The following is a 56,739-nucleotide window of genomic DNA, read 5'->3' on the forward strand; positions in this document are numbered from 1 at the left end:
GGTGGCGGTTTCCGTCGCGACGACAGTCGGCCTTCGAGCGGCGGTGACCGTGGTGGCTTCCGCCGTGACGACAACCGCGGCGGCTCCGGTGGCGGATACCGCGGGCAGCGCGACGATCGTGAGCGCGGCGGATACCGCGGACGCGACGACCGTGGTGGCTTCGACCGGCGGGACGACCGTGACCGGGAGCCGATCAAGCGGCTTCCGATTCCCGACGACGTCACCGGTGACGAGATCGACAAGGACGTGCGGCAGGAGCTGATGAGCCTGCCGAAGACCCTGGCCGAGGACGTTGCGCGGAACCTCGTCATGGTGGCCCGGCTCATCGATGAGGACCCCGAGCAGGCATACGCGTACTCGCGCATCGCACTGCGGCTGGCCTCGCGGGTGGCTGCCGTGCGTGAGGCCGCCGGCTTCGCCGCGTACGCGACGCAGAAGTACGCGGAGGCGCTTGCCGAGTTCCGGGCGGCGAAGCGGATGACCGGTTCGGTGGAACTGTGGCCCGTCATGGCCGACTGCGAGCGTGGACTGGGCCGGCCCGAGCGGGCGATGGCCATGGCCGGCGAGCCCGAGGTGCAGAAGCTGGACAAGGCCGGACAGGTCGAGATGCGGCTGGTGGCCGCAGGAGCACGCCGGGACATGGGGCAGATCGACGCCGCCATCGTCACCCTGCAGAGCTCCGAGCTCGCCTCGAACGCCGTGCACCCGTGGACGCCCCGACTGCGCTACGCGTACGCCGATGCGCTGCTGGCCGCGGGGCGCGAGGACGAAGCCCGCGAGTGGTTCGCGAAGGCCCTGGAGGCCGACAAGGACGGCTCCACCGACGCGTCGGACCGCCTTGCCGAGCTGGACGGAGTCGAGTTCGTCGACGTCCTCGGTCATGACGACGAGTCGGCCGAGGCCGGAGCCGGTTCCGGCACCGACGTCGAAGCCGATGTCGAAGCCGACGATGCGGATGAGGACGGGCCGGCGAAGGCCTAAGGCAGGAGAGAGGGCGGCATCCCGGAAGGGGTGCCGCCCTCTTTTTTTGTGTCCGGGGTCAGTCGAGGGCGAGGCTCCGGAGGACCAGGCCGGTGGCCGGCTTGGGCCCGAACGAGGTCGACTTGCGGGGCATGGTGACGCCCTGCCGGGCCAGGTCCCGGACGACCTCTTCGCGTACCGGATGCATCAGGACCGCCGTGCCGTTGTTGCGTTCGGCCTGTTCCACGGCTGCCGCGGTGTCGTGTATGTACGCGATGTGTTCCGGGGTGTCGGGGATCTGCCACACATGGTCGAGAAGTGTCGCGTGCAGGACCGTCGCGTCGAGGGTGCGCCAGGCGAGCGGGCGGTCGGCAGGGACCGTGCGGGTCAGCAGAGCCTCGTCCGGGCGGTCGACGAGATGGAAGCGACCGTCGCCGGCCAGCAGGAAGGCGTTGCCCTCGGCGGCAGCCGCCGCGAGTACGTCGAGGGCCACCGGCAGCGGTCCCTCGACGTCGCGGACCCGGAAGGCACCGTCCAGCGCGGCCAGTGCGTCGCCGACGGGAAGCCGGTGCAGCAGCCGGTGGATGGCGCGGACCCGCAGCGGGTACCGGGCCGTGTCGACCAGGAGGACCAGGCCGAAGTCCCAGGGGCCGGGGACGGTGTGTTCCTGCTGCAGCCGGAGATAGGTGGCCCAGCGGTGGTGGCCGTCGGCGATGAGCGCCTGGTGGCCGGCGAGGTCGGTCTCGATCTCGGACCGGTCGGCCGGGTCGGTGACCGCCCAGAGCCGGTGGCTGTAGCCGTCCTCCGTGGTCGTGGCGAGGAGCGGCGGCCGGTCGATGGTGCGGTCGATGACCGCGGTCGCGCCGGTCGGACGGCCGTCGCTGCGGTAGGTCAGCAGCAGCGGTTCGAAGTGGGCGGCCGTGGTGCGCATCAGGTTCGCACGGTCCTCGACGACATGGGCCATGACGTCCTCGTGCGGCAGCACGATCCCGTCGGCCGGGGAGGAGAGCGCCAGCGCTCCCACGATGCCGCGCTGCAGGATCTCGCCGTTGCCCTGCTCGTAGACATAGAGCGCGGGCTCGGCCTCGGGGGCGAGTATGCCCTCTTCGAGCCAGCGGTTCAGGGTCTCGGCGGCCTGCTGGTGTCGGGCCGCGGCCGTGTCGGCCTGCGGCAGGATCAGCCGGACGATGTTGTGCGGGTCGGCCGACTCCAGGTGGAGCAGCCCGTCGGGGCGCACGACGACGTCGTACGGCGGTGAGGTCACCGCGGCGAGACTGCCGACCCGCTCGGGGACGTAGCGCAGTCCACGGAACGGGATCAGGCGCAGTCCCTGCTCTGCGGGGCCCGGTGTGTTCATTTCTGCATCGTATGTGCGTTGCGGCGATGCGGGATGATCGGGGGAGAACATGCCATGAGGAGCGTAGAGATATGAGTCAGGCGAGCAGGACCCGGCCGCGCGGGATCAGTACCCCGCTCAGCGAGGCGTACGACACGGCTCTGCTGGATCTGGACGGTGTGGTGTACGCGGGCGGCCATGCGATCGCCCATGCTGTCGATTCGCTGGGCACGGCGCGCGACGGCGGGATGCACCTCGCGTATGTGACCAACAACGCGCTGCGCCCACCGGCGGCTGTGGCGGAGCATCTGACCGAGCTCGGGGTACCGGCCGAGTCGGCGGACGTGATCACTTCGGCGCAGGCGGTGGCCCGGTTGATGGCCGATCAGCTGCCGTCCGGGGCCCGGGTGCTCGTGGTCGGGGGCGAGGGGCTGAAGGTGGCGCTGGTCGAGCGCGGACTGGTACCGGTCGAGTCGGCGGACGACGATCCGGTGGCGGTGGCGCAGGGATACGGCGGTTCCGACATGGCGTGGGGGCGGTTCGCGGAGGCCGCGTACGCGATCAACCGCGGCGTGCCGTGGTACGCGTCCAACACCGATCTGACGATTCCGAGTGCCAGGGGCATCGCGCCGGGCAACGGTGCGGCGGTCGAGGTCGTGCGGATCGCGACCGGTGCTGAGCCGCAGGTCGCCGGGAAGCCGCTCCCCCCGATGCACCGGGAGACCGTGCTGCGGACCGGGGCGCAGCGGCCGCTGGTGGTCGGGGACCGGCTGGACACCGACATCGAGGGTGCGTTCAACGGCGGGGTGGACTCGCTGCTGGTGCTCACCGGGGTGACGGACGCGGCGCAGCTGGTGGCGGCCGGGCCGGAACACCGTCCCACTTATGTGGACGCGGACCTGCGCGGCCTGCTGACCGGCCAGCCCGAGGTCACGGAGACCGGCGGCGGGTTCGGCTGCGGTGGCTGGACGGCGGTGGTGCGCGGTGACGAGCTGGCGTTGCAGGGCGACGGTGACGTGCTCGACGGGCTGCGGGCGCTGTGCGCGGCGGCCTGGTCGTACGCCGGCGAGGGAGCGTGCGACCTGGATGCGGGGAAGGCGGTGGCCAGGCTCGGGCTGTAGGGCCCCCTCCGGGCTGCGCCGTGGGCTGCCGGGTGGATGCAAGGGGGAAGATTCCTCGGGGAGTTCACCGGGAATCACGTCGGCGGGTGCCGTGTCCTGGAGGATGAATCGGACGTGGAGGACCCGGTCCTGCCGGCCCGGGTGGTCCGGCGGCTCGCCGACTTTGGAGGGTAGGCTAACCTAACCACGTGTTGGTTGAGAGTCCGCCAGAGCCGAGCGCAGGTCCGACAGCCGCGCCGGCGACATCCGCGCCCCCCGGGCGCCACGCGATACGTGCCGTGGGCCTGCTGTCCGCCGTGGCCGTGCTCGTGCTGGTGTGCCTCGTGAGCATCGCGGTCGGCGCCAAGGCGCTGCCGCTCGCCGACGTCTGGCACGGGCTGTTCCATTCCTCGGGGACCCCTGGTGACGTCCTGGTGCGGGATGTGCGCATCCCCCGGACCGTGCTCGGGCTGATCGTCGGCGCCGCGCTCGGTCTCGCCGGTGCGGTGATGCAGGCGCTGACCCGCAACCCGCTGGCCGAACCCGGACTGCTCGGCGTCAACGCCGGTGCGTCGGCGGCCGTCGTGTCCGCCATCACCTTCTTCGGCGTCACCTCGCTGACCGGATACGTCTGGTTCGCCTTCCTCGGCGCCGCGGTCGTGTCGGTGGCGGTGTACCTGCTCGGCGGCAGCCGGACGGCGACGCCCGTGCGGTTGGCCCTCGCAGGGACCGCCGCCGGCGCGGCGCTCTTCGGTTACGTGAACGCCGTACAGCTGCTGGACGCTGCGGCGCTTGACCGGCTGCGGTTCTGGACCGTCGGATCGCTGGCCTCGGCGAACATGGAGACCATCGGCAAGGTGTGGCCGTTCATAGCGGTCGGCGTCGTGCTCTCGCTGCTCATCGCCAGGCCGCTGAACGCGCTGGAGATGGGCGACGACACCGCCAGGGCGCTCGGCGCCCACCTGGTCCGCACCCGTGTCCTCGCGATGATCGCCGTCACCCTGCTCTGCGGGGCCGCGACCGCCGCCTGCGGGCCGATCGTCTTCATCGGGCTGATGATCCCGCACCTGGTGCGCGCCATCACCGGTCCCGACATGCGCTGGATCCTGCCGTACGCGGCCGTGCTCTCACCGGCGCTGCTGCTCGGCGCGGACGTGGTGGGGCGGGTGATCGCCCGGCCGTCCGAGCTGCAGGTCGGCATCGTCACCGCGCTGCTCGGCGGGCCCGTCTTCATCCATCTCGTACGCCGCAAGAGGATGGCCCAGCTGTGAGCGTCACGAAGTCCCGCACGAGGAGCGAGGCCGGGGCGGCCCGGTCGGTCCGGGCCGTACGGACCGGTGGGGGGTTCTCCTTCCGGGTGGATGTCCGGGCGTTCGTGGTGATCGTGCTGCTCGCCGCGGTCGCGGCCGGCGCCGCGATCGTGCTCATCGGCAGCGGCGACTACACGATGACGCCCGGCGAGGTCGTCGGCACGCTGTTCGGGCACGGCACCTTCCAGCAGGAGTTCATCGTCACGGACCTGCGCCTGCCGCGGGTCCTGGTGGGGCTTCTGGTCGGTGCGGCGCTCGGCATCGGCGGCGCCGTGTTCCAGACCGTCTCCCGCAATCCGCTCGGCAGCCCCGACGTCCTCGGCTTCGGCCAGGGAGCCACCGTCGGTGCGCTGACTGTGATCGTTCTCCTCCAGGGCGGGGCGGCCGCGGTCGCCGGTGGGGCGGTGGTCGGCGGACTGGTCACCGGAGTCGCCGTGTATCTGCTCGCGTGGAAGCGGGGCGTGCACGGGTACCGGCTGGTGCTCGTCGGTATCGGCGCCGCCGCGATGCTCACCGCCGCCACGCAGTACCTGATCACCAAGGCCAACCTGGTCGACGCGACCCGCGCCGTCGTCTGGATGACCGGATCGCTGGACGGGCGGGACTGGGCGCAGGTCTGGCCGCTGCTGGCGGTCTGCGGGTTGCTCATTCCACTGGTGCTCGGGCACGGGCGGGCGCTGCGCATGATGGAGATGGGCGACGACGCCGCGTACGCGCTGGGTGTACGGGTGGAACGCACCCGGCTCGTGCTGATGGGCTGCGCCGTGCTGCTCGTCGCCGTCGCCACCGCCGCGGCCGGGCCCATCACCTTCGTCTCGCTGAGCGCCCCGCAGCTGGCGCGCCGGCTGACCCGCTCGCCCGGGCCCAATCTGGCGGCCGCCGCGTTCATGGGAGCGGCGCTCCTGCTCGTCGCCGACTGGATCGCGATGGACGCCTTCGGCGACCGGCAGCTGCCGGTGGGTGTCGTCACCGGTGTGCTCGGCGGCTGCTATCTGCTGTGGCTGCTGGTCACGGAGCGCAAGGCGGGACGCATATGAGGTCCCGCCGGACGGCGAATCCGCCCAGCCAGGCCAGTACCACGACGACCCTTCCCACCGACTCCGGGAGTACGACCATGCAGCGCCTCACCGCGGACTCGGTGACCATCGGCTACGACCAGCGGGTCATCGCCGAGAACCTCTCGGTCGAGATCCCCGACAACTCGTTCACCGTGATCGTCGGTCCCAACGCCTGCGGGAAGTCCACGTTGCTGCGGGCGCTCTCCCGGATGCTCAAGCCGAGCCGAGGACAGGTGCTCCTCGACGGTCAGGCGATCCACGGGATGCCCGCGAAGAAGGTCGCCAAGACTCTGGGACTGCTGCCGCAGTCCTCCATCGCACCCGACGGGATCACCGTCGCGGACCTGGTCGCGCGCGGCCGGTATCCGCACCAGGGACTGCTGCGGCAGTGGTCGCCCGAGGACGAACGCATTGTCGAGGAGTCGATGATGTCGACCGGGGTCCACGAGCTCGCCGATCGTTATGTCGACGAATTGTCCGGCGGGCAGCGCCAGCGCGTCTGGATCGCGATGGCGCTCGCGCAGGAGACGCCGCTGCTGCTCCTGGACGAGCCGACGACGTACCTCGACATCCAGCACCAGATAGACGTCCTCGACCTCTGTGCGGAGCTGCACGAGACGCGGGGGCGCACGCTGGTGGCCGTACTGCACGACCTGAACCACGCGGCGCGCTACGCCACGCATCTGATCGCCATGCGCGGCGGCGAGATCATCGCTCAGGGGGCGCCGGGGGACGTGGTCACGGCGGAACTGGTGGAACGGGTGTTCGGGCTGCGGTGTCAGGTGATCGCGGATCCGGAGACGGGGACGCCGCTGGTGGTTCCGGCAGCGCGCGCCGCACGGGGCACGCGGGCGGTGGACCCGGTCGGCGCCTGAGCCACGAGGTGCGGGGGCCGTGCCGGGCAGCGCGCGGCCCGCGGACGCCTCGCGGGCGGGGGCCGAGCGGCCCTCGCCGCGCACGGCCGGTGCGGGAGCGATCCGGGCGGGTTGCGGCGTGGCGTCCCTCCGGGGTCAGAGCAGCGTTCTGAGGCGCATGAGGTCCCGGAGACCCGCCTCCAGGCGGACCCGACCCGCCGCCCAGGCCTTCGCGAAGTTCAGATCGCCGTTCACCATGGCCACCAGGTCGTCACCGGTCATCGCGAGGCGGATCTCGGCCTTCTCCTTCGGCGGTCCCTCGACCGTGTCCAGCACCTGGATCCGGCCGTCCTGGAGACGGCCGGTGAAGGTGATCCCGAGATCCTTGATGTGGCAGCTCAACGAGCGGTTCAGCGCGGCCGCGCCGCGCACGTCGCCCTCGGCCGTCGCGAGGTTGTCGGAAAGTCTGTCGAGTGCGCTGCGGCACTCCGCCATGGTCGCCATCGTGACCGACGGTACCCCAGCCCTTCGCGGTAGCGTTTCCGCATGAGCGACTTGATGCCGGAGCCGGGGACCGCGCGCGGGGAGCCGGCGGCGACGGACGGGCCTCCTCCGATGCCCGCCGCCCCCGCGCCCCTCGGCGTCGTGCGCACCCCCACCGCGAACGCCGAGGTGGACGCGTGGCTGGAGCGGCTGGCCGACGCGGACCACCTCGCGGCGGACGGACACATCGAGGTGTACGAGGATGTACACCGTGGGCTGCGCGACGCGCTGACCGCGCTGGACGCCCGGCCCGCACCCGCACCGGTACCCGCACCGATGCCCTCGTACGACAACAGGAGCTGAACCGAACGTGGCAGGAGTGGCACGTCGTCGCCTCGACGCCGAGCTGGTACGCCGTAATCTCGCCCGCTCGCGCGAGCACGCGAGCCAGCTGATCGCCGCAGGGCGGGTGACCGTCGGCGGGAACACCGCGACCAAACCCGCCACCCAGGTCGAGACCAGCGCCGCGGTCGTCGTCATCAAGGACGAGAGCGACCCCGAGTACGTCTCGCGCGGCGGACACAAACTCGCGGGGGCCCTCGCCGCCTTCATACCCCTCGGGCTGAAGGTCGAGGGGCGGCGGGCGCTGGACGCCGGGGCGTCCACCGGCGGCTTCACCGACGTGCTGCTGCGGGCCGGGGCCGGCCATGTCCTCGCCGTGGACGTCGGCTACGGACAGCTTGCCTGGTCGCTGCAGTCCGATGAACGCGTCACCGTCAAGGACCGTACCAACGTGCGGGAGTTGACGCTGGAGGCGATCGACGGAGAGGCGGTGGACCTGGTGGTCGGCGATCTGTCCTTCATCCCGCTGGGGCTGGTACTGCCCGCGCTGGCGCGCTGCGCAGCCCCCGACGCGGACCTGGTGCTGATGGTGAAGCCGCAGTTCGAGGTCGGCAAGGAGCGGCTCGGCAGCGGGGGCGTGGTGCGCAGCCCGGAGCTGCGGGCCGAGGCGGTACGGGAGGTGGCGCGCCGGGCCTGGGCGCTGGGGCTCGGAGTGCGGGGAGTCACCGCGAGCCCACTGCCCGGCCCGTCCGGCAACGTCGAGTACTTTCTGTGGCTGCGGACCGGAGCACCTGAACTGGATCCCGCGGATGTCGACCGTGCAGTGGCGGAGGGGCCTCGTTGACGACGAATGCGGCACGAACTGTCTTTCTATTGGCACACACCGGCCGGCCGGCCGCGATCCGCAGCGCCGAGCTCGTCGTGCAGGGACTGCTGCGCAGCGGACTCGGGGTTAGGGTCCTGGCCGCGGAGGCCGCTGATCTGCCGCTCCCGCCGTCCGTGGAGACGGTCGAGGACGCCACGCCCGCGGCCGTGGACGGCTGCGAACTGCTGATCGTGCTCGGCGGGGACGGGACGCTGCTGCGCGGTGCCGAGTTCTCCCGGGCCTCCGGGGTGCCGATGCTCGGCGTCAACCTCGGCCGGGTCGGCTTTCTCGCCGAGGCCGAGCGGGACGACCTGGACAAGGTGGTCGACCGGGTCGTCACCCGCGCGTACCAGGTCGAGGAACGCATGACCATCGACGTCCTGGTGCACAGCAACGGCGACATCGTCCACACCGACTGGGCGCTGAACGAAGCGGCCGTGCAGAAGGTGTCGCCCGAGCGGATGCTCGAAGTCGTCCTGGAGATCGACGGCCGGCCGGTCACCGGCTTCGGCTGCGACGGAATCGTCTGCGCGACCCCGACCGGCTCCACCGCGTACGCCTTCTCTGCGGGCGGACCGGTGGTGTGGCCGGAGGTCGAGGCGCTGCTGATGGTCCCGATCAGCGCCCACGCCCTGTTCGCCAAGCCGCTGGTGACGTCGCCGACCTCGGTGCTCGCCGTCGAGGTCCAGCCGCACACGCCGCACGGGGTGCTGTGGTGCGACGGGCGCAGGTCCGTGGAGCTGCCGGCCGGGGCACGGGTCGAGGTGCGGCGCGGGGCGGTTCCGGTACGGCTGGCCCGGCTGCACCACGCCTCGTTCACGGACCGGCTGGTGGCGAAGTTCGCGCTGCCGGTGTCCGGGTGGCGGGGCGCGCCGCACTGACCGGGGCGCCCCCCGCCCGGGCCGGTGGTGGGGCGGATCACGGCCGCGGGAGCACGGGAGAGTGAATCCGCGGCCGGGGTCCGTCGCACACCGGGGTCCGGACCTCGTAAGGTCGTGTCCGTGTTGGAGGAGATGCGGATACGGTCGCTCGGGGTCATCGACGACGCGGTGGTGGAGCTGTCACCCGGGTTCACCGCGGTGACGGGCGAGACCGGCGCGGGCAAGACCATGGTCGTCACCAGCCTGGGGCTGCTGCTCGGCGGGCGCGCCGACCCCGCCCTGGTGCGGATCGGTGCCAAGGCCGCCGTCGTCGAGGGGCGGATCACGGTGTCCGCCGGTGACGCGGCAGCCGTGCGGGCCGAGGAGGCGGGCGCCGAGCTCGACGACGGCGCGCTGCTGATCAGCCGTACCGTTTCAGCGGAGGGGCGCTCGCGCGCCCACCTGGGCGGCAGATCGGTGCCGGTGGGCGTCCTCGCCGAACTCGCCGACGAACTCGTCGCCGTGCACGGCCAGACCGACCAGCAGGGGCTGCTCAAGCCGGCGCGGCAGCGGCAGGCCCTGGACCGGTACGCGGGCGACGGAGTCGCCGTGCCGCACGCCGAGTACACCGCGGCGTACCGGCGGCTGCGGGCCGTCGCGGGCGAGCTCGACGAGCTGACCACGCGCGCCCGCGAACGCGCGCAGGAGGCGGATCTGCTGCGCTTCGGGCTCGGCGAGATCGCCGGCGTCGAACCGCTCCCCGGCGAGGACACCGACCTCGCCGCCGAGGCCGAGCGGCTCGGTCACGCCGAGGCGCTCGCCTCCGCCGCCTCCCTCGCGCACGCCGCGCTCGCGGGCAACCCGGAGGACCAGGAAGGCGTCGACGCGACGACCGTCGTCGCGGCCGCCGGGCGGTCGCTGGACGCCGTCCGCGCCCACGACCCCGCGCTGGCCGCGCTCGCGGACCGGATCGGGGAGATCTCCATCCTGCTCGGCGATGCGGCGGGCGAGCTGGCCGGGTACGCCGACCAGCTGGACGCCGACCCGCTGCGGCTCGCTGCGGTGGAGGAGCGGCGCGCCGCGCTCACCGGACTCACCCGCAAGTACGGCGAGGACATCGACGCCGTGCTCGCCTGGGCCGAAGAAGGGGCCGACCGGCTCACCGAGCTGGAGGGCGACGACGACCGGATCGGCGATCTGACCGCCGAGCGGGACGCACTGCGGGCCGAACTCTCCGGTCTCGGGCAGACGTTGACCGATGCGCGTACGGAGGCGGCGGCGCGCTTCGCCGAAGCGGTGACCGCCGAGCTGGCCTCCCTGGCCATGCCGCACGCCCGGGTCTCGTTCGACATCCGGCAGACCGACGCGGCGGACGAGGAGTCCGGCATCGACGTCGGGGGGCGGAGCGTGGTCTACGGTCCTTCCGGCGCCGACGAGGTCGAACTGCTGCTGGCCCCGCACCCCGGCGCCCAGCCCCGGCCGATCGCCAAGGGCGCCTCGGGCGGCGAGCTGTCCCGGGTGATGCTCGCGGTCGAGGTGGTCTTCGCGGGTTCCGACCCCGTACCCACGTACCTCTTCGACGAGGTCGACGCGGGTGTCGGCGGCAAGGCGGCCGTCGAGGTCGGCCGGCGACTGGCGAAGCTCGCCAGATCCGCCCAGGTCGTCGTCGTCACACACCTGCCGCAGGTGGCGGCCTTCGCCGACCGGCAGCTGCTGGTCGAGAAGACGGTCGACGGGTCGGTGACCCGGAGCGGTGTCACGGTCCTGGAGGGCGAGGAACGGGTACGGGAACTGTCCCGGATGCTCGCGGGGCAGGAGGACTCGGAGACGGCGCGGGCGCACGCGGAGGAGCTGCTGGCCGCGGCCCGGGCGGACGGGTAACGGGCCGTGGACCGCTGTGCCCGGCGGCCCCACGCCCAGGGGTGCGGGGCCGGCTTCGTAGCCTGGCCCACATGGGAACAGTGATCAGCAGGGCCGCCGCAGGCGCCGTCGCAGCCGGAGTCACGGGCGGGGTGTACCGGGCGCTCAGGGGGCGGCCGCGCCCGGCGTGGCAGCGCGCCAACTACGCGGGCCGCACCGTCGATCTGTACGCCGGTCCTGCCGTGGCCCTCGGCGCCGCGGCAGGGGCCGCCGTCCTTCCGCTGCCACTACGCACCAGGGCCGCCGCCGTGCTCGCGGTACTGGCCGCGGGCGGCTGCGGCGCGTACGACGACCTCGCAGGCGCCGGCGATCCGCGCCGCGGGTTCCGTGCCCATCTGACCGCGCTGCGGGACGGCGAGGTGACCAGCGGCGCGGTCAAGCTCTTCGGGATCGGGGCCGCCGGGCTCGCCGCGGGCGCCCTGCTCAAGGAGCGGCCGGCCGACCGGATCCTCGCCGGCGTCGTGATCGCCGGAGCCGCCCATCTCGTCAACCTCACCGATCTCCGGCCCGGCGTCGCCACCGCCACCGTGCTCGCCCTCGGGGCCCCGGGGCTGGTCCGGGGCGGGCTCGCCGCCGCGCCGATGGGAGCCGTGGCGGCCCTCACCGCCGACGAGCTGGCGGAACGGACCATGATCGGAGACATGGGCGCCCACGCCCTGGGCGCGGCCGTCGGTGTCGCGATCGTCGTGGCGAGTGGCCGGGCCGGGCTCGCCGTCCATGCGGCGGGGGTCGTGGCTGCGGCGGTGCACGGCGACCGGATCAGTGGGCTCGCCCGGCGCTTCCGCATCGCTGCCGTGGTGCCGGGCAGGTGACGCGTTGCCGGGCGGACCTGGCAATATCGCACCGTTGTGCTCACCCGTCCGGGTGGTAACTCCTGCCCGGTTGTAGCTGCAGGCAACGGAACAACGGCTCCGAGGTGCCGGAACGCGCGTACGGACTGGCATCCTTGGCGGTGCACATTCCGCCGACTCGGTAGCTCCGGGAGCCATTCAACGTGTCACAGCTGCGTACGGTCCAAGTCCTGGGCGGAGGCAGCGCGGGCAGCAGCGCTCACGTCGGCTCGCTGGCCGCCGGGCTGGTGGCACGGGGTGTGCAGGTCACCGTCTGCGCCCCGGCCGAACTGGACCGCGCCTACGACTTCGCCGCCACGGGTGCCCGCTTCGTCGCCGTACCGCGACGCAGCGACCCCGCCGCCGTCGCCGCGCTGCGGTCCGCCTGCGTGGGGGCGGACGTGGTGCACGCGCACGGCTTGCACGCCGCCGTACGCACCGGTCTCGCGCTCGGCGGGCGGCGCACCCCGATGGTTCTGACCTGGCACACCCGGGCGTACGCGGAAGGTGCCCGGGCCCGGATGCTTCAGGTGGTGGAGCGAAGAGCGGCCCGGGCGGCGGCCGTTGTGTTCGGTACGTCGTCGGATCTGGTCGACCGGGCGCGGCAGCGGGGCGCGCGCGACGCGCGGCTCGCACCGATCGCCGTTCCCGTGCCGCGCGGCGCCGCCGCGGTCCGTGACGACGGCAAGATCCGGGCCGAACTCGGTGCTGTGGAACGGCCGTTACTCGTATCCGTCGGCAGCCTCGGGCCGCATCACGGATACGGCACGCTGCTCGACGCGGCGCGGCTGTGGCGCCGGCTCGACCCGGTACCTCTGCTGGTCATCGCGGGGGAGGGGCGGGAGCGGGCCGTTCTGCAGCGACGGATCCTGGACGAGGAGCTGCCCGTCAGGCTGATCGGGCACTGGGAAGGCGTCGCCGGACTGCTCGCCGCGGCCGATCTGGCCGTGCTGCCCGGCCGGTGGGAGGCGCGGTCGGTGCCGGCGCAGGTGGCGCTGCGGCTGGGAGTTCCGCTGGTGGCCGCCGCGGCCGGCGGGGTGCCCGAACTCGTGGGGGACACCGCCGAACTCGTACCGTACGGAGACGCGGACGCGATGGCGCACGCCGTGGAGCGTCTGCTGTCGGACCCGGAGGCCCGGGAGCGGATGGCCGCTGCGGGCCGTCTGCAGGCGGCGAGTTGGCCGACGGAGGACGACACGATCGCGCAAATGCTGAGTGTGTACGACGAGTTGACCCACCCGGTGGCGGTCGCGCGGGGGTGGTGAACCCGTCGTGTGAGGCCGGGCGGGCGGGCCGCCCGACCGCCGGGTGCTCAGTCGCCGGACGTGGCAGGCCCGGCGTGGCGGCGGGCTCTCAGGGCCAGACTCAGGGCCAGCACCGTCTGGGGATCGTCCAGGTCGGTACCCAGCAGTTCGCCCATCCGGGCCAGGCGGTTGTATAGCGTCTGACGGTTCAGATGCAGATCGCGCGCCGTCTCCGCCTTGCGGCCCGCGTGGGCGAGATACGACTCCAAGGTGGGCAGCAGCGGCGGGCGCGAGGTGCGGTCGTGATCGCGCAGAGGGCCGATCGCCCGTTCCACGAACGCCGCCAGGTCGGGGTGGTCGCGCAGCCGCCACAGCAGCAGGTCGATGTCCAGGCGGCGGGCGTCGTACCAGGGCCGGTCACCGAGGCCGTGCGCGGCCGCCGCCGTCTCCGCCGCGTGCCGCAGCCCCGCTCCGGCCACCGCCCAGCCGCCGGCGACCCCGACCACCACGACCGGCGGGTGCGAGCCGGCCCGTTCCAGTCCGGCCCGCTCGACACCCGCTCGCAGCGCCGCCGCGACCCGGTCGGCCACCGCTGTGCGCTCCGTCCCGGGCCGCAGGCCGAGCAGCAGCGGAACCCGTCCCTCCACGGGGCGTACACCGAGGAGCACCGGCACGCCCACCGACGAGAGCTCCTCCAGGACCGCGCGCGCCAGCAGTGCCCAGTTGCCCGACGGGGACAGCTCCGGGGCCAGCCGCATCACCACCGGCAGCAGGGGAGCCTCACCCGGCCGGAAGCCCAGCACGCGGGCCTGCGCGGGTGCGTCCTCCGGGGCGATCCGGCCCTCCGCGAGATCCGTCAGGAAGTCGCCGCGGCCGCGCGCGGCGAGCTCCTCCTCCTGCCGGGCCTGCATCAGCACCACGGCGAGGATGCCCGCGGCCCGCTCCGCGGCCATCCGGTCCACCGCCGTCAGCGGCCCCGACACGGCGAGCAGCACCAGCCTGGCCCGTACCGAACCGGCTCCAGGGCCGCCGCCCGGCACATCCACCAGCACCGAACCCGCGGGCGGCGCCTCCCGGGACGCGCGGTCGCCGCGCATCCCGTCCCAGACCTGGAGCGGATCGGCGGAGACCGGTCCTGCCTCCGTCCCCGCCGCGTACAGCAGCTGACCGTCCGCCGTCTCCAGGAAGACCGGGTTGGCCGTGAACTGCGCGAGGATGCCGAGCACCTGCGGGACCCCGCCGCCGTCCAGCAGCGCCTCGGTGCACCGTCGGTGCACGTCCTCGGCCTGCCGCAGCATCGCGTAGTGACCGTTGACGATCTCGGTGTGGATCTCCTCGGTCACCGTCACGAACGGCACCTCGCGGTGCAGCTGCACGAGGGGCAGGCCGGCCGCCTGCGCGGCGTCCACGATCGAGGCCGGCAGCCTGCCGAAGCGCGGCCCGAGTTCCACCACCAGAGCGGCGATCCCGCGGTCGGCGAGCGTGCGCACGAAGGCGCGCTGCTCGGCCGGCCGGGTGCCGAGCCCCAGGCCGGTGGTGAGCAGCAGTTCACCGCCCTTCAGCAGGGACGCGATGTTCGGCACCTCGCCGGCGTGTACCCAGCGCACCGTGCGGTCCAGCCGGTCCGCGCAGGCCACCACCTCGGGGAGTCCGCTGCGTAGCCCCGGCAGTTCCAGGGCGCGCCCCACGGTGATTCCGCCTTGGTCCCCCACTGGTTCCGGCCTCGTACTTCCGTTCGGTTCAGGTCTCCGCCGCGCCGCAGCGGCCGCTGGTGCGGCGCGGCGTCACACCGCACCGGCCGAGGGCGCGCCAGGATCCTTCCGTCGTAGGGCGGCAGGGCGCTCCGTACCGCACGGGGAGAGCCGCCCCGCCACCCGTTCGGCTCAGCCGACGTACGCCCCGCTGGCCGTCAGCCGCAGCGCCGTGTCGATCAGCGGAACGTGGCTGAACGCCTGCGGGAAGTTCCCCACCTGGCGCTGCAGCCGCGAGTCCCACTCCTCCGCGAGCAGCCCCAGGTCGTTGCGGAGCGACAGCAGCCGCTCGAAGAGCTCGCGCGCCTCGTCGACCCGCCCGATCATCGCCAGGTCGTCCGCCAGCCAGAACGAGCACGCCAGGAACGCGCCCTCGTCGCCCTCCAGTCCGTCCACGCCCGCGTCCTCGCCCGTGGTGGGGTAGCGCAGCACGAACCCGTCCTCCGTGGACAGCTCGCGCTGGATCGCCTCGATCGTGCCGATCACCCGCTTGTCGTCCGGAGGCAGGAAGCCCATCTGAGGGATGAGCAGCAGCGACGCGTCCAGTTCCTTGGACCCGTAGGACTGGGTGAAGGTGTTGCGTTCCTTGTCGTAGCCGTGCTCGCAGACATCGCGGTGGATGTCGTCGCGCAGCTCCTTCCAGCGCTCCAGCGGCCCCTGGGCGTCGCCGGACTCGATCAGCTTGATCGTGCGGTCGACGGCGACCCAGGCCATCACCTTGGAGTGGACGAAGTGGCGGCGCGGGCCGCGCACCTCCCAGATGCCCTCGTCCGGCTCGTCCCAGTGGTTCTCCAGGTAGCTGATCAGCTTGAGCTGGAGACCGGTCGCGTAGTCGTTACGGGTCAGGCCCGTCATGTGGGCGAGATGCAGCGCCTCGATGACCTCGCCGTACACGTCGAGCTGGAGCTGGCCCGCGGCGCCGTTGCCGACCCGGACCGGGCCGGAGCTCTCGTAACCGGGCAGCCAGTCCAGCTCGGCCTCGCCCAGCTCGCGCTCGCCCGCGATGCCGTACATGATCTGCAGGTTCTCCGGGTCGCCCGCGACCGCGCGCAGCAGCCACTCGCGCCAGGCGCGGGCCTCCTCGCGGTAGCCGGTGCGCAGCAGCGAGGAGAGGGTGATGGCGGCGTCGCGCAGCCAGGTGTAGCGGTAGTCCCAGTTCCGCGAGCCGCCGATGTCCTCCGGCAGGGAGGTGGTCGGCGCGGCGACGATGCCGCCGGTCGGCGCGTAGGTGAGCGCCTTGAGGGTGATCAGGGAGCGGACCACCGCCTCGCGGTAGGGGCCGTGGTACGTGCAGTGCTCGACCCACTCGCGCCAGAAGTCCTCCGTCGCCTCCAGCGCCCCCTCGGGGTCCGGCAGCGCGGGCGGCTCGTGGTGCGAGGGCTGCCAGCTGATGGTGAAGGCGATCCGGTCGCCGGGCGCGACGACGAAATCCGAGTACGTCGTCAGGTTCTCGCCGAAGGTGTCGGCGGGCGTGTCCAGCCAGACGGAGTCAGGTCCGGCCACCGCGACCGTACGCCCGTCGACCTTGTGCACCCACGGGATGACCCGCCCGTAGCTGAACCGCATGCGCAGTTCGGAGCGCATCGGCACCCGGCCGCTGACCCCTTCCACGATCCGGATCAACTGCGGCGCGCCGTCACGAGGGGGCATGAAATCGGTCACCCGGATCGTGCCGCGCGGCGTGTCCCACTCCGATTCCAGGACCAGGGAGTCGCCGCGGTAGCGCCGCCGGTCCGCGGCCGGAGCCTCGGTCCCGGCTGCGTACGCGGGCCCCAGGCGCCAGAAGCCGTGCTCCTCGGTGCCCAGCAGTCCCGCGAAGATGGCATGTGAATCGAAGCGGGGCAGGCACAGCCAGTCGACTGTGCCGTCCCGGCAGACCAGGGCGGCGGTCTGCATGTCTCCGATGAGTGCGTAATCCTCGATGCGCCCGGCCACGTGCATCTCCAGTCGAACGGCCATGTCGCCCCGTGGGGCGCTTACTGCGGGTCAAGAGGGTTCTGCGGGGGGTTGTCGGAGTGAGCCGAGGGCTCCTGTGATTCGCCTGGGGCGAGTGTCCGAGCAGGATACGACGCACGTGCAAGATCCGCGCGACGGTCCCGGCAACGCGTCTGCTCCGAACGGGTGGGGTGTGAGGACAGTGCGTCGATTCGGTGTGAGGCGTGTACGGGGTGTGGCCGGAAGCAGCCTCCCGGAGTCGCTGATACCCTGGTAGCCCGTGGACCGGTGGTCGTCAGCAACAGCGGACGAGGCCCCCGAACCGCAGCGACGGCACCTCCGGAATCTCCGGACGGCAAGGCCGGTACGCACCTCAAGATCCGCGACCACGGGAGCCCCCTTTGGCTATGCAGCCCACATCCACGACGACCAAGCACATCTTCGTCACCGGGGGTGTCGCCTCTTCCCTCGGCAAGGGTCTGACTGCCTCCAGCCTGGGTGCCCTGCTCAAGGCACGGGGCCTTCGGGTCACCATGCAGAAGCTCGACCCCTACCTGAACGTCGACCCGGGCACCATGAACCCGTTCCAGCACGGTGAGGTGTTCGTCACCAACGACGGCGCCGAGACCGACCTGGACATCGGGCACTACGAGCGCTTCCTCGACGTGGACCTCGACGGCTCCGCCAACGTCACCACCGGCCAGGTGTACTCGCAGGTCATCGCCAAGGAGCGGCGCGGCGAGTACCTCGGTGACACGGTGCAGGTCATCCCGCACATCACCAACGAGATCAAGCACCGCATCCGCCGCATGGCCACCGACGACGTCGACGTCGTCATCACCGAGGTCGGCGGCACGGTCGGCGACATCGAGTCGCTGCCGTTCCTGGAGACCGTCCGCCAGGTCCGCCACGAGGTCGGCCGGGACAACGTCTTCGTCGTGCACATCTCGCTGCTGCCGTACATCGGCCCGTCCGGCGAGCTGAAGACCAAGCCCACCCAGCACTCCGTCGCGGCGCTGCGCAACATCGGTATCCAGCCGGACGCGATCGTGCTGCGCGCCGACCGTGACGTGCCGACCGCCATCAAGCGGAAGATCTCGCTGATGTGCGACGTCGACGAGGCCGCCGTGGTGGCCTGCGTGGACGCCAAGTCGATCTACGACATCCCGAAGGTGCTGCACACCGAGGGCCTGGACGCGTACGTCGTGCGCAAGCTCGACCTGCCGTTCCGCGACGTCGACTGGACCACCTGGGACGACCTGCTGGACCGCGTCCACAACCCCGACCACGAGGTCACGGTCGCACTCGTCGGCAAGTACATCGACCTGCCCGACGCGTACCTGTCGGTCACCGAGGCCATCCGCGCCGGCGGCTTCGCGAACAAGGCCCGCGTCAAGGTCAAGTGGGTCGCGTCCGACGACTGCAAGACCGCTTCCGGTGCCGCCAGGCAGCTCTCCGACGTCGACGCCATCTGCGTCCCCGGCGGCTTCGGCGACCGCGGTGTCAACGGCAAGATCGGCGCGATCCAGTACGCCCGCGAGAACAAGGTGCCGCTGCTCGGCCTCTGTCTCGGCCTGCAGTGCATCGTGATCGAGGCGGCCCGCAACCTCGCCGGGATCCCCGACGCCAACTCCACCGAGTTCGACGCCGCCACCTCCCACCCCGTCATCTCGACGATGGAGGAGCAGCTCGCGTACGTCGAGGGCGCGGGCGACCTGGGCGGCACCATGCGGCTCGGCCTGTACCCGGCGAAGCTCGCCGAGGGCTCGCTGGTCCGTGAGGCGTACGACGACCAGCCGTACGTGGAGGAGCGTCACCGCCACCGCTACGAGGTCAACAACGCCTACCGCGCCGAGCTGGAGAAGAAGGCCGGTCTGGTCTTCTCCGGCACCTCCCCGGACAACAAGCTCGTCGAGTACGTCGAGTACCCGCGCGAGGCGCACCCCTACCTGGTCGCCACCCAGGCGCACCCGGAGCTGCGCTCCCGCCCGACCCGCCCGCACCCGCTCTTCGCGGGCCTGGTCAAGGCGGCCGTCGAGCGCAAGACCGGCCTTGCGGCCGGTGACGAGCAGGGCGCAGCGCAGGACAAGTAGTCCGGCAGCGGGCAGGCGTTAACGTTGACCGGGGTACGGATCGTTCGAGGATCCGTACCCCGGTTTCTGTTTTTGTGGGAGGACGTAGATGGGTATCCAGGACACGCCCGAGGAGTGGCAGGTCACCGCGACCGTGACCCCCTTCACGGGCAACAAGACCAGCGTCCGTACCGATGACGTGGTGATGCCCGACGGAACGGTCGTCCGCCGCGACTACCAGGTCCACCCGGGTTCGGTCGCCGTGCTCGCGCTCGACGACGCGGGCCGGGTCCTCGTGCTGCGGCAGTACCGGCACCCCGTGCGCCACAAGCTCTGGGAGATCCCGGCCGGACTGCTCGACATCCCCGGTGAGAACCCGCTGCACGCGGCGCAGCGCGAACTCTACGAGGAGGCCTACGTCAAGGCCGAGGACTGGCGGGTGCTGACCGACGTCTACACCACGCCCGGCGGCTGCGACGAAGCCGTACGGATCTTCCTCGCCCGGAACCTCTCCGAGGCGGACGGCGAACGCTTCGAGGTCTCCGAGGAGGAGGCCGACATGGAGCTGGCACGGGTGCCGCTGACGGAGCTCGTGCAGGGGGTGCTCGCCGGGGATCTGCACAACAACTGCCTCGTGGTGGGAGTCCTCTCGCTCGCGGCGGTGCTTGCCGGTGACGGGATCGACTCGCTGCGGCCGGCGGAGGCGCCGTGGCCGGCCCGTCCGTTCGAGGCCTGACGGCCCGTCGGGGTCCGACGAGCCGTGCAGAGCTGACGGCCCATCGGGACGCGGATAGGACCGGCCGGCAACGGGAGGGCGGCGTCACGGGGTCCAATTGCCGGTCGGTTCAAGTCTTCCGATCGGACGAGATGCTCATCCGATCGGGGGACGGTTCCGTCGTGCTCCGTCCTGAGCGCGCACACGCCTGAACTACGCTCGGAATGCCCTGACCGGAGTCCCGGCGGGCAATGCGTGCGGCGAAGTGGGAGCGTGGCCCGTGACGGATCAGGCGGTGGACACCAGCGGCCCGGCGAGGGCGGCGGGGACCGAGGACCCGTCCGGCGCCACCCCGCCCCGATTCTTCGGCCGCGAACGCGAGTTGAAGGCGCTCAGAGCCGACATCGAACGGGCCGGACTGGACACGCTGGCCGGCCGCAGGACCGCCCGCGCACGGGTCCTGCTGATCGCCGGACGCCCCGGCTCCGGACGTACCGCGCTCGCCGAGGAACTCGTCCGCGCGCTGTTGGACGGCGGCGACTACCCGGACGGGGTGCTGCGGGTCCGGCTCGCCGACCCCGATGGCACGGCCGCCCCCACCGAACGCACCGCACGGGACATCCTCGCCCAGCTCGACGTCACCGGCCCGCCCGGCGCGGAGGGTGACGAACTGTCGGAGATGGTCCGCGCCGCCCTGGCCGAGCGGAAGGTCCTGCTGCTGCTCGACGACGCGGTCGATGCCGAGCAGGTCGACCCGCTGCTGCCGGACAATCCGGAATGCCTCGTCGTCGCCGCCGCGCAGGGTCCGCTGACCGGTGTCCCCGGCGTCCGGCCGTGCACCGTCGGAGGCCTCGACGCGGACGCCGCCGTCCGGCTGCTGTCCCGCACCATCAGCCAGGTCAGGATCACCGTGGACCCGCGGACCGCCGAGGCCCTGGCCGAGGAGTGCGGCGGGCTGCCCGGCGCCCTGGTCATGATCGGCGGCTGGCTCGCCGCCCACCCCACGGCATCGGTCGCCGATGTCACCAAGCAGCTGCGCGAGCTGCCCGACGACGCCGAGCAGCCCACCGGGGCCCGCCCGCTGGCCCGCGCCTTCAGGCTGGCCTACGAATCCCTGCCGTCGGCCGCCGCCCGGATACTGAGGCTGCTCGCACTGGCGCCCGCCGGACTCGCCGACGCCCACACCGCCTCCGCGCTGGCCGGGTGCTCGGTCTCGGCCGCCCAGTCGACCCTCGACGACTTCGTCCGGCTGGGCCTGTTGCGCACCGACGGTGCGGAGCAGCCGCAGTACGAGGTGCCCGGCTGCCTCGCCCCGCTGCTGCTCGCGCTGCTGGCCGACCGGGACCGGCCGGCCGAGATCCAGCTGGCCAGGGCCCGGATGCTGGAACGGACCGTCCGGCAGCTGCAGTCGTGCCGGGCGGTCGTCGAGCCGGAGGGTTCCCCGGCCCGCAAGAAGCTCGCCGGGCTGCCGCGTTCGCTGCGCTTCGCGCAACCGGAGGACGCCGCGGCCTGGCTGCGGCATCGCCGCCCCGCCCTGCTCGCCTCGGCCCGGATCGCCGTCGAGGACGGCGAACTCGACACCCTGGCACGGCGGTTGGTGGCCGCGCTGGTGCGGGCGCTGGCCGTGCACCAGGGCACCGAGGCGGCCGCCCCCGATCTGTACGGGCTGCACGGACTGGTCCTCGCCGTCGCCGAACGGCGCGAGCTGCCCCGCGAGCAGGCCGCCGCACTGCTCAATCTCGCCGATCTGGACGCCAGGACCGGGCGTACGCGGGAGGCGCTGACCCGCTACCGGGCCGCGCTGGACGCCGGACGGGCGGCGAAGGACCCGTATGCGACCGGCAGGGCGATGGAGTCCGTGGGCGGCGCCTACGCCGAGCTGGGGGACTACCACCGGGCCTCCGACTGGTACGGCCGGGCGCTCGCGCAGCGGCTCACCCAGGGGGAGCGGGCCGACGAGGCGCGGCTCTACGGACGGCTCGGCGCGGTGCACACCTACGCCGGACGGTACGGCGAGGCGCTGCGGAACTGGCGGGCCGCGGCGGCCGGCTGCCGCAGGCTCGGCGACCTGTCGGGCCAGGCGCGGGCGCTCAGCGAGGCCGCTCGGGTCCAGGAGTACGCGGGACGGCCACAGGAGTCGCTGCGCACCTGCCAGGAGGCGGTGGAGTGGGCGCGACAGGCCAATGACGTGCGGCTGCAGGCGGCGCTGGAGCTCCGGCTGGCCGACACGCTCGACCGGCTCGGTGATCCCGCTGCGGCCCGGCTGCACCGGGGACTGGCGGAAAGACTGCTGGGCGAAGAGAGTCCAGCCTGCGAAATCCGTAGTGCGTCGGCAGAAAATTAATGCTTTGTAAGGCTGGACAGGGAGAAGCCCTTCATTAAACTGGCTCTGCCGCGTCCCTTCGTGGCCTGTCCATTTACACTGCTTGTATCCGGGTATGTACCGCTATGCCCGAGCAACCCTCTGAGCCAAGGACCGTGATCGACGTGAAGGTCGGCATCCCCCGCGAAGTCAAGAACAACGAGTTCCGCGTGGCGATCACGCCCGCCGGTGTGCACGAGCTCGTCCGCCACGGGCACCAGGTCGTCGTCGAGCAGAACGCCGGCGGCGGTTCGTCGATCACGGACGAGGAGTACGTTGCCGCCGGGGCGCAGATCCTCCCCACCGCCGACGAGGTCTGGGCCACCGCCGACCTGCTGCTGAAGGTCAAGGAGCCGGTCGCCGAGGAGTACCACCGCCTCCGCAAGGACCAGACGCTCTTCACCTACCTGCACCTCGCGGCCTCCCGCGAGTGCACGGACGCGCTGCTGGAGTCCGGCACCACCGCCATCGCGTACGAGACGGTCGAGACCGCCAACCGCGCCCTGCCGCTGCTCGCTCCCATGTCCGAGGTCGCGGGCCGGCTGGCCCCGCAGGTCGGCGCCTACCACCTGATGCGCTCGGTCGGCGGCCGCGGCGTGCTGCCGGGTGGCGTCCCGGGTACGGCCCCCGCCGAGGCGGTCGTCATCGGCGGCGGCGTCTCCGGCTGGAACGCCGCACAGATCGCGGTCGGCCTCGGTTTCCACGTCACGCTGCTCGACAAGGACATCAACAAGCTGCGTGAGGCCGACAAGATCTTCGGCAGCAAGGTGAAGACGGTCGTCTCCAACGCCTTCGAGTTGGAGAAGGCGGTCGTCGAGGCCGACCTCGTCGTCGGCGCCGTGCTGATCCCCGGCGCGAAGGCTCCGAAGCTGGTCACCAACGAGCTCGTCGCCAAGATGAAGCCCGGAAGTGTACTTGTCGACATTGCAATCGATCAGGGTGGTTGCTTCGAGGACTCGCACCCGACGACGCACGCCGAGCCGACCTTCGTGGTCCACAACTCGGTCTTCTACTGCGTCGCCAACATGCCGGGCGCGGTGCCGAACACCTCCACGTACGCGCTCACCAACGCCACGCTGCCGTACATCCTGGAGCTCGCCGACCTCGGCTGGGCCGAGGCGCTGCGCCGGGACGCCGCGCTCGCCAAGGGCCTCAACACCCATGACGGGCAGGTCGTTTACCGCGAGGTCGCGGAGGCGCACGGTCTGCAGCACGTCGAGCTGAGCACGCTTCTCGGCTGACGGGTCAACACATCCCGTCAACCTCACACGTCCGGCCGGACCTTGCCGAGCAAGGTCCGGCCGGACGTGTGTCGCGACCGATGAGAGTCTTGTGCAACTCACGTCGAACGTAACCCTTTACCCGTTTCGTTCCCTCGTGAAATGTGCGCCGGAGTGACCGCGCGCCCTTGACAGCGGGGTGTTCGATTGCCGACACATCGGGCCGGGTCCGGCGGATTGTGTTGCTGCGAACCGGTGACACGCCATAGAGTCGCCAATCGTCGGCATGGTGTCACGCTGACCTATCGATAAGTTTCCTGGTCACGTCCAAGGAGGTAAGACGACTTGTGAATGAGTCGACATTTACTCCCGGGGGTGTTCAACCAGGGATGCCTGCACGGGGCCAGAGCCCGATCGGGCTGGAGGCTGTCGGCTCCGTCGCTGTCCGCACCTTCGCCACCCACCAGCACATGACGACAGCCCCCCAGATGATGGACGGCCGAAACGTGAACGCCATGGCCGGCAACGAGAGTGGCCGGGAGACCGCCGCCTTCGCCGACTTCGACGAGGTGCCCCAGGGGCACTTCTACGACCCCGACGCCGAGTACGAGCCCGATCCGGAGTACGCGGCCACCCTCGCGCCCGACGCCGCCCGCCAGCGCCGCGAGCGGATCGGCCCGACCGGCCGGCCCCTTCCCTACTTCCCGATCCCGGGCCCGCTGACCGATCACGGTCCCGCGAAGATCATTGCAATGTGCAACCAGAAGGGCGGCGTCGGCAAGACCACGTCGACCATCAACCTGGGTGCGGCACTGGCGGAGTACGGGCGCCGCGTCCTGCTCGTCGACTTCGACCCGCAGGGAGCCCTGTCGGTCGGTCTCGGCGTCAACCCGATGGAGCTCGACCTCACCGTCTACAACCTGCTCATGGAGCGGGGCATGTCGGCGGACGAGGTCCTCCTGAAGACCGCCGTGCCCAACATGGACCTGCTGCCGAGCAACATCGACCTGTCGGCCGCGGAGGTCCAGCTGGTCAGCGAGGTGGCCCGGGAGTCCACGCTGCAGCGCGCCCTGAAGCCGCTGATGGCCGACTACGACTACATCGTGATCGACTGTCAGCCGTCGCTCGGCCTGCTCACCGTGAACGCCCTGACGGCCGCTCACAAGGTGATAGTGCCGCTGGAGTGCGAATTCTTCGCGCTGCGCGGTGTGGCGCTGCTCACCGAGACGATCGAGAAGGTCCAGGAGCGGCTCAACCCGGAGCTGGAGCTCGACGGCATCCTCGCGACCATGTACGACTCCCGCACGGTGCACAGCCGTGAGGTCCTCGCGCGGGTCGTCGAAGCCTTCGACGAGCACGTCTACCACACGGTGATCGGGCGCACGGTGCGCTTCCCGGAGACCACGGTCGCCGGCGAGCCCATCACCACGTACGCCTCCAACTCGGTCGGTGCCGCCGCCTATCGCCAGCTCGCCAGGGAGGTGCTCGCCCGGTGTCACGCCGAGTGAGTCTGCCCGGGGCCGACGAACTGTTCCGCACCACCGGGGGGATGGGGCTGCAGTCCTCGTCCCCCGGGGACCGGCGGCGCAAGGCGAACGGCGAGGCGCGGGTACCGGCTCCGGCCGGTGAGGGCGAAACCGCGGCGGACAGCTCAGGAGGGCCCGGGGAAGCGGTCGGGGCCGGCGCCGCCGGAGCCGTACCGTCCCAGGAGGAGCACGCGGCGGCGGAGGCCGACACGGGGGATTCCCGCAGCCGCGGAGCGGAGAGCGACCGGATGGCCGTGGCCGCCCGGACGGCCCGGCGCCTCCCGCCCCCCTCCGCTCCCGCCGCGCAGCAGGAGGCGGTTCCGGCCGTCCAGCAGCAGCGCAGGCGCGGTGGCGGGCGCGGGGCGAACAGGCGGCCCAGCGGCCGTGAGCGCCACGACGAGAAGATCACCGTCTATGTCTCCGCCGAGGAACTGATGGACCTCGAGCACGCGCGGCTGGTGCTGCGCGGGGAGCACGGTCTCGCCGTCGACCGCGGGCGGATCGTCCGTGAGGCGGTCGCGGTGGTCCTCGCCGACCTGGAGGCGCGCGGCGACGCCAGCATCCTCGTACGGCGGCTACGCGGCCGCTGAACGGCCGGGCGCCGGTAGCCTGCCGGAAGAGCCGCCGCGACCCGTGGTCACCTCTTCCACGGGCCTCCGCCCGCCGCCCGCATCCCGCCGCACCCTGGATCTCCATGCCGACGACCGACGAGCCCGCCCGCACGCCCCGGCGTCCCCTGGGGCGCGGTCCGGGCGGCCGTCCCGCGCCGGCGGGCGGCGACGTGGCGGCCGAAGGCCTTCCGGTCACCGCCCCGCCGCCCCGTCCCGGCGCCGAGGAAGGCTCTCCGCCCCCTCCCGGCGCCGAGGAAGGCTCTCCGGACTCCCCGGCCGCCGACGCGGAGGCCGGGGAGTCCGCTTCCGGCGCCCTCGACGAGGCGTCCGCCGGGTCCGGGCGGACAGGCGCGGCGGACGCCGGGGGACCTGCACGGGCGCCCGGGGGACCTGCACGGGCGCCCGGGAGCCCGTCACCCGCGGAGACCGCCGCGGCTGCCGTACCCCCACCCGTGCCCGGGGCGCCCGGAGTGCCGGCCGGACCCGGGACACCTGCGGCGCCCGCGGACGACGGGCGCTTCACCGTGCGGCTGGCCAATTTCGAAGGGCCGTTCGACCTTCTTCTTCAGCTCATCTCCAAGCACAAGCTCGATGTGACCGAGGTCGCACTCTCCAAGGTCACCGACGAGTTCATGGCGCACATCCGGGCCATGGGGCCGGACTGGGATCTCGACCAGACCACCGAGTTCCTCGTCGTCGCCGCGACCCTGCTCGATCTCAAGGCCGCCCGGCTGCTGCCCGCGGCCGAGGTCGAGGACGAGGCCGATCTCGCGCTGCTCGAAGCGCGCGACCTGCTCTTCGCGCGGCTGCTGCAGTACCGCGCGTACAAACGCATCGCGGAGATCTTCAGCGCCCGGCTGGAGTCGGAGGGGCGTCGTTTCCCCCGGACCGTGGGGCTGGAACCGCACCATGCCGAGCTGCTGCCCGAAGTGGTGATCAGTATCGGCGCCGAGGGGTTCGCCCGGCTCGCCGTGAAGGCGATGCAGCCGAAGCCCGAGCCGCAGGTGTACATCGATCACATCCACGCACCGCTGGTCAGCGTGCGGGAGCAGGCCGGCATCGTGGTGGCCCGGCTGCGGGAGGAGGGGGAGATCAGTTTCCGCGGGCTCACCGAGGACGCCCCGGACACCCTCACCGTCGTCGCCCGGTTCCTCGCGCTGCTGGAGCTGTACCGGGAGAAGGCCGTCGTCCTCGACCAGGAGGAGGCGCTCGGCGAGCTCATGGTGCGGTGGACGGGCGGAGCGGAGGCCGCACCGACGGTGACGGACGAGTTCGATCAGGACGACCAGGAGGACCCAGAGGCATGAGTGAGCGCAGCGCGCAGCGCGACACCGGCACCACCGTCGCGGATCTTGAGCTCAAGCCGGCCCTGGAGGCCGTCCTCATGGTCGTCGACGAGCCCGCGACCGAGGAACACCTGGCCAAGGTGCTGGCACGGCCCCGGCGGGCCGTGGCCGACGCCCTGCGGGAGCTGGCCGACGAGTACACCGTGCAGCGCCGCGGTTTCGATCTCCGGCTGGTCGCGGGCGGCTGGCGCTTCTACACGCGGCCGGAGTACGCGGAGGCCGTCGAGGGCTTCGTGCTGGACGGCCAGCAGGCCCGGCTCACCCAGGCGGCCCTGGAGACCCTGGCCGTGGTCGCGTACCGGCAGCCGGTCAGCCGCTCACGCGTCTCGGCGGTGCGCGGTGTGAACTGCGACGGCGTGATGCGGACCCTGCTGCAGAGGGGCCTGGTCGAGGAAGCGGGCGCGGAACCCGAAACAGGTGCGATCCTGTACAGGACGACGAACTACTTTCTGGAGCGGATGGGCCTGCGCGGCCTGGATGAGCTCCCGGAGCTCGCGCCCTTCCTCCCCGAGGCGGACGCGATCGAGGCTGAGACGCTAGAGGGTGTGCCGTCGTTCGATCCGGACGCACCGGACACCCCGGATACTCACGCAGACGACAAGACGGAATTTTGATGCGAAGCAGTGGCAGGAACAGCGGAAGCGGCAGCGGCAAGAGCGGCGGCAACCGGAACCCCCGGGGTGGCGACGCCGGGCGTGACGACAGGCAGGACCAGCGTCCCCGCCGGCCCCGGCCCGAGGAGCGCCGCTACGACGTGGGCGGCCCGACCGGTGCCGGTGAGAAGAGCGGCGACGGCCCCCGCAAGGGCCGCGGCGCCGCGGCCCGCGGTGGCGCCAAGGGCGGTCCGAGGACCGCACAGGGCGGCGGCCGCAGCGGTGCCCCCAGGCGCGGACCCCAGGGCGCCCCGTCCCGTCCGCGCGAGCTCGACGCCAAGATCGAGCAGCGGAACCGCGACAGGTACGCGAACAAGCCCGACATCAAGACGCCCAAGACGTTCCCCGGCGCCGAGCAGGAGGGCGAGCGTCTGCAGAAGGTCCTCGCCCGGGCCGGCATGGGGTCGCGCCGCGCGTGCGAGGAACTGATCGAGCAGTCCAGGGTCGAGGTCAACGGCCAGATCGTCGTCGAGCAGGGCATGCGCGTCGATGTGCACCAGGACGAGATCAAGGTCGACGGTCTGACCGTCGCCGCCCAGTCGTACCTCTTCTTCGCGCTGAACAAGCCCGCCGGTGTCGTCTCCTCGATGGAGGACCCGGACGGCCGTCAGTGCCTCGGTGACTACGTCACCAACCGTGAGACGCGGCTCTTCCACGTCGGCCGGCTGGACACCGAGACCGAGGGCATCATCCTGCTCACCAACCACGGCGAGCTGGCGCACCGTCTCACCCACCCCAAGTACGGCGTGAAGAAGACGTACCTGGCCGCAATCCAGGGTCCGCTCCCGCGCGAGCTGGGCAAGCGCCTCAAGGACGGCATCCAGCTGGAGGACGGGTACGCCCGTGCCGACCACTTCCGGGTCGTCGAGAACACCGGCAAGAACTACCTGGTCGAGGTGACCCTCCACGAGGGCCGCAAGCACATCGTCCGCCGGATGCTGGCCGAGGCCGGCTTCCCGGTCGAGCGGCTGGTCCGGACGTCCTTCGGGCCGATCCCGCTGGGCGACCAGAAGTCCGGCTGGCTGCGCCGCCTGACCAACACCGAGGTGGGCATGCTGATGCGCGAGGTCGGCCTGTAACCCGCGGTCCGTCCGCTCCTGGGCCCGCGGCCGGTTCCTGCATTCGAATTTCGAACAGGAATCGGCCGCGGGCCTTCTGCTGCCGCCGTTCCGCCTTTATAGTCAGGGTGACTATTAAGGAGGCGGGTGTGAGTCTCGCGGACGTCCTCGATCCCCTGCAGCAACCTCTGGTGACGGTGCTGGGCACCCCGGTCAGCTGGACCGAGGCCCTCGGCTTCGGCAGCGGAGCGCTGTGTGTCTGGCTCGTGGCCCGCCAGCACCTCGCCAACTGGCCGATCGGCATCGCCAACAACCTCTTCTTCGTCCTGCTGTTCACCCAGTCCGGTCTGTACGCCGACGCCGGCCTGCAGATCGTCTTCATCGCCCTTGCCGTGTACGGCTGGTGGACCTGGACCCACGGGGGTGGACCGGGTTCGCCCGTCCTGCCGGTGCGCCGCACCACGCGCACCGAATGGGCCCGGCTGTGCGCGGCAGGGGTGGCGGGGACCCTCGCCCTGACCGTCCTGCTGGGCCGCGCCACCGACTCGACCGTGCCGTTCTGGGACGCCCTGACCACCGCGCTCTCCCTGGCGGCGACGTACGGGCAGTGCCGGAAACTGGTCGAGTCGTGGTGGCTGTGGATCGCCGCCGATCTGGTGTACATCCCGCTCTACATGTACAAGGAGCTGTACGCGACCTCCCTGCTGTACGTCGGGTTCCTGGCGCTGTGCCTGACCGGGCTGCGCAGCTGGAGGCGTGATCTCGCGGTGCGGCAGCGGGAGTTGACGGAGGCCGTGGCATGAAGCGGTACGCGCACGGGCTCGTGCTCGGCAAGTTCTACCCGCCGCACGCCGGCCATCACCACCTCGTCCGCACCGCCCGGGACCGCTGCGAGCGACTGACCGTCCTGGTCTGCGCCGCCTCCGTCGAATCGGTCCCGCTCGCCGACCGGACGGCCTGGATGCGGGAGGTGCACCCGGACGTACGGGTCGTCGGCGCCGTCGACGACACCCGGATGGATCTCCACGACCCGGCCGTCTGGGACGCCCACATGGCCGTCTTCACCGCGGCCGTCCCGGAACCGGTGGACGCCGTCTTCACCTCGGAGTCGTACGGGGACGAACTGGCCCGCAGATTCGGCGCCGAATCCGTCTGCGTCGACCCGGACCGTACCGTCTTCCCGGTCTCCGGCACCGCCGTCCGCAAGGACCCGGTCGGCTGCTGGGACTTCCTCGAACCGCCGGTACGAGCCGCGCTCACCCGCCGGATCGTGGTCCTCGGCGCCGAGTCCACGGGCACCACCACGATGGCCGGCGCCCTCGCCGACCACTACCGGCGGCGCGGTGGCGTCTGGGCGAGGACCCGGTACGTGGCCGAGTACGGGCGCGAGTTCAGCGAACGGAAGCTGGCCGCGCTGCGCGCCCGCCGGCCCCGGGCACAGTGGGAGGACGTCACCTTCACCACCGACGACTTCCCGCTGATCGCCGAGGCACAGAACGCCAAGGAGGAGGAGGCCGCCCGGACCGGGTCCCCGGTGCTCATCTGCGACACGGACTCCTTCGCCACCACCGTCTGGCACGAACGGTACGTCGGCGGCCGCAACCCGCTCGTCGAGGAGACCGCCGACCGGGTGGCCCACCATCTGTGGCTGCTCACCGACCACGAGGGCGTGGCCTTCGAGGACGACGGGCTGCGCGACGGCGAGCAGTTGCGCCCCTGGATGACCGACCGGTTCCGGGCCGAACTGACTCGCACGGGACGGGAGTTCATCGAACTGACCGGAACGCACGAGGAGCGGCTGAGGACCGCGGTCGACGCCGTCGACGCCGTGGTCGCGGCAGGATGGAACTTCGCCGCGCCCCTGCCGGAGCGGCGATGAGCAGCGCCCCCGTGGGCTACGACCCGCATGCCTTCGAACCGTTCGCCGTCACCGTCGACCTCGCCGTCTTCACGGTCCGCGGCGGACAGCTGCACGTCCTGCTCGTCGAACGCGGCGAGGACCCGTACAAGGGCCACTGGGCGCTGCCCGGCGGATTCGTCCTGCCCCGCGAGTCCGCCGAGTCCGCCGCCCGCCGGGAGCTGGCCGAGGAGACCGGCCTGACCGAGTCCACCGTCTCCGGCCTCCACCTGGAGCAGCTGCGCACCTACAGCGAGCCGGACCGCGACCCCAGGATGCGGGTCGTCTCCGTCGCGTACGCCGCACTCGTACCCGATCTGCCGGAGCCGCGCGGCGGCGGGGACGCCGCCAGCGCCCGCTGGTGGGACACCGGCGCGCTCGGCGCGCTCGCCTTCGACCACGACCGCATCCTCGGCGACGCGCACGACCGGATCGGCGCCCGGCTCGAATACACCTGCCTGGCCACCGCCTTCTGCCCGGCCGAATTCACCCTGGGCGAGCTCCAGCAGGTGTACGAGACGGTCTGGGGCGTCGAGCTCGACCGGCCCAACTTCCGGCGCAAGGTCCTCACCACGCCCGGATTCGTCCAGGCGGTGGAGGGGTCACCGCGCCGCACCGGAGGACGCGGAAAACCGGCCGCCCTGTACCGGGCGGGCGCCGCGACCGCCCTGCACCCCCCACTCCTGAGACCGGAAGGAAGAAGCACATGATCGTGACCAGGACCATGACCAAGGGTGCCGCCACCGGCGCGCTGACCGGGCTCGCGCTCGGCGACGCGCTGGGCTTCCCCACCGAGTTCAACAACGTGCCGTCGATCCTCGCCAAGTGCGGGCCGTGGCGGCAGATGCGGCTGCCGAAGCCCGCGATCGTCTCCGACGACACCCAGATGACGCTGGCCCTCGCGCGAGGCATACGTACCGCCATGGACCGCGGACTGCTCACCGCGCTGCGGATGGCCCGACCGGTACGCGAGGAGTTCGTCGAGTGGTACCACTCGCCGGACAACAACCGAGCCCCCGGCCGCACCTGCATGACCGCCTGCCGGCTGCTCGACAGCGATCGGCTCTGGCAGGAGGCCAGCCAGACCGGCTCCAAGGGGTGCGGCGCCAACATGCGGGTGGCACCGGTCGGACTCGTACCCGGGCTGAGCGAGGAACAGCGTTCCGGCGCGGCACAGCTGCAGGCGGCGCTCACCCACGGCCACCCCACGGCGCTCGCCGCATCCGATCTGATGGCGCGCGCGGTGCACCTGCTGGCGCAGGGGGCGGATCCAACCGGGCTGATCGGGCAGCTGCGCTCGTACGCGTACGAGAACAGCGGCCGCTACCTCACACGCTGGCTCGGCGACCTGTGGCGGTACGCGGGCGACGACTCCGGCGAGAGCTACATCCAGCGCGGCTGGGACGAGTGCCTGGCCGCACTGGCGCGTGTCCAGGACGCCCTGCAGGACCCGTCCCCCGAGGACGACCCGTGCGAGGCGACGGGCGACGGCTGGGTCGCCGAGGACGCCCTCGCCACGGCCCTGCACTGCTTCCTGCTCTTCCCCGACGAGCCGGTCACGGCACTGCGCCGGGCCGCCTGCACCCGTGGCGACTCCGACTCGATCGGCTGCCTGACCGGGGCGCTGGCCGGGGCGCATCTGGGGGCCCGGGCCTGGCCCAAGGAATGGTCGGAACGGATCGAGTACCGGAGCGATCTGCTGTCCCTGGGGGCGCTCTGGGACTCTTGACCCATGCACCAGGAATCGATACGCCTCGACGAAGCAGGGCTGCCGCTCACGGACTTCGGTCCGGTCCTCGCCGAAGAACCCGCACCGCTGCTGTTCGCCACGGTCTCCGGGGCGCACCTGTACGGGTTCCCGTCCCGGGACTCGGATGTGGACCTGCGGGGGGTGCACCTCCTGCCCGCGGATGACCTCGTCGGGCTGCGCGAGCCCGAGGAGACGCGCTCGCGGATGTGGGACCGTGAGGGGGTCGAGATGGACCTCGTCACTCATGACCTGCGGAAGTTCGTCCGGCTGATGCTGAAGCCGAACGGCTACGTGCTGGAACAGCTGCTGTCGCCGCTGGTGGTACGGACGAGTGGCCTGCACACCGAGCTGGTGGAGCTGGCGCCGCGCGTACTGACCCGCAACCACGCCCACCACTACCGGGGGTTCGCGAACACGCAGTGGCGGCTCTTCGAGAAGACCGGCGAGCTGAAGCCGCTGCTCTACACGTTCAGGGCGCTGCTGACCGGTATCCATCTGATGCGCAGCGGCGAGGTGCGGGCACATCTGCCGACACTGATCGCGGAGGTGGCCGCGCCGGGGTATCTGCCCGACCTGATCGCCGCGAAGGCGGAGGCGGAGCACGGGGGCGCGGAGGGCCTCGCCGGAGCCGGGGTGCCGGGGGACGTGGAGGCGCTGCACCGGGTGCTCGACGAGGCGCAGCGCGAGTCGGAGCTGCCCGAAACGCCGGGCGGCGCGGGCTTCGACGCGCTGCACGAACTCGTGGTGCGGGCGCGGTTGCGCGGCTGACAGCTCCTTCGTGGGCCGCCCGGCGGCGTCCGCGTGGCACCGGCGCCCACTGCCGGTGGCCGCGGTGCCGGTACCGGCGCTCAGCCGTTGCCGGACGACAGTGCCGAATCGCGACGGGTGCGGATCAGGAAGTCCTCCACCCTGGCGCGGTCCGGCTCGGCCGGCAGCGGGGAGCTCACCGCTGCCGCGTCGTTCTCCTCGGCCAGGCGGTTCATGCGGCGCTCGACCTCGGTCCAGGGGACCTTGCCGCGCTTCACCGCCAGGAGCTCCTCCCTGGCCGCACCCACATCGATGGTGAGTTCGCCCGTACGCAGCAGGTCCCTGCCGCTCGCCAGCAGCCGCAGCAGATGCATGGCGTGCTTCCAGCGCGGCGCACCGGACTGCCGGACGTCCGCCTCCAGCTTCTTGCGCTGCCCCAGCGCATAGCGGACGAAGGTCTGATGGGCGAGGCGCGACAGGAACGCGCCGCGCAGGGAGAGGAGTTCCTGGCCGACGGGGCCGGCGTGCTCCACCAGGGGCGAGTGCAGACACTCCAGGACGTTGGGGTTGGCCCGCAAGGCCAGCGCGCAGAAGCGTTCCAGCTCCCAGGAGAACTGCTCCTCCGCCGGGCCCTCGACATGGGTGGGAGGCTTCTCGAACCGCCAGAACATCGGGGTCGGCGCCAGGAACACGCCGCGCCGGTCGGTGTCACTGCCGTCCGTGGCGAGGCCGAAGGCGCGCGAGCCCATCACGCAGGAGTAGACCGTGTGGTCGCGTACGAGCGCCTCGGCATCGGGGGTGATCATGCGGGCGAGGGTACGGGAGACGGAGAAGGCCTAGCGGCCGGGGAGGTCCGTCGCAGGATCCTCCCCGGCCCGGGAGGTCCGCTGCCGGAACCTCCGCACGACGACGATCCGCGGGGATCCGGCTTGCACCCCGGCGGGCGGGCCGCCCTGGCGGGCCTCGGGTTCCGCCAGGACAGCCGGGTCACCCGAGCCGGATGGTGCCGCCGGACACGGTGATCTGCTCGGCGGGCAGTGGACGGGGCGCGGGTCCGGCCACGACCGTCGCGTCCGTGATGCTGTATTTGCTGCCGTGACAGGGGCAGTTGATGGTGCCGTCTTCGACCGAGGCGACGGTGCACCCGGCATGGGTGCAGATGGCGGAGAAGCCCTTGAACCGGCCCGCCTCGGGCTGGGTCACCACGACCTTCTGCTCCTCGAAGACTCTGCCACCACCGACCGGGATGTCGGAGGTCTTGGCGAGAGCCGTGCCGCTCGGGGTGGAACCCTGGGGAACCGCGGTGCTCTTCCCGGCGGTGCTCGGCGTCGCGCTCGCCGAGGTCTCGGATGCGGTGGTGCCGCCTCCGCCTCCGGACGATCCGCAAGCCGTGACCAGTCCGGCGGCGCCCACCGCGCCTGCCGTGAGTACTGTCCTTCGTCGTGCGTCCATGGATTGCTCCCTGTGGGGTGGTGCCGACACCGGGAGCGTGCTGCTCCCTGCATGGGCATCGTGTCCCCTCCGCCGCCGGGGACCCAGCAACGTGGCGGCACGCTCGCCCGAGTGGCACAAGCCCCGGTTCTGGCCGACATTGTCGATATTCCATCCCTTCCAGGAAGGCAGAACCATGGCGGGAAACGACCTCGGCGGTCTCCTGGGCGGCTTGCTCGGGAGCCGGAGCGGGGGCGCCGGGAACAAGATCTCCTGTACATCCCGGGATTCCCTGTACACCCCGGTTCTGCTCGCGGGCTGAGCCATGACACCTCCAGCGGCGGCGGACAGCAGCGATCCGCGTACGGCACGTGCCCGCGGCAGGGCCGTGGACGCCTGCGCGGAGATCGTCCGGCAGGCGGTCGAGGCACCGCATGCGCCGCCGCGCCCCGCTGACCTCGTACACCCATGGGCCGCGTGACACCGGTGGACCTTGCGTCGCGCAGGAGACTCCGCGTCTCACGGAGAGAGCACCTCGGCCGTCCGCCGCCCCACCCCTTTAGGCTGAAAACGCGCAGGCGGGCACGGGGGCAGGCGCGACGGTCATGAGTGAAGAAGCGTACGAGGAACTGAGGAGCCAGACGTGGCGGTACGAGCGGTCCGTGGAGCTGTCCAGCTGGAGCGGGACGAAGCAGGGCACATGGACGAGCAGGTCAGCAGCCTGCTCACCGCCATCCTGGAGCGCAACAGCCTGGTCGCGGACGATCTGATCAGCATCTGGTTCACGGCCACCCCCGATCTGCACAGCGACTTCCCGGCAGCCGCCGCACGCGGCATCGGCATCGTCGACGTTCCGCTGATCTGCGCCCAGGAGCTCGACATCGAAGGGGCGATGCCCCGTGTGGTGCGGATCCTCGCCCATGTCGAGACGTACCTTGCGAAGTCCGAGATCGCGCACGTCTACCTCGGCGCCACCGCCTCCCTCCGCAAGGACATCGCCCAGTGAGAACTGCCCTCGTCATCGGTACCGGCCTGGTCGGCACCTCCGCGGCCCTCGCTCTCGCCGGGCGCGGCGTCCATGTCCACCTCGTCGACCACGACCCGTCGTCCGCCCGCACCGCGGCCGCGCTCGGCGCCGGTACGGACGAGGCGCCCGACGGCCGCGTCGACCTGGCGATCGTCGCCGTACCGCCCGCCCATGTGGCCTCGGTCCTCGCCACCGCGATGCGTGACGGCGTCGCCCGCGGTTACCTCGACGTCGCCAGCGTCAAGGGAGGCCCCCGGCGCGAGCTGGAAGCCCTCGACGTCGACCTCACGCCGTACATCGGTACGCACCCGATGGCGGGCAAGGAGCGTTCGGGACCGCTGGCCGCCACCGCCGACCTCTTCGAGGGCCGCCCCTGGGTGCTCACCCCGACCCGGGACACCGACACCGAGGTCCTCAACCTCGCCCTGGAGCTGGTCGCGCTCTGCCGCGCGGTTCCGGTCGTCATGGACGCCGACGCCCACGACCGGGCCGTCGCGCTCGTCTCGCACACCCCGCAGCTGATCTCGTCGATGGTCGCCGCCCGCCTGGAGGAGGCCGACGAGACCGCCGTACGCCTCTGCGGCCAGGGCATCAGGGACGTGACCCGGATCGCCGCATCCGACCCCCGGATGTGGGTGGAGATCCTCTCCGCCAACCCCGGTCCCGTCGCCGACGTGCTCGCCGGGGTCGCCGCCGACCTCGACGAGACGGTACGGGCGCTGCGCAGCCTCCAGTCGGCCGACGACGGCAAGCGCCGCGAGGGCACCGACTCCATCGAGGGCGTGCTGCGCCGCGGCAACGCGGGCCGGATCAGGGTGCCCGGGAAGCACGGTGCGGCCCCCGCGGCGTACGAGATCGTGGCCGTGCTCATCAGCGACCGGCCGGGCGAACTGGCCGGGATCTTCGCGGACGCGGGCCGGGCCGGGGTCAACGTCGAGGACGTCCGCATCGAGCACGCCACCGGACAGCAGGCCGGTCTGGTCCAGTTGATGGTGGAGCCCAGCGCGGCCCCCGCACTGGCCGCCGCGCTGCGCGAGCGGGGCTGGTCGATCCGCCAGTAGGCCGTCCCGGGCCCCGGGGGCCCAGGCGGTTGTCCACAGGGGTGCATGGGCCCGTCCCGACACTCGGTAACCTTGTGCGGGGCGGGTTCGCGCGTCCCCGTCCCGCCCACCCCGCGTACCAGGAAGGTGTCCACCACCGTGGAAACCATAAGCGCCGCCGCCCGGACGGCCCCGGCCGCAGTGATCGTTGCCATCGACGGCCCCTCCGGCACCGGCAAGTCGAGCACGTCCAAGGCCGTCGCCGCCCACCTCGGCCTCAGCTACCTGGACACCGGCGCCCAGTACCGGGCGATCACCTGGTGGATGCTGAACAACGGCATCGACGTGCACGACGCCGCGGAGGTCGCGACCGCCGTGGACAAGCCGGTCATCGTCTCGGGTACGGACCCCACGGCCCCGACGATCACGGTCGACGGCGAGGACGCCGCGGGACCGATCCGTACGCAGGAGGTCACCTCCAAGGTCAGCGCGGTGAGCGCGGTCCCCGAGGTGCGTGCCCGGATCACCGAGCTGCAGCGGTCGATAGCGGCGAGCGCCGAGTCCGGCATCGTCGTCGAGGGCCGTGACATCGGCACCACCGTGCTGCCCGACGCCGACCTCAAGATCTTCCTGACCGCCTCCCCGGAGGCCCGCGCGGCCCGCCGCAGCGGCGAGATCAAGGGTTCCGACCTGGCCTCCACCAAGGAGGCGCTGGTCGAGCGGGATGCCGCGGACTCCAGCCGGAAGACGTCGCCGCTCGCCAAGGCGGACGACGCGGTCGAGGTGGACACCACCGAACTCAGCCTCCAGCAGGTCATCGAGTGCGTCGTCACCCTCGTCGAGGAGAAGCGGGCCGCGAAGTGATCCCTGCCACGGGGACGCCCACGCTGCGTGGAGCGGCGGTCGGGCGCGGGATCGGCATCGGGTTGATGTACGGGCTGTGGAAGCCCCGCGTTCTCGGTGCGTGGCGGGTTCCCGCCTCCGGACCCGTCATACTCGCGGTGAACCACTCCCACAACATCGACGGGCCGATGCTGATGGGCACCGCGCCCCGGCCCGTGCACTTCCTGATCAAGAAAGAGGCGTTCGTCGGCCCCCTCGACCCGTTCCTGCGCGGAATCGGGCAGCTGAAGGTGGACCGTACGAGCGCCGACCGCACCGCCATCACGCAGGCCCTCGGCGTGCTGCAGAACGGCGGGGTGCTCGGGATCTTCCCCGAGGGCACCAGGGGTGAAGGAGACTTCGCCTCGCTGCGGGCCGGGCTCGCGTACTTCGCGGTACGCAGCGGGGCGCCGATCGTGCCCGTGGCCGTTCTGGGAAGCACCGGGCGCGGCGGGCGGTTGGTATCGGCACTGCCGCCACTGCGCAGCCGGGTCGACGTCGTCTTCGGGGACGCCTTCGAAGCCGGTGACGGAAGCGGCCGGCGGACCCGGAAGGCGCTGGACGAGGCGACGGTACGGATCCAGGGGCGGCTGACCTCGCACCTGGAGCACGCCAGGCGTTTCACCGGACGCCAGGTAAAACTTGAGACCTGAGTAGTGGTCCGCGTGATCGTGGACCATCGATGATGATGCAAAGAGGAACGGACTTCATGAACGACCAGATTCACTCCGACAGCTCGGACCACGAGCACGGAGCGCTTGGCGACGCCGAGTACGCGGAGTTCATGGAGCTCGCCGCGCAGGAGGGCTTCGACGTCGAGGACGTCGAGGGCGCGATCGACGAGGCGGGTCACGGACCGCTGCCCGTCCTCGCCGTCGTCGGCCGCCCCAACGTCGGCAAGTCGACCCTGGTGAACCGGATCATCGGACGCCGTGAGGCGGTCGTCGAGGACAAGCCCGGTGTCACCCGGGACCGCGTCACCTACGAGGCCGAATGGGCCGGCCGCCGCTTCAAGGTCGTCGACACCGGCGGCTGGGAGCAGGACGTGCTGGGTATCGACGCCTCCGTCGCCGCCCAGGCCGAGTACGCGATCGAGGCGGCCGACGCGGTCGTCTTCGTCGTCGACTCGACCGTCGGCGCGACCGACACCGACGAGGCCGTCGTCAAGTTGCTGCGCCGGGCCGGCAAGCCCGTCGTACTCTGCGCCAACAAGGTCGACGGCCAGAGCGGCGAGGCCGACGCCACCGCCCTGTGGTCGCTCGGTCTCGGCGAGCCGCACCCGGTCTCCTCGTTGCACGGCCGCGGTACCGGCGACCTGCTCGACGCCGTGCTCGAAGCACTGCCCGAGGCCCCGGCCCAGCGCTTCGGCACCGCGCTCGGCGGTCCGCGCCGCATCGCGCTCATCGGCCGTCCGAACGTCGGCAAGTCCTCGCTGCTGAACAAGGTGGCGAACGAGGACCGCGTCGTCGTCAACGAAATGGCCGGCACCACCCGTGACCCGGTCGACGAGCTGATCGAGCTCGGCGGCATCACCTGGAAGTTCATCGACACGGCCGGTATCCGGCGCCGCGTCCACCTCCAGGAGGGCGCGGACTACTACGCCTCGCTGCGTACCGCGGCCGCCGTCGAGAAGGCCGAGGTCGCCGTCGTCCTGATCGACGCGAGCGAGTCCATCAGCGTCCAGGACCAGCGCATCATCACCATGGCCGTGGAGGCCGGGCGCGCGATGGTGATCGCGTACAACAAGTGGGACAACCTCGACGAGGAGCGCCGCTACTACCTGGAGCGCGAGATCGAGACGGAGCTCGCGCAGGTCGCGTGGGCCCCGCGGGTCAATGTCTCGGCGGTCACCGGTCGCCACATGGAGAAGCTGGTTCCGGCGATCGAGACCGCGCTCGCAGGCTGGGAGACGCGTGTTCCCACCGGGCGGCTGAACGCCTTCCTCGGTGAGATCGTCGCCTCCCACCCGCACCCGGTCCGTGGCGGAAAGCAGCCCAGGATCCTCTTCGGTACCCAGGCCGGCACCAAGCCGCCGCGCTTCGTGCTGTTCGCCTCCGGCTTCCTGGAGCACGGTTACCGCCGCTTCGTCGAGCGCCGGCTGCGCGAGGAGTTCGGCTTCGACGGGACCCCGATCCACATCTCGGTGCGGGTCCGCGAGAAGCGCGGCCGCAAGAAGTGACGCCGGGTTCCTCCGGCGGCGGTCGGGCCTGAACCGTCGCCGGGGCCGGTCCTCCGGCGCAGGGCGTGATGAGTCCCGGACGCCGTGAAGATCACGGACTGGAAGAGGCCCCGGACAGACACGCAGAAGCCCCGGACCGTTCCCGCAGGAACGGTCCGGGGCTTCTGCCGTACGGTCAGGCGCCCCGGGATCCCGGGGGCAGCGCCGCCGGGGTGGCGCGCCCGGCATGGCGGCCGACCCGCTGCCAGGAGCCGAGGCTTCCGGCGTGCGCGCCCTGTGCGCCCGGGCCGGAGTGGCCCGATGACCCGGAGTGGGCACTCCGCGAGGTGCGGCTGCCGAACAGCCCGGCACCGAAGGCCATGAAGGCCAGCTCGTCCTCGCCGCTCCGGTCACCCGGCAACGCCCGGAACGACCGGCGGTACTCGGAGTACAGCGCGTCGTAGATCGGGGTGTGGGACTGACCGCTCGATGGGTCCCGGGACGGGCGCATGGCAGGGATCGGGCGCTGGTGGGAGGGGTCGTATGAGTGCACGTATGTGCCAACGACCCCGCCGTCCGTCGGATGCGGGCCCGGCGGAGAAATCGCGGTCCGCTGCGGGTGCGAGCGCACGGACATGATCAGGTACCGGCGAGCGGCATGGCCGCCGCGACCAGGAGACCGCCGGCCGCCGCCTTCTCCAGGGCATCGCGCAGCAGGTCCTCGCGGGGCTGCTGCCCGATCGATCCCGCGGGGGCGGCGAAGACGAGAACGGTCTGCGACTTGTTGACCGCGGCCCGCCAGCCCTCGGTGACCTGGAGCGGCGCGTGGGCCTGCCACCAGGCGACAGGGGCGCCGCCGCCCGTACCAGGCTGCAGCACGGCGTGCAGCTGGCCCATCGCGAGCAGGATCGACCAGCCGTGCAGCATGGCGGGCACATGGTCCACCCGGTGCACCGGATGGAAGCCCTGCTCCAGCAGGAGCTGGAGGAACTCGTCGCCTCCGCTGCCGTCGGTGCCGGGGCGGGAGATCCCCCCGGTCGGTTCGACCACCAGCGCCGGGTGGAGCTCGTCCTCGATCAGGACGAGACCGCTGGTGATGCCCAGGACGGCCTGGTCGGGCAGGAGCCCGTCCGGGCTCTCCGGCTCGCTGCCGGTGATGCTGCGCACGGCGCCCTGCAGCTGCTCCTCGGAGACCTGGACGACCTGGGAGGGGATGCAGCTCGCGTGGGCGAAGGCGAGAACGGCGGTTTCGTCGCCGACGAACAGCACCGTGCTGGTGCGTTCCTGCTCGGAGTCGCCGGGGGTGCGGCAGGAGGTGCAGTCGTAGCTGCCTGGGGCGTTGTCGCCGACGAGCAGCCGATCGGCTTCGGCGTCGCCGATCTCGGCGCGTACGTCCTCGCTGACGTCGAGCATGCGCGGCACGGGGTGGCTCCTCGAACTCGGTGCGTGCGCCGGGCGGTTCCCGGCTCATGAAGAGACAACGGGCGATCCGTGGCCGGGGTCACGCGCGAAAGGGAACGGAATCGAACCATCCGGCGCAGAGGGTGAATGAGGGCCCGGAAGTGTTTACTCCCGGTCGATACCGGCTGATCGGAGGCGTTCTGGCGCGAAGGGGACGGCAGAGGACCGGTTCACGACAGGTCGACAAATCATGAAATCGGCGAACACGGAAGTGGCCGGAACTCGTCGTTACCTTGTGCGACGTGGCGCATGGTTCCCGGGTCTGTGGCATGCGGCCGCCTGCCCCAAGGTGTCGATTTTCCGTCACCGGGCCGCTCCCGCGCCAGGTGTCCGGCGGGTGCGCGGATGAGTCACCTTGTCGACCCGCACGTCGAATCCGGCCCGCAACGGTGTCGGCGGATGGCCGATCGCGACGAGGACAGCAGCTGTCCTCGACCGCTGGCAGACTCCGGGCCATGTTGGAGACCTCAGCACGACTGCTGCGCCTGCTCTCACTGCTGCAGGCCCACCGGGACTGGTCCGGCGCCGATCTCGCCGACCGGCTCGGCGTCACGCCCCGGACCGTACGGCGGGACGTGGACAAGCTGCGCGAGCTCGGTTATCCGGTCAACGCCAGCCCCGGCACCGGCGGCGGCTATCAGCTGGGCGCCGGAGCCGAGCTGCCACCGTTGCTGCTCGACGACGAGGAGGCGGTCGCCGTCGCGGTCGGGCTGCGCACCGCGGCGGGACAAGGCGTCGAGGGCATCGGGGAGACCTCCGTACGCGCACTCGCCAAGCTCGAACAGGTCCTGCCGAACCGGCTGCGCCGCCGGGTGAGCGCGCTGAGCACCTTCACGGTTCCCATGCTGCGGGGCCCCGGCGCGTCCACCGTGGACCCGGGCGTCCTCACCGAGCTGGCCGGAGCCTGCCGGGACGGCGAGCGGCTGCGTTTCAGCTACCGGGCCCACGACGGCTCCGTGTCGCGGCGGACCGTGGAACCGCACCGGCTGGTGTGCACCGAGCGCCGCTGGTACCTCGTCGCCTGGGACACCGAGCGCGCGGACTGGCGGACCTTCCGGGCGGACCGGATCACCCCCACCCCGCCGCACGGCCCGCGATTCGCCCCGCGCCGTCCGCCGGCCGATGACCTGGCCGCCTACGTCTCCGAGGGCGTCTCCACCACCGTGTACGCGACCCGAGCGGTGATCCGGCTGAACGTGCCGGCCGAGCGGGCCGCCGAACGGATCTCCCCCTCCTCCGGAACGCTGGAGCCGATCGACGGGGAGAGCTGTCTGCTGCGCACCGGGGCGGCGAGCCTCGACGTCCTGGTCATCCACGTGATGCTCATGGGCTTCGACTTCGAAGTCGTCGAGCCGGGCGAGCTCATCGACGCGATCAGGACGGCCCGGGACCGGCTGTCCCGGGCGCTCGGCTGACGAGGGCCGTGTTCTTTCGGCTGTCAACTCGCTGTGTCCGGTATACGGGCGGCTGCGGGCGACGGTACCGGTCCGATGGTGTGGATATCGTGACCAGAGATAAGTCTGTCGTAAGGGAGCGTGAATTCCGGGCGACGGACTCATTTTTGAGCGTATTACGGAGAGGAAATTCCAGCCGACTGGTACGTGACATTCCGCTTGTTTTCCCGGGCCGTTTCGTGATCGTTTATCGACGCGCGTGATTACTGTGCGTCGGCTTGGAGATCGCACGTTCGGGTGAAGCAGTTCGAAGGAAACCGGCGTGGTGATCCTGTGACACAAGTGTGACCGGCGGAGGACGTGAGCATGTTGCGCCGTGCGCCCGGCGTCCGGCTTCCTCAGCCGTGCGGGGCCGCCTACGGTGGGAGACATGACACCTGTACCGACCACTCCCGCACAGCCCGACGACACTCCTGACGCGTATGTCGGCCTCGCCGCCCAAGCCGCCGAGCGACGGGCCAGGGCGCGCGGCTGGCACACCGTCAGAGCTCTGCCGCCGGGCTCGATCATCACCATGGAGTTCCGGGCCGGGCGGATCAACTTCGAGGTCGACGAATCCGTGGTGACCCGCTGCTGGGTGGGGTGAGGCGCTGCCCGGCACCCCCGCCACGGTCAAGGCCCCGACCTCGGTCGGGGCCTTGACCGTGCGTGGGGAGAGGCGGTGCGTACCCTCCCCGGAGTCCGGGGCGCGGTGCGTCAGCCGCCGGCCACCGGCCGGGCCGGGCTCGTGCCGCCGCGCGGAGCGCGGTCCGCGTGCGGCGGGCGGCGGCTGCCGGCCGGCGTCACGGGGGTCCGCTCCGAGCGCACCGCGTGCACCGTGTGGGCCCGCGGCCTGGTTCCGGGCGCCGGAGCCGCGGCCGCCGGGCGGCCGCCCGCGGCGACCGGTTCGAGCGGCGGGTTCCCTTCCGCGCCGTCCGCGCCGCCGGGCTGCGGCAGCAGTACGGTCCGGGGTCCGCCGACGCCGACCGGGACGGGCACCGGGGGCGCCGTCCTGCGGCGTGCACGCCACTGCTCGCGCACCGCGAAGATCCAGTCCTCGGTACGGGTGATCAGCGGCTCGACCCACGGCAGACCCAGCAGGATCAGCAGCCCCGCGGTCCAGCCGAGCAGTACATCGCTCAGCCAGTGCGTACCGAGATAGACGGTGGTGAGGCCGACGCCGAGCGAGACCACCGCCGACACCGCCGACAGGTAGCGCCTGGCCCGCGGGGTGGTGGCCAGGTAGGCGAGGATCCCCCAGGTCACCACGGCATTCGCGGTGTGCCCGGACGGAAATATATCGCCGCCGGCGAAGAGCTCCGCGGAGCCGATCTGGGTCGCGTAGTGCGGGCCCAGCCGGCCGAGACCGAGCTTGACGGCGCCCACGGTCAGATTGAGCAGCAGCAGCGAGGCGCCCAGCGTCAGCAGGGGCCGCAGGGTGTGCTGCCGCCAGGAACGCCAGCCGAGCCAGCAGGCGACCATCACGGCCGTGGGGCCTCGCTGGCCGAGCACGACGTAGTAGTCGAGGAAGGCGTGGATTCCGGGCCACTGCTGGTACGGCCGGAACAGCATGACCTTCCAGTCCAAGGTCACCAGCCATGACCCGATCAGCACGGCAAAGACGATGGCGAGATAGAACGCCAACGTCCCGCCGAAGAGGGCGATGCGGTGACGACTCATCCGCGGTGCCTCTATCTTCGGCGGTTCCGGCTCCCGGTCCAGCCGGGCAAAGATGTCGGTACGCACCCAATCGACGTTACAGCGAGTGAGTGCACGATCTGGTCGATCCGGCGGGTTTGTGATGACGATGTGATGTGGACTATGTCTCAGCCGGACTGATTCTTCCGGCCCGTCGATGAATCCCGGAGTCCTTTCGTTTCATTTCTTCCGTGCTTTTTTCGGAAGGGTGTTTGGGTATTGGCGCATAAGTGGAGAGCCTTGCTGCTGTCCATTCACCCGGCCGCGGGGGCGGGCGGACGGGCGGCGCCGGACCGGCCGCGGAGCCGGTCCGCCGAGCGCCGGAGGGCGATCCGGAGTGGCGTACGCCACACTCCGTGAGCTGCCGAGGTATGAGATGGGCCACGTGTGGGAACACCGAACTCGCGTACGCTGACGGATCACTCGCCCGTCGATGCCGGGCCTGGAGGGACAGCGCACGCTGCATTCCCGATTGGCCTGCCGAGCGCGAGGACCTTTTGGGAGGTACATGCATGTCCGGGACGACCACAGCCCGATTGCGGCTGCGCGCAGCCGCCGACGGCGCCAATCGATGGGTCGTCCTGGTCGTCCTCTGTCTCAGCCTGCTCCTCGTTGCGCTCGACGCGACCGTGCTCCATGTCGCGGTCCCGGCGGTCTCCGAGGACCTGCGGCCCAGCGCCGTCGGACTGTTGTGGATCGTGGACGCCTACCCGCTGGTCTGCGCCTCGCTGCTGATCCTCTTCGGAACCCTCGGGGACCGGGTCGGCCGCCGCCGCATCCTGTTGCTCGGCTACGCCCTCTTCGGTATCGCCTCCGGGGTCGCAGCGATGGCGGACAGCCCGGGCGTCCTCATAGCGGCGCGCGCGCTGCTGGGCGTCGGCGGCGCGATGATCATGCCCGCGACGCTGTCGGTCCTCCGTCAGGTCTTCCCCGACCGGCGTGAACGTGCCGTCGCGATCGGGGTGTGGAGCGCGGTCGCGGCTGTCGGCGCGGCCACCGGGCCGGTCGTCGGCGGCTTCCTCGTCGAGCATTTCTGGTGGGGCTCCGTCTTCCTCGTCAACGTCCCGCTGATGGTCCTGATCCTTCCGGTGGCACGGCTGCTGCTGCCCGAGTCACGCGGCAGCAACGACGGCCCCTGGGACGTGCTCGGTGCGCTGATGGCCGCGGCCGGAGTGCTCGGTGTCGTTTTCGGTGTGAAGCGAGCGGGCACCGGCGGGGGCGTTCTCGGCCCCGCCACCCTCGTGCCGCTGGTGCTCGGGGCCGTGCTGATCATCGCGTTCGTCCGCAGGCAGAAGCGCCGTACCCACCCGCTGATCGACATGGGGATGTTCACGCGGCCGGCCTTCTCCACCGCGGTGGGCTGCATCGTCCTGGCAATGCTGGCCCTGGTCGGTCTGGAACTGATCGCCGTCCAGTACCTGCAGCTGGTCCTGGGCCTCAGCCCGCTGGAGACCGGACTGCGGCTGCTGCCGCTCACCTTCGCCGCGATGGCCGCGGGCGCCACCGGCTCGTACACCCTGCGCCGGATCGGGCCGCGCCGGATGGTCGGCTGGGGCTTCGTGCTCACGGCGGCCTCGGTACTGATCCTGACCCTGATGGGGCAGCACGACCGCCCCGCCCTGCTGACCGTGGCGTTCGTCGTGCTCGGTTTCGGGCTCCAGTCCACGCTCTTCGGAGCGTACGAATCGATGCTCAGCGAGGCCCCCGCCGACCGGGCGGGCGGGGCGGCCGCCATCGGCGAGACCTCGTACCAGCTGGGCGCCGGCATGGGGATAGCCCTGCTGGGCAGTGTCATGAACGCCGCCTACACACCCGGGCTGGCGCGCCTCCACGGGGAGGGCGTCCCGGCCGGGGCGTCCACCGACGCGTCGCACTCGCTGGGTGAGGCCTACCAGATCGCGTCCCGGCTCGGCGGTCCGCTGGGTGAGGTGCTGCGGAACACGGCCCGGCACGCCTTCATCCATGGACTGCACGTCACGCTGCTGGTCAGCGCCGCGCTGCTGCTGCTCGGCGCGCTCGCCGCGCTGCGACTGCCACGGGTGATGGAGTGCCCGCCGGCCGCGCCCTGTGAGCTCCGCGAGGGGGCCGGCGCCGACGCTCCCCGTACCTCCCGGGCGATCCCCGCTTCCCGCGGTGGCGCGGCCGGGCACCGTCCGGAGCGCCCTCTTCCGCTGCCCGCGCGGCGGCAGCCCGCCGAGGCCGCGGGCTCTGGACGGGCGGCACACTGAGCCGTAACGTCAGCGCGACGCCATAACTAACACTGCTAGTTTTAGTACCGTGCGAGCCGCCGGAGGCACCCTCATGTCCACCACCGAGTCCGCGAAGCCGTCCAGGACGTCGAAGCTCCCGCCGTTCGATCCCGGTGACCCGATCGGCATCGACGATCTGCTCGATCCCGAGGACCTCGCGATCCGCTCCAGTGTCCGTGCCTGGGCCACCGACCGGATCCTGCCGCACGTCGCCGAGTGGTACGAGGCCGGCGAACTGCCCGGCATCCGCGAGCTGGCCCGCGAACTCGGCTCGCTCGGCGCCCTGGGCATGTCCCTCCAGGGGTACGGCTGCGCGGGCGCCACCGCCGTCCAGTACGGACTGGCGTGTCTGGAGCTCGAAGCGGCGGACTCCGGAATTCGCTCCCTGGTCTCCGTGCAAGGCTCCCTGGCCATGTACGCCATCCACCGCTACGGCTCCGAGGAGCAGAAGCGGCAGTGGCTGCCGGGCATGGCGGCCGGCGAGATCATCGGCTGCTTCGGGCTCACCGAACCGGACCACGGCTCCGACCCTGCCGGGATGCGCACGTACGCCAAGCGCGACGCAGGGGGAGACTGGATCCTCGACGGCCGCAAGATGTGGATCACCAACGGTTCGGTGGCCGGGGTCGCCGTCGTCTGGGCGCAGACCGACGAGGGCAGCGGTGGCAGCGGCATCCGCGGCTTCGTCGTGCCGGCCGGCACCCCCGGATTCTCCGCACCCGAGATCAAGCACAAGTGGTCGCTGCGCGCCTCCGTCACCAGCGAGCTGGTCCTCGACGATGTGCGGCTGCCCGCCGACGCCGTACTTCCCGGGGTGGCCGGCCTGCGCGGCCCGCTCAGCTGTCTCAGCCACGCCCGCTACGGCATCGTCTGGGGAGCCATGGGCGCGGCGCGGGCGAGCTTCGAGGCAGCGGTCGACTACGCGAAGACCCGGGAACAGTTCGGCAGGCCGATCGGGGGTTTCCAGCTCACTCAGGCCAAGCTCGCGGACATGGCCGTCGAACTGCACAAGGGCATCCTGCTCGCCCACCATCTGGGCCGTCGGCTGGACGCGGGCACGCTCCGCCCGGAACAGGTCAGTTTCGGAAAGCTCAACAATGTGCGGGAGGCCATCGAGATCTGCCGCACCTCGCGCACGATCCTCGGTGCCAACGGGATCTCGCTGGAGTACCCGGTGATGCGGCACGCGACGAATCTGGAGTCGGTGCTCACCTACGAGGGCACCGTGGAGATGCACCAACTGGTGCTGGGCAAGGCGCTCACCGGCCTGGACGCATTCCGGTAGAACGGGACGCCGGCCGGACCGGTCCGGCGAGCGCCCTGCTCAGCTCTGGTTGAAGAAGCCGTCGGCCGGCTTGCCGGCGGCTTCGCTGAGTACCTGGGTGTCGGCCGGGGTCAGCAGGAACACCCGGGTGGCCACACGGTCGATCGACCCGCGCAGTCCGAAGATCAGCCCCGCGGCGAAGTCCACGACGCGCTTCGCGTCGGAGGGGTCCATGGCCGTGAGGTTGATGATCACCGGGACGCCGTCCCGGTAGAGCTCGCCGATGCTGCGCGCGTCCCGGAAGCTGTCCGGGGTGACGGTGGCGATGCGGCGGCCGGTCTCCTCGGCCGCTTCGGAGACCACCTGCACGCGTGGGTCGGTCACCCAGGCATTGCCGGTCCCGGTCCGTGCACCCTCGGCGTACTCGTCGTCGTCGTAGTAACGCTCGTCGTTGTCCTCTACGAGGCCCAGCCAGGCACTCGCCTTGCGCACCGATCCCATGGACGCCTCCTCTCACCGCGGTTCCTTGGTGTTCCGCATCTCTTTCGTATCCCTATGGTCGACCATGATGCGGATCGTGCGCCAAGTGGATAGTCGGCGTGGAGGCGATTCGTGACGCTACTGGTGCAGAACATGTGGCGATTCGTCAAGGTTCCTCCTGCGTTGGGGCCCTGACGGAAAGAAAATATGATGCGCCGGTCCGTACGGGTGATATGGGGGACGTACGGGTGAACGGGTCACTCGATACGATGCCCGTCGCGCACCCGCACGAGTGCGGCGCACAGGTGAACGACTCCCGGGGGACCGTCGTGTTCGGAATAGTCAGGCCCTGTACCCACCGGTTGTCCGACGGACTCAAGACCGAGTGGATGGCCCATCTCTGCGGCCTCTGCCTCGCACTCCGCTCGGACCACGGACAGTTCGCCAGGATCGTCACGAACTACGACGGGCTTATCGTCTCGGTCCTGACGGAGGCTCAGACCGAGCGCGACCCCGGCCGCCGGCGCACCGCGGGGCCCTGTCCGCTGCGGTCCATGCGGACTGCGCCGGTGGCCCGCGGCGAGGGCGCCAGGCTCGCGGCAGCCGTCTCGCTGGTGCTCGCCTCGGCGAAGGTACGGGACCACGTCGCGGACCGGGACGGGCTGTTGAAGCGGCGTCCGGTCGCCGCGGCGGCCCGCCGGGTCGCCGCCGGCTGGGACAGGGCCGGGGCGCGCACCGGCGCACAGCTGGGCTTCGACACCGCGCTCCTCGTCGAAGCGGTCGACCGGCAGACCGTCATCGAGCGGCTGGCCGGACCCGGCACCCCGCTGCTGACGGTCACCGAGCCCACCGAGACGGCCACCGCGGCGGCCTTCGCCCACACCGCCGTACTCGCCGGCAAACCGCGGAACGCCGAGCCGCTCGCCGAGGCCGGCCGCCTCTTCGGGCGGCTCGCACATCTGCTGGATGCCGTGGAGGACCAGGAGGCTGACGCGGCGTCGGGTGCCTGGAACCCGCTCACCGCGACCGGGACCTCGCGCGCCGAGGCCCGCCGGCTGTGCGACGACGCGCTGCGTGGCGTACGGCTGGCGCTGAGCGACGCCGAATTCACCGACGACAAGCTGGCGCACGTCCTGCTCGTGCACGAACTGCGCCGCTCGGTGGACCGCGCGTTCGCGGACGGGACCTGCTCGCACCGGGTGGCCGCGCACCCGGCGGACGGACCCGGTGTCACCGGAGCCTTCGGCCCGCCGCCCGGCAACCCGTACGCACCGGACGGCCCCGGCAGCCCCTTCGGCCCGCTGTCGCCACCGCCCGAGCCGCCGCGCGACCGGCGCGGGCTGATCGTGGGCTGCCTGGTGTGGGCCGGACTCGCCTGCACCTGCCAGATGTGCTGCGGAACCTTCGAGGACCCGTGGAGCCGGCAGCGCCGCGAAGGGCTGTGCAGCCAGTGCGACTGCAGTGACTGCAGCGACTGCGGCGATCTCTGCAACTGCTGCGGCAACTGCGGGGACTGCTGCAGCAACTGCGACTGCTGCGACTGCGACTGCGGGTGCGACTGCTGATCCGTCCGCGGCGCGTGTGCCGGCCGTGGTCACTTGATCTCGGGCGGCGAGATCTGCGAGGTCCCGATCGCCGATGCGCCGATGCCCCACTTCTTCAGGATGCGGTCGTACGTCCCGTCCGCCTTCAGCCCGTTGACCGCCGCCTGGAACGCGGGCGCCAGCGGGGTGCCCTTCTTGAACGCGAACCCCACGTCGAGCCGCTTGAACTCGTTGAGGAAGCGCACCCCCTCCTGCCGGCTCACCGCGTAGCGCAGCCCGTTGATGGTCGACATCACCACATCGCTGCGGCCCTGCTGGAGCGAGGCCCAGATCGCGCTCGGATCGGAGTAGGTCTTGACGTCGTACGGCTTCTTGCCCGCGTCGCCGCACCGGTGCCGGTTCTCCTCCAGCGTCACCTCGAAGGTGGTGCCCGCCGCGGTGCCCACGGTCAGACCGCAGAGCTGGGTGAGGTCGGTGACCTTCGACAGCTTGCTGTCGTCGCGGACCGCGAAGCCCTGCCCGTCATTGAGGTAGGTGACGAAGTCGATCGTCCTGCGCCGCTCGTCGGTCACCCCGAAATTGCCGGTGCCCACGTGGTACTTCCCGCTGCCCAGCGCGGGCAGGATCGCCTCGAAGGCCGCCACCTCACGCTTCGGCTTCAGCCCCAGCGCCCGGGCCACGGCGTCCGCGAAGTCGATGTCGGTGCCGGCCACGGTCTTCCCGTCGGGCAGGTAGGTCGCGCCGGGCGGCGAGCCGACGCTGGCGGCGATGGTGAGCGTGCCGGAGGCGCGCACACGGTCGGGCAGCAGCGCCGCGGCGTCCTTGTTCTTCCTCACCGACGACACGACGTCACGTGTCGGGATTCCCCCCTCTGCGGCGGCTGGCCCGGCCGCGCCGGCCGGTGCGGCCGCCGGACCGCCGGACCCGCATGCGGTGAGAGCGAGAGCGGCTACGGTGACCAGCGCGAAGGCAACGGTGTGCCGGGTACGGGGCATGAGATGTGGTTCTCCAGGTTCGTCGGCCACGAACCGACAGCCGGACAGCGCGAAGAGACGCGCCGCGGCGGCACGTTCACGGGCCGGGGCGGAGGCGGAGCGGAGGAACGTCCAGGACACGGATGACGCCCGGAACGGCGAACGGCGCGAGGGGAGGGCGCAGCGATGTTGTGTACGTGAAGACACGCAGGGAGGAGTGCTCAGGCGCCGGACGCGGCGCGCGGCAGGGAGGTGAAGAACCGCAGGGGGTCAGCTCAACAGGAGGAGGACCACACGCGACCGAGGTCGATGTGGGAGCGCTTGACCAGCCACTGCTGCGAATGCATGGCCCAAGTGGAACAGCGATCCGGCGGTCCGTCAACCGAGTCGGGACGTATGACTCACAGTGTGGACAGGCTTGACAACCTGCCGTGAACACCGATTACCTCAGGCACGGATCGCGTTGAGGGGCCCGGTCCGTGTTGTGTTGTCCGTGAAGGCACGTCCCGTGTTCGATCTCTGCATCCACGGAGCCTTCGCATGTCTGCGCAGACCGATGCCTTCCCTCAATCACACCCGGCGCCGCTCTCGAAGGACGGCGGCGCGAGTCAGGACGCCGAACGGCTCCGGATCGTCCCGGTACGCCGAACAGGTCAGTGGGCGGCCGCCGTTGCGGTCCTGCTGCTGCTCGCCCTGGCACTCGACTCCGTCATCCGCAACGACGCCTTCCAGTGGGATGTCGTGGGCGACTACTTCACCACCGCGTCCGTCCTGCGCGGCCTAGGCCTCACCCTGTGGCTCACCGCGCTCGTCATGACGCTCGGCTTCGCCCTCGGGACGCTGCTCGCCGTCTTCAGGCTTTCGGGCAACCGCGTCCTGCAGTCGGTGAGTTGGGGGTACATCTGGCTCTTCAGATCCACTCCGATCCTGGTCCAGCTGCTCTTCTGGTTCAACATCGGCGCGCTGTACCCGGAGATCCTCGGCGTCCGTACGGTGAATCTGCTCGGACCCGTCACGGTCGCCGTCGTCGGACTCACCCTGCATGAGGCCGCCTATGCGGCGGAAGTCGTCCGCGGCGGCATCCTCTCCGTCGAGCGCGGACAGATCGAGGCCGCCCAGTCGCTGGGCCTCGGGCCCTGGCGCCGGCTCCGCCGGATCGTGCTGCCGCAGGCGATGCGGTCCATCGTGCCGCCCGCCGGGAACATGCTGATCGGCACCCTCAAGGGCACTTCGATCGTCAGCATCATCGCCGTGCAGGACCTGCTGTACTCCGTGCAGCTCGTCTACCACCGCACCTACCAGGTCATTCCGTTGCTGCTGGTCGCCACCCTCTGGTACGTGGCAGTCACCTCGCTCCTCGGCATCGGCCAGCACTACGTCGAACGGCACTATGCGCGCGGCACGGCCGGTGCCCGGTGAACGGTGCAGCGGCCCTCGTGATCGTCGGCGCCGGGCCGCGCGGCACCGGCCTCGTCGAGCGCATCGCCGCCAACGCCCCGGAGCTGTACGAGGGCCACCGGCTCGACATCCATCTCGTCGACCCGCACCCGCCGGGCGGCGGCCGCATCTGGCGGCACGACCAGTCCCCGCTGCTCTGGATGAACTCCATGGCGGAGGACGTCACCATGTTCACCGACGACACGGTCCAGCAGCAGGGACCGGTACGGCCGGGACCCGCGCTGCACGCCTGGGCGGCGGACGTCCGCGAAGGGCGCGTCACTCTCGACGCCGAGCCCGGACTCCTCGCCGAGATACGGGAGCTGGGCGGTCAGAGCTTCCCCAGCAGGCGGCTGCAGAGCGCCTATCTGGGGTGGGTGTACGAGCAGGCGGTCACCGGGCTCCCGCCGGGCATCACCGTGCACGAACACCGTGGGTACGCCGTGCGCGTCACCGGCCCGCGCGGCGGCCGTCAGCGCGTCTGGCTCCAGGGCCGCGACGAGCCGCTCACCGCCGACCTCGTCGTGCTCACCATCGGCCACCTCGACGCCGAACCCGCCCCCGAACACGTCGAGCTGGCGCGGTTCGCGGACAAGCACGGCCTCGTCCACCTGCCGCCCGACTTCACCGCCGACAGCGACCTCTCCGCACTGCCCGCGGGAGAACCGGTCATCGTGCGGGGCTTCGGGCTCGCCTTCATCGATCTGATGGTGCTCCTCACCGAGGGACGCGGCGGACGGTACGAGGACGGTGCGTACATACCCTCCGGGAAGGAGCCCGTGCTGCACGTCGGATCGCGGCGCGGCGTCCCGTACCACTCCAAGATCGGGTACGGCTGGCAGGGCGAACGGCCGCCTCTGCCGCGCTTCCTCGGCCCGGACCTGACCGAGGAGCTGCTCGACCGGCCCGAGCCGCCCGACTTCCGGCGCGATGTCTGGCCGCTGGTCGCCAAGGAGCTCGGATACGCCCACTACCACCGGCTCTTCACCGTCCACACCGAACGCACCGCGGTCGACTGGGCGGTCTTCGAGGAGAAGTACGCGGCTGCCGGACCGGACAGTCCCGAACTGCGCGCGCTCGTCTCCGCCGCCGTCCCCGAACCCGCCGACCGGCTCGATCTCGAAGCGCTCGACCACCCGCTCGACGGGGTGCGCTACCCCTCGTACGACGCACTCCAGGACGGGCTGCGCGGCTACATCACCGCCGACCTCGCACGCCGCCACGACCCCGCCCGCAGCGAGGACCTCGCGGTCTTCCTGGGACTGCTCTCCGTCCACGCAGAGCTGATCCGGCTCGGAGACGTCGGTCAGTGGTGGCACAGCTTCTTCAGCTACCTCGCATCCGGGCCGCCGGGCCCCCGGCTGCACCAGCTGCTCGCCCTGTCCCGCGCCGGTGTGGTCCGCTTCCTCGGCGCCGGGACGACCGTCGAGGCGGATGAGGAGCGGGGCGTCTTCCGGGCCGGCAGTGCCACCGTGCCGGGGGAGTGGATCGAGGCCCGGGCGCTCGTCGAGGCCCGGCTGCCGGATCCGTCGCTGGAACGCACCCGGAGCCCGCTGCTCCGGGCGCTGCACGAGGACGGGGCGGCCGCCACCCCCACCGGGCTGCTCGCCGTCGACCCGGAGGACGGCCGGATCCTGGACCGGGAGGGACGTCCGCATCCGCGCCGCTTCGCCCTCGGCCCGCACACCACCGCACGGGCGAGCGGCGCCTTCACCCGGCCGCGCACCGGCGGCCCGGCGTTCCGGCAGAACGACGCCACCGCCCGTACGGCGCTCGTGTTCCTCCGCGACCTGTTCTGCGGGGACGGCCGCGGCGACCGCCTCAGCGCCTGACCCCGACGGCGGCCCGGACCCCTACCCCCGCACCCCGCACCTCTCGTACCCCCGCACCTCTCGTGCCCACGCAGCCCAAGGAAGTCCCATGCCGCTCATCAGCGAACCACCTCCCGGTATCCCGCCCGGGTCCGGCTCTCCCGTCCCCGGCGGGCGCGGCGGTCCGTGCCGCGGCGCGCGATGCGATCACCGCCACGTCGAACGTCACTACGCCAAGGGGGCAGCGCGATGAGCGCGGGCACAGATTCACCGGACACCGTGGCCGGGAGTTCACCGGACGCCATGGTCGAGATCCGCGCCGTGCGCAAGAGCTTCGGCGCCGTCGAAGTGCTGCGCGGCATCGACCTCTCCGTACGCGCCGGTGAGGTGACCGTCGTCCTCGGCCCGTCCGGGTCCGGCAAGTCCACACTGCTGCGGACCATCAACCACCTGGAGCGGGCCGACAGCGGCTGGATCAGCGTCGACGGCACCCTGGTCGGTTACCGCAGGGACGGCAACAAGCTGTACGAGCTGCGTGAGCGCGAGGTCCTGCGCCGGCGCACCAGGATCGGCTTCGTCTTCCAGAACTTCAACCTCTTCCCGCACCTGACGGTCCTGGAGAACATCATCGAGGCACCGGTGTCGGCCCTGCGCCGCCCCCGCGGGGCCGCCGTCGCCGCCGCCGAGGAACTCCTCGCCCGGGTCGGTCTCGCCGACAGGGCGGGGGCGTACCCCAAGCAGCTCTCCGGCGGACAGCAGCAGCGCGTCGCCATCGCCCGCGCGCTGGCGCTCGAACCGAAGCTGCTGCTCTTCGACGAGCCGACCTCGGCGCTCGACCCGGAACTGGTCGGTGAAGTCCTCGACGTCATCAAGGACCTGGCGCACGGCGGCACCACGATGATCGTCGTCACGCACGAGATCGGCTTCGCCCGGGAGGTCGCCGACACCGTCGTCTTCATGGACGAGGGACGCATCGTCGAGCAGGGCGCCCCCGCCGACGTACTCGACCGTCCGCAGCACCCGCGGACCCGTGCCTTCCTCTCCAAGGTCCTGTGACCCCGGCCGTGTTCCGCGCCGCGACATCCGAAAGGAGCGCCTCCGTGCCCGACCGTCACTCCCTCGCCTTCCGCGGCACGGGCGACGCCGTCTTCGACGGGACCGGCCCGGCCGGCCTCCCCGAGCCCAAGAACTGAGCCCCGAGAGGTACGTACAGCCATGCCTGCCACCCATGCGCTCCATCTGGCCGCCGAGATCGGCGGCCCGCCCCGTTACGACGCCTCGCACTACACCGGGCTCGCCCGGCTCGCGGAACGCGGGGCCCTCGACTTCGTCACGCTCGGCGACTCGTTCGCCCGGCCCGGGCTCGACGCGCTCGCCGTGCTCTCCCGGGTCGCGCCCGCCACCCGCCGGATCGGGCTGGTGCCGACCGTCACCACCACGCACACCGAGCCGTTCCACGTCTCGTCCGCGGTGGCCACCCTGGACTGGGTGAGCCGCGGCCGGGCGGGCTGGAGCGCCGAGGTGTCGACGACGGAGACCGAGGCACGCCTCTTCGGCCGGCGTCCGGCCGCGCCCGCCGCCGAGCTGTGGCGCGAGGCCGGCGACACCGCCGAGGCCGGCGCCCGGCTGTGGGACAGCTGGGAGGACGACGCGGAGATCCGTGACGTCTCGACCGGCCGCTTCATCGACCGCGACAAACTCCACTACGTCGACTTCGAGGGCGCCACCTTCTCGGTCCGCGGACCCGCGATCGTGCCCCGGCCCCCACAGGGGCACCCGGTCACCGTCATCGACGGAACGGGCGGTCCGGGCCAGGAGACCGCCGCACGCCACGCCGATGTGGTGCTCGTACGGGCCACCACGCCCGAACAGGCCGCCGGCATCGGGGTGGATGTGCGACGCCGCGCCGCGGCGTACGGCCGTGACCCCGCCAACCTGCGGGTACTGGTCGCGCTCACCGTCGACCTCGGGGACGCGGAGACCGGATCCGAACCCGGCCAGGAGGGCGGACCGCGGCTTGCGGCCGGGGGCTCGTACTACCGCGGCGGCCCGGTCGACCTCGCCGAACTGATCACCCGCTGGCACCGGGCAGGAGCCGCCGACGGCTTCCACCTGACACCCATCACGCCCGCCCGCGATCTCGAACGGATCGTCAACGGCACCGTCGCCCTGCTGCAGCACCGCAGCCTGTTCCGCACCTTCTACCCGGGGGGCACGCTCCGTGAGCACCTGGGACTGGCCCGCCCGGCCAACCGATACGCCCCCGCGGAGGAACGAGCATGACCGCGCACCCCCAGAGGCAGATGCATCTGGCCGCCCACTTCCCCGGTGTGAACAACACCACCGTCTGGACCGATCCGAGCTCCGGGAGCCAGATCGACTTCTCCTCCTTCGAGCACCTCGCCCGCACGGCGGAGCGTGGAAAGTTCGACTTCTTCTTCCTGGCGGAGGGGCTGCGGCTGCGCGAACACAACGGCCGGATCCACGACCTGGACGTGGTCGGCCGTCCCGAGTCCCTCACGGTGCTGAGCGCGCTGGCCGCCGTCACCGACCGGATCGGTCTCGCCGCGACCGTGAACGCCACCTTCAACGAGCCGTACGAGTTGGCTCGCCGGCTCGCCACGCTCGACCACCTCAGTGCAGGCCGGGCCGCCTGGAACGTCGTCACCTCCTCCGACGCCTTCACCGGGGAGAACTTCCGGCGCGGCGGCTATCTCGACCGGGCCGACCGCTACACCAGGGCCGCCGAGTTCGTCGCCACCGCCCGGGAGCTGTGGGACACCTGGACCGCGGACGGCACCCCTCGCCCCTTCCGCCACCATGGGCAGCATTTCGCCATCGAGGGCGAGTTCACCGTCCCGCGCTCCCCGCAGGGCCACCCGGTCGTCATCCAGGCCGGGGACTCCCCGGAGGGCCGCGAATTCGCGGCGTCCGCCGCCGATGTCATCTTCACCCGGCACGGCACCCTGGAGGCCGGCCTGACCTTCTACGCAGACGTCAAGGGGCGGCTGGCGAAGTACGGCCGGGAACCCGGCGAGCTGAAGA

51 protein-coding genes (1 of these 51 only partly in view) are annotated in these 56,739 nt (G+C 71.7%); 40 read left to right on the forward strand and 11 right to left on the reverse strand.

Annotated elements, in window-relative coordinates:
* Positions 1 to 261: 261 nt before the first annotated feature.
* Positions 262 to 981 (forward strand): tetratricopeptide repeat protein, encoded by a 720-nt coding sequence (locus tag ACFVXE_RS06925; protein WP_389670114.1) that lies wholly within the window; start codon positions 262 to 264, stop codon positions 979 to 981.
* Between the two features lie 58 nt (positions 982 to 1,039).
* On the opposite strand, the gene ACFVXE_RS06930 is transcribed toward ACFVXE_RS06925, so the two are convergent.
* Positions 1,040 to 2,317: a DUF1015 domain-containing protein gene (locus ACFVXE_RS06930; protein ID WP_389669920.1), complete on the reverse strand. Its 1,278-nt coding sequence runs from the start codon at positions 2,315 to 2,317 to the stop codon at positions 1,040 to 1,042.
* A 71-nt stretch (positions 2,318 to 2,388) separates the two neighbouring features.
* Between ACFVXE_RS06930 and ACFVXE_RS06935 the strand changes: the two genes are divergently transcribed.
* The 4 genes from ACFVXE_RS06935 (at position 2,389) to ACFVXE_RS06950 (ending at position 6,639) form a co-directional block, all read left to right on the forward strand.
* Positions 2,389 to 3,417, forward strand: a complete 1,029-nt coding sequence (locus ACFVXE_RS06935; protein WP_389669922.1) for an HAD hydrolase-like protein — start codon at positions 2,389 to 2,391, stop codon at positions 3,415 to 3,417.
* A 188-nt stretch (positions 3,418 to 3,605) separates the two neighbouring features.
* Entirely contained in the window at positions 3,606 to 4,667 is a 1,062-nt protein-coding gene (locus ACFVXE_RS06940; protein ID WP_389669923.1) for a FecCD family ABC transporter permease, read from the forward strand.
* On the forward strand, positions 4,664 to 5,743 hold the full coding sequence (locus tag ACFVXE_RS06945; protein WP_389669925.1) for a FecCD family ABC transporter permease: 1,080 nt from the start codon (positions 4,664 to 4,666) through the stop codon (positions 5,741 to 5,743). The genes ACFVXE_RS06940 and ACFVXE_RS06945 overlap by 4 nt, the downstream gene beginning before the upstream one ends.
* Before the next feature lie 77 nt (positions 5,744 to 5,820).
* Entirely contained in the window at positions 5,821 to 6,639 is an 819-nt protein-coding gene (locus ACFVXE_RS06950) for an ABC transporter ATP-binding protein (RefSeq protein ID WP_389669927.1), read from the forward strand.
* Between the two features lie 135 nt (positions 6,640 to 6,774).
* On the opposite strand, the gene ACFVXE_RS06955 is transcribed toward ACFVXE_RS06950, so the two are convergent.
* A complete protein-coding gene (locus ACFVXE_RS06955) occupies positions 6,775 to 7,122 on the reverse strand; it encodes an SCP2 sterol-binding domain-containing protein (RefSeq protein ID WP_389669929.1) in 348 nt (115 codons plus the stop codon).
* A 42-nt stretch (positions 7,123 to 7,164) separates the two neighbouring features.
* On the opposite strand from ACFVXE_RS06955, the gene ACFVXE_RS06960 reads away from it, so the two are divergent.
* The 6 genes from ACFVXE_RS06960 to ACFVXE_RS06985 all read left to right on the forward strand — a co-directional run bounded on the left by ACFVXE_RS06960 (position 7,165) and on the right by ACFVXE_RS06985 (position 13,183).
* Entirely contained in the window at positions 7,165 to 7,464 is a 300-nt protein-coding gene (locus ACFVXE_RS06960) for a hypothetical protein (RefSeq protein ID WP_389669930.1), read from the forward strand.
* 7 nt (positions 7,465 to 7,471) lie between these two features.
* Positions 7,472 to 8,287, forward strand: a complete 816-nt coding sequence (locus ACFVXE_RS06965; RefSeq protein WP_389669932.1) for a TlyA family RNA methyltransferase — start codon at positions 7,472 to 7,474, stop codon at positions 8,285 to 8,287.
* Positions 8,284 to 9,189 carry an NAD kinase gene (locus ACFVXE_RS06970; RefSeq protein ID WP_389669933.1) on the forward strand — a complete coding sequence of 302 codons (906 nt, stop codon included), beginning with the start codon at positions 8,284 to 8,286 and terminating at the stop codon, positions 9,187 to 9,189. The genes ACFVXE_RS06965 and ACFVXE_RS06970 overlap by 4 nt, the downstream gene beginning before the upstream one ends.
* A gap of 114 nt (positions 9,190 to 9,303) precedes the next feature.
* Positions 9,304 to 11,049, forward strand: coding sequence for a DNA repair protein RecN (gene recN / locus ACFVXE_RS06975; RefSeq protein ID WP_389669935.1), 1,746 nt, complete (start codon positions 9,304 to 9,306; stop codon positions 11,047 to 11,049).
* Positions 11,050 to 11,120: 71 nt separating this feature from the next.
* Positions 11,121 to 11,900, forward strand: coding sequence for a hypothetical protein (locus tag ACFVXE_RS06980; RefSeq protein WP_389669937.1), 780 nt, complete (start codon positions 11,121 to 11,123; stop codon positions 11,898 to 11,900).
* A gap of 182 nt (positions 11,901 to 12,082) precedes the next feature.
* Positions 12,083 to 13,183 carry a glycosyltransferase family 4 protein gene (locus tag ACFVXE_RS06985; RefSeq protein WP_389669939.1) on the forward strand — a complete coding sequence of 367 codons (1,101 nt, stop codon included), beginning with the start codon at positions 12,083 to 12,085 and terminating at the stop codon, positions 13,181 to 13,183.
* Positions 13,184 to 13,230: 47 nt separating this feature from the next.
* Here ACFVXE_RS06985 and ACFVXE_RS06990 read toward each other — a convergent pair whose 3' ends face one another.
* Positions 13,231 to 14,874 carry a PucR family transcriptional regulator gene (locus ACFVXE_RS06990; protein WP_389669941.1) on the reverse strand — a complete coding sequence of 548 codons (1,644 nt, stop codon included), beginning with the start codon at positions 14,872 to 14,874 and terminating at the stop codon, positions 13,231 to 13,233.
* A 171-nt stretch (positions 14,875 to 15,045) separates the two neighbouring features.
* A complete protein-coding gene (locus tag ACFVXE_RS06995; RefSeq protein WP_389670115.1) occupies positions 15,046 to 16,848 on the reverse strand; it encodes a glycoside hydrolase family 15 protein in 1,803 nt (600 codons plus the stop codon).
* Between the two features lie 407 nt (positions 16,849 to 17,255).
* On the opposite strand from ACFVXE_RS06995, the gene ACFVXE_RS07000 reads away from it, so the two are divergent.
* The 14 genes from ACFVXE_RS07000 to ACFVXE_RS07065 all read left to right on the forward strand — a co-directional run bounded on the left by ACFVXE_RS07000 (position 17,256) and on the right by ACFVXE_RS07065 (position 32,826).
* Entirely contained in the window at positions 17,256 to 18,941 is a 1,686-nt protein-coding gene (locus ACFVXE_RS07000; protein ID WP_389669943.1) for a CTP synthase, read from the forward strand.
* An 88-nt stretch (positions 18,942 to 19,029) separates the two neighbouring features.
* Entirely contained in the window at positions 19,030 to 19,656 is a 627-nt protein-coding gene (locus tag ACFVXE_RS07005) for an NUDIX domain-containing protein (RefSeq protein WP_389669945.1), read from the forward strand.
* A gap of 259 nt (positions 19,657 to 19,915) precedes the next feature.
* Positions 19,916 to 21,979: a tetratricopeptide repeat protein gene (locus tag ACFVXE_RS07010; RefSeq protein WP_389669947.1), complete on the forward strand. Its 2,064-nt coding sequence runs from the start codon at positions 19,916 to 19,918 to the stop codon at positions 21,977 to 21,979.
* A 143-nt stretch (positions 21,980 to 22,122) separates the two neighbouring features.
* Complete coding sequence (ald, locus tag ACFVXE_RS07015) at positions 22,123 to 23,238, forward strand: alanine dehydrogenase (RefSeq protein ID WP_389670116.1); 1,116 nt, start codon at positions 22,123 to 22,125, stop codon at positions 23,236 to 23,238.
* A 368-nt stretch (positions 23,239 to 23,606) separates the two neighbouring features.
* Positions 23,607 to 24,725 carry a ParA family protein gene (locus ACFVXE_RS07020; protein WP_389669949.1) on the forward strand — a complete coding sequence of 373 codons (1,119 nt, stop codon included), beginning with the start codon at positions 23,607 to 23,609 and terminating at the stop codon, positions 24,723 to 24,725.
* Positions 24,722 to 25,333, forward strand: a complete 612-nt coding sequence (locus ACFVXE_RS07025) for a hypothetical protein (RefSeq protein ID WP_389670117.1) — start codon at positions 24,722 to 24,724, stop codon at positions 25,331 to 25,333. The genes ACFVXE_RS07020 and ACFVXE_RS07025 overlap by 4 nt, the downstream gene beginning before the upstream one ends.
* 104 nt (positions 25,334 to 25,437) lie before the next feature.
* On the forward strand, positions 25,438 to 26,661 hold the full coding sequence (locus tag ACFVXE_RS07030) for a segregation/condensation protein A (RefSeq protein WP_389669951.1): 1,224 nt from the start codon (positions 25,438 to 25,440) through the stop codon (positions 26,659 to 26,661).
* Complete coding sequence (scpB, locus tag ACFVXE_RS07035) at positions 26,658 to 27,314, forward strand: SMC-Scp complex subunit ScpB (protein ID WP_389669953.1); 657 nt, start codon at positions 26,658 to 26,660, stop codon at positions 27,312 to 27,314. Before ACFVXE_RS07030 ends, scpB begins: the two co-directional genes overlap by 4 nt.
* Positions 27,314 to 28,432: a pseudouridine synthase gene (locus tag ACFVXE_RS07040; RefSeq protein ID WP_389669955.1), complete on the forward strand. Its 1,119-nt coding sequence runs from the start codon at positions 27,314 to 27,316 to the stop codon at positions 28,430 to 28,432. Before scpB ends, ACFVXE_RS07040 begins: the two co-directional genes overlap by 1 nt.
* Positions 28,433 to 28,560: 128 nt before the next feature.
* The gene (gene pnuC, locus ACFVXE_RS07045) at positions 28,561 to 29,214 is read left to right on the forward strand and encodes a nicotinamide riboside transporter PnuC (RefSeq protein WP_389669957.1); all 654 of its coding nucleotides are present in this window, start codon (positions 28,561 to 28,563) and stop codon (positions 29,212 to 29,214) included.
* A complete protein-coding gene (locus ACFVXE_RS07050; RefSeq protein WP_389669958.1) occupies positions 29,211 to 30,290 on the forward strand; it encodes an AAA family ATPase in 1,080 nt (359 codons plus the stop codon). Before pnuC ends, ACFVXE_RS07050 begins: the two co-directional genes overlap by 4 nt.
* On the forward strand, positions 30,287 to 31,018 hold the full coding sequence (locus tag ACFVXE_RS07055) for an NUDIX domain-containing protein (protein WP_389669960.1): 732 nt from the start codon (positions 30,287 to 30,289) through the stop codon (positions 31,016 to 31,018). Before ACFVXE_RS07050 ends, ACFVXE_RS07055 begins: the two co-directional genes overlap by 4 nt.
* Positions 31,015 to 32,037: an ADP-ribosylglycohydrolase family protein gene (locus tag ACFVXE_RS07060; protein WP_389669962.1), complete on the forward strand. Its 1,023-nt coding sequence runs from the start codon at positions 31,015 to 31,017 to the stop codon at positions 32,035 to 32,037. Before ACFVXE_RS07055 ends, ACFVXE_RS07060 begins: the two co-directional genes overlap by 4 nt.
* Positions 32,038 to 32,040: 3 nt before the next feature.
* Positions 32,041 to 32,826, forward strand: coding sequence for a DNA polymerase beta superfamily protein (locus ACFVXE_RS07065; RefSeq protein ID WP_389669964.1), 786 nt, complete (start codon positions 32,041 to 32,043; stop codon positions 32,824 to 32,826).
* Between the two features lie 80 nt (positions 32,827 to 32,906).
* Here the strand turns inward: ACFVXE_RS07065 and ACFVXE_RS07070 are convergent, their stop codons facing one another.
* The gene (locus ACFVXE_RS07070; protein WP_389669966.1) at positions 32,907 to 33,611 is read right to left on the reverse strand and encodes a DNA polymerase beta superfamily protein; all 705 of its coding nucleotides are present in this window, start codon (positions 33,609 to 33,611) and stop codon (positions 32,907 to 32,909) included.
* Positions 33,612 to 33,792: 181 nt separating this feature from the next.
* Positions 33,793 to 34,257, reverse strand: coding sequence for a Rieske (2Fe-2S) protein (locus ACFVXE_RS07075; RefSeq protein ID WP_389669968.1), 465 nt, complete (start codon positions 34,255 to 34,257; stop codon positions 33,793 to 33,795).
* Between the two features lie 622 nt (positions 34,258 to 34,879).
* Between ACFVXE_RS07075 and aroH the strand changes: the two genes are divergently transcribed.
* The 5 genes from aroH to der all read left to right on the forward strand — a co-directional run bounded on the left by aroH (position 34,880) and on the right by der (position 39,364).
* Entirely contained in the window at positions 34,880 to 35,242 is a 363-nt protein-coding gene (gene aroH, locus ACFVXE_RS07080; protein ID WP_389669970.1) for a chorismate mutase, read from the forward strand.
* Complete coding sequence (locus ACFVXE_RS07085) at positions 35,239 to 36,324, forward strand: prephenate dehydrogenase (protein WP_389669971.1); 1,086 nt, start codon at positions 35,239 to 35,241, stop codon at positions 36,322 to 36,324. The genes aroH and ACFVXE_RS07085 overlap by 4 nt, the downstream gene beginning before the upstream one ends.
* A 126-nt stretch (positions 36,325 to 36,450) precedes the next feature.
* The gene (gene cmk, locus ACFVXE_RS07090; RefSeq protein WP_389669973.1) at positions 36,451 to 37,167 is read left to right on the forward strand and encodes a (d)CMP kinase; all 717 of its coding nucleotides are present in this window, start codon (positions 36,451 to 36,453) and stop codon (positions 37,165 to 37,167) included.
* Positions 37,125 to 37,838 carry a lysophospholipid acyltransferase family protein gene (locus ACFVXE_RS07095; protein WP_389669975.1) on the forward strand — a complete coding sequence of 238 codons (714 nt, stop codon included), beginning with the start codon at positions 37,125 to 37,127 and terminating at the stop codon, positions 37,836 to 37,838. The genes cmk and ACFVXE_RS07095 overlap by 43 nt, the downstream gene beginning before the upstream one ends.
* A 56-nt stretch (positions 37,839 to 37,894) precedes the next feature.
* The gene (gene der / locus ACFVXE_RS07100; protein WP_389669977.1) at positions 37,895 to 39,364 is read left to right on the forward strand and encodes a ribosome biogenesis GTPase Der; all 1,470 of its coding nucleotides are present in this window, start codon (positions 37,895 to 37,897) and stop codon (positions 39,362 to 39,364) included.
* Positions 39,365 to 39,539: 175 nt separating this feature from the next.
* Here der and ACFVXE_RS07105 read toward each other — a convergent pair whose 3' ends face one another.
* Positions 39,540 to 39,854, reverse strand: a complete 315-nt coding sequence (locus ACFVXE_RS07105; protein WP_389669979.1) for a hypothetical protein — start codon at positions 39,852 to 39,854, stop codon at positions 39,540 to 39,542.
* Positions 39,855 to 39,982: 128 nt separating this feature from the next.
* On the reverse strand, positions 39,983 to 40,765 hold the full coding sequence (locus tag ACFVXE_RS07110; protein ID WP_389669981.1) for a hypothetical protein: 783 nt from the start codon (positions 40,763 to 40,765) through the stop codon (positions 39,983 to 39,985).
* Between the two features lie 494 nt (positions 40,766 to 41,259).
* On the opposite strand from ACFVXE_RS07110, the gene ACFVXE_RS07115 reads away from it, so the two are divergent.
* Entirely contained in the window at positions 41,260 to 42,219 is a 960-nt protein-coding gene (locus tag ACFVXE_RS07115; protein ID WP_389669983.1) for a helix-turn-helix transcriptional regulator, read from the forward strand.
* 409 nt (positions 42,220 to 42,628) lie between these two features.
* On the forward strand, positions 42,629 to 42,844 hold the full coding sequence (locus tag ACFVXE_RS07120; RefSeq protein ID WP_389669985.1) for an I78 family peptidase inhibitor: 216 nt from the start codon (positions 42,629 to 42,631) through the stop codon (positions 42,842 to 42,844).
* A 110-nt stretch (positions 42,845 to 42,954) separates the two neighbouring features.
* On the opposite strand, the gene ACFVXE_RS07125 is transcribed toward ACFVXE_RS07120, so the two are convergent.
* Positions 42,955 to 43,983 (reverse strand): phosphatase PAP2 family protein, encoded by a 1,029-nt coding sequence (locus ACFVXE_RS07125; RefSeq protein WP_389669987.1) that lies wholly within the window; start codon positions 43,981 to 43,983, stop codon positions 42,955 to 42,957.
* A gap of 464 nt (positions 43,984 to 44,447) precedes the next feature.
* Here ACFVXE_RS07125 and ACFVXE_RS07130 point away from each other — a divergent pair, with 464 nt between their 5' ends.
* Both ACFVXE_RS07130 and ACFVXE_RS07135 read left to right on the forward strand, forming a co-directional pair.
* Positions 44,448 to 46,163, forward strand: a complete 1,716-nt coding sequence (locus tag ACFVXE_RS07130; protein ID WP_389669989.1) for an MFS transporter — start codon at positions 44,448 to 44,450, stop codon at positions 46,161 to 46,163.
* Between the two features lie 73 nt (positions 46,164 to 46,236).
* Positions 46,237 to 47,469: an acyl-CoA dehydrogenase family protein gene (locus tag ACFVXE_RS07135; RefSeq protein ID WP_389669991.1), complete on the forward strand. Its 1,233-nt coding sequence runs from the start codon at positions 46,237 to 46,239 to the stop codon at positions 47,467 to 47,469.
* Between the two features lie 39 nt (positions 47,470 to 47,508).
* On the opposite strand, the gene ACFVXE_RS07140 is transcribed toward ACFVXE_RS07135, so the two are convergent.
* Positions 47,509 to 47,949 (reverse strand): cell division protein SepF, encoded by a 441-nt coding sequence (locus tag ACFVXE_RS07140; RefSeq protein WP_389669992.1) that lies wholly within the window; start codon positions 47,947 to 47,949, stop codon positions 47,509 to 47,511.
* Positions 47,950 to 48,257: 308 nt separating this feature from the next.
* Here ACFVXE_RS07140 and ACFVXE_RS07145 point away from each other — a divergent pair, with 308 nt between their 5' ends.
* Positions 48,258 to 49,493, forward strand: a complete 1,236-nt coding sequence (locus ACFVXE_RS07145; protein ID WP_389670118.1) for a DUF5685 family protein — start codon at positions 48,258 to 48,260, stop codon at positions 49,491 to 49,493.
* A gap of 29 nt (positions 49,494 to 49,522) precedes the next feature.
* Here the strand turns inward: ACFVXE_RS07145 and ACFVXE_RS07150 are convergent, their stop codons facing one another.
* Positions 49,523 to 50,467 (reverse strand): ABC transporter substrate-binding protein, encoded by a 945-nt coding sequence (locus tag ACFVXE_RS07150; RefSeq protein WP_389669993.1) that lies wholly within the window; start codon positions 50,465 to 50,467, stop codon positions 49,523 to 49,525.
* A 519-nt stretch (positions 50,468 to 50,986) separates the two neighbouring features.
* Between ACFVXE_RS07150 and ACFVXE_RS07155 the strand changes: the two genes are divergently transcribed.
* The 5 genes from ACFVXE_RS07155 to ACFVXE_RS07175 form a co-directional block, all read left to right on the forward strand.
* Positions 50,987 to 51,865 (forward strand): amino acid ABC transporter permease, encoded by an 879-nt coding sequence (locus ACFVXE_RS07155; RefSeq protein ID WP_389669994.1) that lies wholly within the window; start codon positions 50,987 to 50,989, stop codon positions 51,863 to 51,865.
* On the forward strand, positions 51,862 to 53,715 hold the full coding sequence (locus ACFVXE_RS07160) for an FAD/NAD(P)-binding protein (protein WP_389669995.1): 1,854 nt from the start codon (positions 51,862 to 51,864) through the stop codon (positions 53,713 to 53,715). The genes ACFVXE_RS07155 and ACFVXE_RS07160 overlap by 4 nt, the downstream gene beginning before the upstream one ends.
* A gap of 282 nt (positions 53,716 to 53,997) precedes the next feature.
* On the forward strand, positions 53,998 to 54,750 hold the full coding sequence (locus ACFVXE_RS07165; RefSeq protein ID WP_389670119.1) for an amino acid ABC transporter ATP-binding protein: 753 nt from the start codon (positions 53,998 to 54,000) through the stop codon (positions 54,748 to 54,750).
* Between the two features lie 159 nt (positions 54,751 to 54,909).
* Positions 54,910 to 55,977 (forward strand): LLM class flavin-dependent oxidoreductase, encoded by a 1,068-nt coding sequence (locus tag ACFVXE_RS07170; protein WP_389669996.1) that lies wholly within the window; start codon positions 54,910 to 54,912, stop codon positions 55,975 to 55,977.
* On the forward strand, positions 55,974 to 56,739 hold the 5' portion of the coding sequence (locus ACFVXE_RS07175) for an NtaA/DmoA family FMN-dependent monooxygenase (RefSeq protein ID WP_389669997.1). 539 nt of this gene lie beyond the right edge of the window; 766 of the gene's 1,305 nt are visible here — the first part of the coding sequence; its start codon is at positions 55,974 to 55,976; its stop codon lies off the right edge, out of view. Before ACFVXE_RS07170 ends, ACFVXE_RS07175 begins: the two co-directional genes overlap by 4 nt.

This window comes from Streptomyces sp. NPDC058231 (genome assembly GCF_042882275.1).
Taxonomy (GTDB): Bacteria; Actinomycetota; Actinomycetes; order Streptomycetales; family Streptomycetaceae; genus Streptomyces.

Bases quoted from the DNA above. Each gene is read 5' to 3' on its own strand.
- ACFVXE_RS07060 (WP_389669962.1), top strand. From the start codon at position 31,015: ATGATCGTGACCAGGACCATGACCAAGGGTGCCGCCACCGGCGCGCTG.
- ACFVXE_RS07155 (WP_389669994.1), top strand. From the start codon at position 50,987: ATGTCTGCGCAGACCGATGCCTTCCCTCAATCACACCCGGCGCCGCTC.
- scpB (WP_389669953.1), top strand. From the start codon at position 26,658: ATGAGTGAGCGCAGCGCGCAGCGCGACACCGGCACCACCGTCGCGGAT.
- ACFVXE_RS07065 (WP_389669964.1), top strand. From the start codon at position 32,041: ATGCACCAGGAATCGATACGCCTCGACGAAGCAGGGCTGCCGCTCACG.
- ACFVXE_RS07170 (WP_389669996.1), top strand. From the start codon at position 54,910: ATGCCTGCCACCCATGCGCTCCATCTGGCCGCCGAGATCGGCGGCCCG.
- ACFVXE_RS07115 (WP_389669983.1), top strand. From the start codon at position 41,260: ATGTTGGAGACCTCAGCACGACTGCTGCGCCTGCTCTCACTGCTGCAG.
- ACFVXE_RS07140 (WP_389669992.1), bottom strand. From the start codon at position 47,949: ATGGGATCGGTGCGCAAGGCGAGTGCCTGGCTGGGCCTCGTAGAGGAC.
- ACFVXE_RS07005 (WP_389669945.1), top strand. From the start codon at position 19,030: ATGGGTATCCAGGACACGCCCGAGGAGTGGCAGGTCACCGCGACCGTG.
- ACFVXE_RS07055 (WP_389669960.1), top strand. From the start codon at position 30,287: ATGAGCAGCGCCCCCGTGGGCTACGACCCGCATGCCTTCGAACCGTTC.
- ACFVXE_RS07030 (WP_389669951.1), top strand. From the start codon at position 25,438: ATGCCGACGACCGACGAGCCCGCCCGCACGCCCCGGCGTCCCCTGGGG.
- ACFVXE_RS06980 (WP_389669937.1), top strand. From the start codon at position 11,121: ATGGGAACAGTGATCAGCAGGGCCGCCGCAGGCGCCGTCGCAGCCGGA.
- ACFVXE_RS06925 (WP_389670114.1), top strand. From the start codon at position 262: ATGAGCCTGCCGAAGACCCTGGCCGAGGACGTTGCGCGGAACCTCGTC.
- ACFVXE_RS06955 (WP_389669929.1), bottom strand. From the start codon at position 7,122: ATGGCGACCATGGCGGAGTGCCGCAGCGCACTCGACAGACTTTCCGAC.
- ACFVXE_RS07050 (WP_389669958.1), top strand. From the start codon at position 29,211: ATGAAGCGGTACGCGCACGGGCTCGTGCTCGGCAAGTTCTACCCGCCG.
- ACFVXE_RS07000 (WP_389669943.1), top strand. From the start codon at position 17,256: ATGCAGCCCACATCCACGACGACCAAGCACATCTTCGTCACCGGGGGT.
- ACFVXE_RS07070 (WP_389669966.1), bottom strand. From the start codon at position 33,611: ATGATCACCCCCGATGCCGAGGCGCTCGTACGCGACCACACGGTCTAC.
- ACFVXE_RS06960 (WP_389669930.1), top strand. From the start codon at position 7,165: ATGAGCGACTTGATGCCGGAGCCGGGGACCGCGCGCGGGGAGCCGGCG.
- ACFVXE_RS07040 (WP_389669955.1), top strand. From the start codon at position 27,314: ATGCGAAGCAGTGGCAGGAACAGCGGAAGCGGCAGCGGCAAGAGCGGC.
- der (WP_389669977.1), top strand. From the start codon at position 37,895: ATGAACGACCAGATTCACTCCGACAGCTCGGACCACGAGCACGGAGCG.
- ACFVXE_RS07150 (WP_389669993.1), bottom strand. From the start codon at position 50,467: ATGCCCCGTACCCGGCACACCGTTGCCTTCGCGCTGGTCACCGTAGCC.
- ACFVXE_RS07135 (WP_389669991.1), top strand. From the start codon at position 46,237: ATGTCCACCACCGAGTCCGCGAAGCCGTCCAGGACGTCGAAGCTCCCG.
- ACFVXE_RS07165 (WP_389670119.1), top strand. From the start codon at position 53,998: ATGGTCGAGATCCGCGCCGTGCGCAAGAGCTTCGGCGCCGTCGAAGTG.
- ACFVXE_RS07020 (WP_389669949.1), top strand. From the start codon at position 23,607: ATGCCTGCACGGGGCCAGAGCCCGATCGGGCTGGAGGCTGTCGGCTCC.
- ACFVXE_RS07130 (WP_389669989.1), top strand. From the start codon at position 44,448: ATGTCCGGGACGACCACAGCCCGATTGCGGCTGCGCGCAGCCGCCGAC.
- ACFVXE_RS07075 (WP_389669968.1), bottom strand. From the start codon at position 34,257: ATGGACGCACGACGAAGGACAGTACTCACGGCAGGCGCGGTGGGCGCC.
- ACFVXE_RS06930 (WP_389669920.1), bottom strand. From the start codon at position 2,317: ATGAACACACCGGGCCCCGCAGAGCAGGGACTGCGCCTGATCCCGTTC.
- ACFVXE_RS06935 (WP_389669922.1), top strand. From the start codon at position 2,389: ATGAGTCAGGCGAGCAGGACCCGGCCGCGCGGGATCAGTACCCCGCTC.
- ACFVXE_RS06950 (WP_389669927.1), top strand. From the start codon at position 5,821: ATGCAGCGCCTCACCGCGGACTCGGTGACCATCGGCTACGACCAGCGG.
- ACFVXE_RS07120 (WP_389669985.1), top strand. From the start codon at position 42,629: ATGACACCTGTACCGACCACTCCCGCACAGCCCGACGACACTCCTGAC.
- ACFVXE_RS07105 (WP_389669979.1), bottom strand. From the start codon at position 39,854: ATGCGCCCGTCCCGGGACCCATCGAGCGGTCAGTCCCACACCCCGATC.